We start from the raw sequence: 57,671 nt of genomic DNA, 5'->3' as shown, positions 1-57,671 counted from the left end.
GGTCGCTTTGTAGCAATTTGTTGAGCGTTCGATCTTTTGTCACCAGCAACCAGAAAAATAAGATCGAACAGTAAATCGGAATGGAAATGTCGGAGCGAAAACGGATTGGTATTCTTACCAGTGGTGGTGACTGTGCTGGTTTAAATGCGGTAATTAGGGCGGTAACGCGCTGCGCGGTTGATGTTTATGGTTGGGAAGTATTAGGTATTTGTAAGGCAACTCACGGGTTAATGAGTCGTCCTCCCCAAGCTATGCCCCTATACGTTAATAATGTCGATCGCCTGTTAACTATGGGTGGGACGGTTTTAGGTACTACCAATAAAGGCGATCCCTTTGCTTTTCCCATGTCCAATGGTTCCTTAGCCGATCGTTCGGAAGAAATTATCGAAGGCTACCGCCAGTTAGATTTAGATGCCTTGATAGGCATCGGTGGTGATGGTAGTCTGGCTATCTTACGCAAGCTGGCACAGCAGGGGGGAATAAACTTAGTAGGTATTCCCAAAACCATTGACAATGATGTGGGCATTACCGAACGTTCGATTGGTTTTGATACTGCGGTTAATATTGCCACTGAAGCGATCGACCGTCTCCACTTTACTGCTGCCAGTCATAGTCGGGTAATGATTTTAGAAGTGATGGGTAGAGATGCAGGACATATTGCTCTAAATGCTGGCATTGCAGGTGGTGCAGATATTATTATGATTCCCGAACTACGTTATAAGTTAGAAAACATTTGCCACCATATCAAGAAAAGACAGGCAATGGGACAAGATTATTCTATTGCCGTTGTCTCCGAAGCTGTTTGCACTGAGTCAGGAGAACTATTAGAACAAGGTCATTTTGTAGACTGTCGTTTGGGTGGTATCGGTCAATATCTTGCCGAACAAATTACTAATTTGAGTGGTGCAGAAACTAGGGTTACGGTACTCGGACATACCCAACGTGGCGGTATTTCTTCACCTTTAGATCGCATTTTAGCTTCTGCTTTTGGCGTAGTGGCTGTAGAATTAGTCGCCAAAGAACAATACGATCGCATGGTTACTTGGCAAAATCGTCAGGTAATTAGCGTTCCCATCGCCGAAGCAATTAAAAACTATCGCGCCGTCGATCCTAAAGATACTTTAGTCAAAACTGCTAGAGGTTTGGGTATTTGTTTTGGAGACTAGATTTTAGATTAAAATGAGAGTTTACTTGTGGCGATCTCGATTTAATTATCAATGCGATCGCCCTGGTTCTTTTTAAGATTATCTGGTTTTGAAGCTTGTTTAATAGCATACACAGAAACCAAAGTTAAACCAGAAATAAAAACAGCAAATATTGCTAAAACAAACCACTTTATTTCATAAATCCTTTAGCTCGATAATTGTATTTATATGCTGATATATCTATGCTTTACTAGTTAACTTCTAAGTTGAATTGGTGACAATTTAGCTAGTAATTTATATAATCGAGAAATATATTGTCATTATTTATTAATACAGTTTAGACAAATTATGTTTAGTTGGTTTGATGAACTTAAAGCTAGTGTCGAAGCAGGAATAGCATCGGGAATTGAAGCAGGATTTAAGACTTTAGCTGAGTCGTTTGATAATAGAATGGGAGAATGGTCTAAAGTACCAGAACCAGCCGAACCCTATAGATTGATTCGTATATTTAGACCTGCCACAGACAGAACCATTACTCAAGATAATATTACGATAGAGCAAGATAGCTGGAAAATTGTTTCATACGGAGAAAAAAAGGTATTGCTATTTGAGATTCCCGAACCCGAAATTTCAGAATGTTTGCTGATGTGTCAAGCTAAAGTAAAAACAGCGAATTTACTTAAACCAGCTAAATTAGTTTTAAGTGTTAAAAATACTGGTGGTTGGGGTTATGAATATTGTTCGGGAATAAAAGGGACAACTGCTTGGCATATTAGTACACTACCTTTTCACTACAAAAAAGAGCGATATTCAGGTTCAATAACTGTTAGCGTTGAATTTGAATCAGTTGGTGTATTTTGGCTCAAAGATGTGGAAATTTTGCAAGCTGCCGTCAAACCAGTCGATAATAATTAAATCAGCGTCATATTTCTTCGCTGGTCTAAAAGTTTATACAAAGTGTTCGAGAGCAAATAGCTTAAATGGCTGTATTAAGACAATAGTTCTCTATTAAATTTATCAACAGCTATTACAATTCCCAAAGCTATAAAACCTGCAAATAGAAGTGACATAGGTGAAGCTCCAAGCCTTTCAAAATATTGAGTATAAAAATGAATTGCGCCAAAAACCATTAGCAAATTTACTACCCATCTTTTACCTTGTTTGGCTGCCCATATTCCGACGATTAGTATTCCCAAAGCCCAACTAACTACAAAAATCCAGTCGGGAATCATTTCTCCGCTACGGAAACTCCAGTTAGTTCTCAGTCGCCAAAGAGAATCTCCCCATAGCGAACCAACCCAAAAGCCCAAATTAACCAGAAATATAGATGTTCTTGAAAATGTAATAGTTAGAGGCTGATATTTCCTTGGTATTCGGAAAGATAATTGATAAGAACCCCAACTTAATAAACTAAATAGCAAGATTGTTAAAGTTGGCTGTCGAACTGACAGAAAATACACTGCGTGCATATAGCCTGTCATAGCACCAACAGTTGCGGATAAAGAAAGTGTGGCAATAATAACAAGTAAGTTACTTTGTGCATAGACACTGCCAATAAGACAGAGAATTGTGGTGAGAAGATAGCCCAAAATACTTCCTTCTGTTAAAGCTAGAATTCCTCCGCTTGCCAAAATCGCTCCAACTAGTAACAGGATTGCTCTAAGCACTTTCCAATCGCGAAAACGATTAATTCGCAAAAATATTCCAGCTAACAATAAAGCAATACCTATGGCAATTGCAGTAACAGACGATGGTAGTAATGCTAAGGCACCTAAAACAACTGCAATAACTCCAAATCCAATTAAAATATTTAGTGCCAGCGAACCTGTTTCTTCAGAAGCAAATTTTTTAAGCCGCTCGTACTCTTCTCTAGTGATTCTTCCTTCTAAAAGAAGCTTGTCAATATCTAGTACAATTTTCATTGCCGAAAGTTTCAGTAAAATAAGATCGCTTTTACTGTTCCCAATTCAATTGTTTAATTAACAACCGTGAATCAAAGCTATTTTGATATTAAAACTGCCACTTCACAAAACGATTTAATTATTGCCGAACACTTTTATCAAATGTGGCTCGATCTCGGTTTTCAGGAAGATGCGATCGCTGCTAACTGGAAAGAAACGACGCTTAACTATATTGACAATGCTCGCCAAAATTTACAATATCAAGCTTTTGTTGCCGAAGTAGAAGGAAATATAGTTGGTTCTGTTAGCTGTCAGTTATTTGATGGTCTATATCCTGGAATTTTTAAGGCAGAATTTCGAAACTATGGTTATATATGGGGTGTTTATGTGGAAAAATCTTATCGACATCAAGGCATTGGCAAAGAATTGACTAGCAAGACAATAGAGTATCTTAAATCTATTGGTTGCACTAGAGCAGTTTTACATGCTTCCCCTCAAGGTAAATCATTATACGAAAGCCTTGGTTTTGCGATCGGCAATCAAATGCACTTCGATCTTTAAAAGTTCGATCGCTTTAAACATAACTTTTTGCTTTAATTACTGACGCGATCGACCTCGCTCTTTTCAGAATTATCTGGCTTATAAGCTTGTCTAATAGCATATACAGATACCCAAGTTTAACCAGAAACAAAGATAGCAAATGCAATTGAAACAAACCATTTAATTTTAACTATTCAAATTCGATTCTCGTTTACCAGACTGTAAGGCGTAAAGCACCGAACCTACTAATCCTACTTGAGGATTAAGAACAATATGTACGGGAATATTATCTAGAAGATTACTAACTCTGCCTTTTTGCTTATAGGCATTGATAAACCGTCCATCTTGCATTAACAGTAAGTTTTTAGCGGCAATTCCACCAGTAATGTAAATGCCACCATAGGGCAACAATTTAAGAGCTAAATTGCCAGTTTCAGCACCATAAGCTTCAACAAACATCTCCATAGTTTTGACGCACAGGCGATCGCTCTGTTTGAAAGCTGCCTGAGAAATAATGGCAGCAGGATCGATAGTTTTTTCGGTTTCTTTTTCCCAAGTTCTAACTTTATCGCCAACTGTTGCTGATTCTTGAACAAAATTAGAGTCACGCAAAAATTGATAGATAGCGACAATTCCCTGACCAGAAACTACTCTTTCTACAGAAACGTGATTCGTTGCCAGTTTATCTTGTAAATATTCTAAAAGCTGAATTTCTAGCTTGTTGTTAGGTGCAAAGTCTGTATGACCACCTTCGGTAGGAAAAACTAAATATCTCTGTCCTTGAGGCACTAAAAATGCTTCTCCCAAACCAGTTCCCGCACCAATTACGCCTATAGGAGAGTTACCTTGCTTGACTCCAGTTTGAAGTGTGTGCAGATCGGCATCTTTTAAACCCAAAATACCAAAGCTATTAGCTGCAAAATCGTTAATTAAACTAACTTCTTTAATGCCTAATTCAGTTGATAAACGCTGTGAATCTAAAACCCAACTAATGTTAGTTAGATTAGAAGTATTATTAATTACGGGACCTGCGATCGCAAAACAGGCAGCTTGCGGCGTTGAATAATTGCCCGTAGCTAAAAACTGTTTTACCATCGGCACTAAATCGACAAAACTAGCACTGACATACTGTGCTTCTTTAACAGTTTTAAATGACTTTTCTGTCTGAGTAACTTCGGTAACTTCTACCAGACGTAAAATTGTTTTGGTTCCGCCAATATCGCCAGCTATTAAGAGCATAATTTGTTATGGTTTGTTGTTTATACTCAATTTCTTAACATACACCAAATCGCACCGTTCGGTTTCTATTCCCGTAGCGGGTTGATAACCAAAGCTTTGATAGAGTTTTACGGCTTCAACTAATACCGTAGCCGTTTCGAGCCAAATTTGTGCGTAATTGCGCCGCATTATGGCTGTTTCCAATTCTCGCAATAAATATTTACCCAATCCTCTGCCTCTTACTTCGGGCAATAAATACATTTTACGAATTTCTACCGCTTTTTCGCCTCTAGTAGTGGGATAATATCCTGCCGTTCCAACAATTTTGTTTGCCCGTTCGACAACCCAAAATTCTCCTCCAGTCGCCAGATATGACGCTTCTACTTCTACTGCATCGCGATCGGCATCTTCTGGTTGCCAGGGTAAACCATATTCACTCAATACTTGTCGAATTACTCGCGCTGCTGAGTCGCGATCGCGCTGTTGCCAATCTCTAACTCGAAACTCGCCATAAATTTTATCCATCTACTTAGCTTTAACTATGTATTCTCGGTTCTGGATGTAAAGTAGCTAATATTTCGCTTTCAAAAGTTGCCAATTCTTCTAAACGTTGATTCAATATCTCTCGTTCGCTGTAGCGGTCGGCTAATAACCAATAAATACCGTAGTGACGGGCTTCTGATGCTACTAAACTGCGATAAAATTTAGCTAAATCGCGCTCTGGACAGTGTTCGGCTATTAAATTCAATCTTTCATGCGATCGCGCTTCAATTAGAGCCGAAACCATTAGAGAATCTAGCAACCGTTCTGGTTCGGCATGGCGAATTTGAGATTTTAATTTTGCTCCGTAGGGAGGAGAGTTTAAAGGAGCCAGGGAAATTTTTCTGGTTTCCAGCCATTGATTGACTAACTCAAAATGCTCTAATTCTTCTTTGGCGATCGCTGTTAACTGTCTGACTAAGTGATGATGGGCGGGATAGCGAAACATCAAATTAATTGCCGCTCCTGCCGCTTTGCGTTCGCAGTGGGAATGATCGAGTAAAACAACATCTAGATTGGCGAGAGTTTGTTGGAGCCAAGCCTCACTACTAGGTTGTTTGAGAATTTTAAATTTGGTATTTGATGCCAATGTTGTATCTATCATAAATGAATTTTAAACAACAATTTCTGTAAAGCTCATTAATATCTCTATCTCTATGTATTTGTTTTTTTATAGTTACAATGTCAAGATAAAAACAATTCAGAGCCGACGTAAAACTTTTTCCGTTAAATGGGAACACTTTAGATAGATAAATTAACAATTTGCTATAACTGGCTGAGAAACTTCTTTAGTTAATAGCAATAACCCCTCTGAAGTCGTACACACACAGTTTAATATGACCAATCACCGCCAAATCGTAATTGGTGACGTACACGGACACTACGACACCTTGATTACTTTGTTAGACTTAATTTCTCCCAACAGCGACGATGAAATTTACTTTCTGGGCGATTTAATCGATCGAGGACCTAAAAGCGCACAGGTAGTAGAATTAGCAATTGCTAATAATTATAAATGTCTGCGAGGTAATCACGAAGAAATGTTGCTTAATGTCGTCGGTAGTGGAGAAGTTTCGATGGATCTCTATCAAAGTTGGCTTTATAGCGGCGGTCATGCTACGGTTAGCAGTTACAACAGCAAAATTCCCCAGGAACACATTGACTGGATGAAAAATTTGCCGCTTTACCTGGATTTAGGAGAGTATTGGTTAGTTCATGCGGGCGTGCATCCTCAGATACCTTTAGGAGAACAGTCTTCCGCACAGTTTTGCTGGATTAGAAATGAATTTCACGGTAACAAACAGCCGTTTTTTGAAGACAAACAAATTATTACGGGTCACACTATCACTTTCACACTTCCAGGAGTCGAACCAGGTCAAATAGCAGCAGGTCCTGGCTGGTTGGATATTGAAACTGGAGCTTATCATCATCATAGTGGTTGGATGACCGCTTTAGACATGACTCACAAAAAAGTCTATCAGGCAAATAGCCAAGACGGTAGGGTTAGGATTATGCCCCTCAATAAAGCAATCGCCTATATCGACTATAGCGGCGGTAGGTTTAGACGCATACTTAAAAGAGTCTAACCAGAAATGTCGATACACTAATATCGCTGTGCGGAAGTAGCAAGTAGCAAGTTATTAACTCTACGTTGTTCTCTTGTTTATTGCTGATAGGCTTATTTAAGCATTAGTCTACTAGTTACTTAGTTAATTGAGAAATCGTTTCAGCTAGAGCAAAGTCCTGGTTAGTAATGCCACCAGCATCATGTGTCGTAAGCGACACGGTAACTTTGTTGTAATTAATCGCAATGTCTGGGTGATGACCTGCTAACTCTGCTGGTTCTACCAGTCTGTTAACGAAATCGACTGCCGCCACAAAGTCTTTAAATTCAAAAGTTTTGACTATTTTGTTGTTTTTTTGAGTCCAACCAGGAAACTGCTGGAGTTTTTGAGAGATTTCAGTTTTACTCAACACAGTAGCAGGTTTGGCAATGGCTCTTTCCCCCAGACAATTGAGAGTCAAAATTGCCATTAACAAACTAATGATGAACGAGCGTTGAAACTCCTGCATCGGGATGAAATTTAAACAACTCAAGCGATTGGCTTTTAGCTTTAATTTGGTAATTTTAAACTTCAGTCTTGGTTGGTGCAACGCCATTTTGATAGTTTACTGGAGACATTAAAGGATAAAAAGATTGATGTAATCCGACCAGCTGTGCCAGAGTTTTCTTAAGTTGAGTACGAGGTACGATTGTATCGACAAAGCCATGTTGCAGAAGATATTCAGAAGTTTGAAAACCCTCGGGTAGCTTTTCTTTGAGGGTTTGTTCGATAACCCTGCGTCCTGCAAATCCTATAGTTGCTTTGGGTTCGGCGATAATAATATCTCCTAACATGGCAAAGCTGGCAGTTACTCCTCCCGTAGTAGGATGAGTCAAAATTGGAATATAAAGCAAATGTGCTTCGCGATGGCGTTGTAAAGCCCCCGAAATTTTTGCCATTTGCATTAAACTCAACATACCTTCCTGCATTCTCGCACCGCCAGAGGCACAGACAATAACTACAGGCAAACGTTCTGCGGTAGCGTGTTCGATAAGACGGCACAGTTTCTCGCCTACTACCGAACCCATGCTACCGCCCATAAAGCGAAAATCCATAACTCCTAGAGCTACGGGCAAACCATCTATCGAACCCGTCCCCGTTAGAACCGCGTCATTAAGACCTGTTTTAGATTGATAGTCTTGGAGTCGTGTCTGATATTCTTTGCGATCGCGAAACTTCAGCGGATCGTTAGGAAGTATTTCTTCTCCTAAAAAATCCCAGGTTTCGGGATCGATTAGCTGCTTAATTCGTTCGTTAGCATCGACGCGATGGTGATGTCCGCATTCTAAACAAACTAGTTGATTTACCTGTAAATCTTTGGCATAGGCAACGGCACTACATTCGTCGCATTTCATCCATAACCCATCAGCTATTTCTCTTTCTTGCCGTTTTTGAGTTGGAGTTTCAGTTTTTCTAAGGTTGGCAAACCAGTCGATTAAAGACATAATTTTAAATTTATATTTACGATGTTACTCATTTTCCTCTGGAGAACTAAGCAACAGTAAAGCCGTCCAACGATCTTTTGCTAAAACTTGAAGTGCTGCCTGGCTTCCCTGTCCGCAATAAATACCCGCGCCAATATTGAGAACGCGGCTGGGAATATCGTGGGCGGCTAATATTTGCTGCATCAACTCTGCTTCCCAACGGGCTTTAGTAGTTTTTAATGTAGTCCAGAACACGAGTTTATGATGTTTTATTTAGCCATACCACAGAGGAAATCGCTTTTTGGGCGATAATCTAACTATTGTAATATTGTAATTTCTATTGGGTTTGAAAAAGCCAAACTCAAATCGATCTTAAGTATATAAAGGTTGGCAGCTTAATTAAGTACAAATCTTGTTTGGATTTATATAGACTAATGAGGGAAGTTTGGCACTATCTAGGTTACTATATAGTGCCGTTTCGAGCTAAGTTGATTATGGTCGCTCGCAGCAAGGTAAACAATCTATTAAAACTTCCTTCTAGAGTAGACTTTTTCTGAAAAATAAGGCGACGCAGAGGCGATCGCGATAATTGAAAATCTGGGTGTAAAAAATGAAAGTAAAAGCAGCAGTAGCTTTTGAGGCGGGTAAACCTCTTAGTATCGAAACGGTCGATCTCGCTCCCCCTCAAGCAGGAGAAGTTTTAATTGAAGTCAAAGCTACAGGTGTTTGTCATACGGATGCTTATACGCTATCTGGTGCCGATCCTGAAGGTTTATTTCCCGCTATTTTAGGGCATGAAGGCGCGGGAGTTGTTGCCGAGGTAGGAGAGGGAGTAACCAGCCTCAAACCAGGCGATCGCGTCATTCCTCTATATACTCCTGAATGCCGACAGTGTGCCTATTGTTTGAGCATGAAAACCAATCTCTGCCAGGCAATTCGCGCTACTCAGGGTAAAGGCGTAATGCCCGATGGTACTAGTAGGTTTTCTCTCGATGGCGAGCAGCTTTACCACTACATGGGAACTTCCACCTTTGCTAACTATACGGTTTTACCAGAAATTGCCGTTGCTAAAATTCGCGACGATGCACCTTTCGATAAAGCTTGTTTGATCGGCTGTGGAGTTACTACTGGTTTGGGCGCGGTAGTCAATACCGCTAAAGTCGAGCCAGGAGCAAATGTCGTGGTGTTTGGCTTGGGCGGTATTGGGCTAAATGTCATTCAGGGAGCCAAAATGGTAGGGGCCAGTAAAATTATTGGGGTAGATATCAACCCAGATAAACGACCCCTGGCAGAAAAATACGGGATGACTGATTTTGTCAATCCTAAAGAAATAGACGGCGATTTAGTCCCCTATTTAGTCGAATTAACTGATGGCGGTGCAGACTACACTTTTGAGTGTATCGGTAAGGTTGAAATAATGCGTCAGGCTTTAGAGTGCTGTCACAAAGGTTGGGGTGTTTCGGTAGTTATTGGTGTTGCGGGTGGGGGAGAAGAAATTAGTACCCGTCCGTTTCAGTTAGTTACAGGAAGAGTCTGGAAAGGTAGTGCTTTTGGTGGTGCCAGAGGTCGCACTGACGTACCTAAAATCGTCGATTGGTATATGGAAGGAAAAATTAATATTGACGATCTGATTACTCACACAATGCCCCTAGAGCAAATTAATAAGGCTTTCGATCTCATGCACCAAGGAGAATCGATTCGTAGTGTAATTACGTTCTGAAGTAATAAGTCGCGATCGCTTGTTTATAGGAAATACTTTAATATCTGACTGCCTGACACAAGTATCTAAAAGTATTGATATAAAGTAGGAGAGAATTTATGGTTAGCTAAAAATAGATGTTTTTAAGCTTTGTATTCCATGTCTACATACAAACTAAAATGTATTAGCATTACGTATCGAGGTTAGGACACTTAAATTTTGCTTGTATTCGCGCCAACGCCCCAAAGCTTGCGGGCAGCTTTCGCTGCCGTCTTTGGGCGGTACTCCGCCCTGTGGGTCGCACCGCTAACATAAGTTCGTACGGTTATACTGCTTAGTGTTGTAGTAATAATGACAAACTAGAATTTTTGGACAAAACTTCGTGTTGTAATTTGGGTACCTTTTTGAGCATACCAATTTCTTGAGCGCAAGTTTCACGAACGATATTTAAATTGCGATCGCGTCTTTCTCCTGGCTGAATTTTTTCGATAAGATTGATTGCCGTAATTAGCTTGAGTACTGCCTCGTAATATTCTTGTGAGACGCTTTCTTGCAATTGCAGTTGTTCGAGTTCGCGAACTCTTTGCTCTAACATTTCCGCACGCTGATGTTCGCTATCGTATTTTTCTAAGAGCTTTTGTTGTTTTTCTAATCTAACTTCAATAGCACCAAGCAACTCGTCTCTGGTAAATGGCTTAGTTAGATAATCATCCGCTCCCAGTTCCATACCTTCTCTTTGATCGGCTTTATCTGCCATAGCGGTAAGAAAAATAAATGGGGTTAGAGCCAAACTTGGTGATTGCCGCATTTCAATCAAAACGTCATGTCCGCTAATTTCAGGCATCATAATGTCACAAATAACCAAGTCTGGTAGATTCTCCTGCGCCCATAGCACTCCCAAAATGCCATTTTCGGTACTGAAAACTTCAAAATCTTCTGCTTCTAACAGTTCTGTAATGTTTTCTCTAACAAATAATTCGTCTTCTATTACTAAAATTTTAGTCACGATTTTAATCTCCGTGCATTGTTTATTTAATAGTTAAATTAGGGAGAGTAACTGTAAAGGTAGTACCGTCACCCATCTTACTTTTCATAGCAATCGTTCCACCATGCAAATCTACCGCTCTTTTGACAATGGGTAATCCCAAACCCGTACCAGGGATTGAGTTAACATTGCTAGCTCGATGAAAAGAATCGAATAGATGTTTTTGGTCTTCAACAGGTATACCTATTCCTAAGTCTCGAACTTGAAATACGACTTGTTTGGGTTCGCATGTCACATCAAAATAAACTTTGTCGCTATTAGGCGAGTACTTAATAGCATTAGAAAGTAAATTGTTTAGAATATGACGCAGCAGTTTTTCATCCATACAAACGGTATAACCTCGATTTCCAGTTATGTCATCAGGATTTGTACTGCGATCGTGGCTCTCTTCAAAACAGCCATGTCGATTAAAAATAATTTGATGAGTTTTAGTAATTAGCTGCATTTCTTCAACATATTCTCGGCAAAACCGATACAGATCGAATTCAGTAGGACTGAGAGCTAACTTACCTGCATCAGCTTTACCAAGCAGCAAGACATCATTTAACAAACCAGTCATGTGTTTGACCGAGGTTTGAATTCGATGCAAATGGTTTAATTTTCGCTCTTCAGACCACTTGTGAGCATAATGTTCTAGCAATTCGGAGGAAGATAAAATTGAAGCTAGTGGTGTGCGAAACTCATGAGAGGTCATGGTAACAAAACGAGTTTTGAGTTCGTTAAGATGTTTTTCTTTTTCTAAAGCGGAGCGAATATTATATTCTATTTGCTTGCGTTCGGTAATATCTCGTACGATTGCCATCACTTCATTGCGATCGCTAACGGCAATCCGCGCTTCATAATCCTTGGTTTTGGTTTTTCGATTTAACTGATATTCGCAAATTTGAACTTTTTTGGTGGTCAAAGCTTCAGTGATTCCATTAATCATTACTTTGGCAACGTCTTGGGGCAAAACTTCGTCGAGTTTCTTGCCAATAAAATTGCTGGAAATTAAAGGAGCGTGAGTATTTTTGGGAGCTTTAAAATTAACTAAAGTGCCGTCGTAGCCAAAGCGAAACATCCAGTCGGGAATGGCATCGAGTAAAGCGCGATTGGTTGCCATGCTAGAGCGTAAGGCATCTTCAACTTGTTTACGCTTCATAATCAAACCCAACTGTGCGGCAACTGACTTGACCAGTTCTACCATTCTTTTGTTTTCCGAACGATGATACAAATCGAAGAATACAAAAACTGCAATTACTTTATGGTCGGCAGTTATCGGTACTCCTAAAGCAGTTTTAAACCCTACTTGCTCTGCTAATTTGACTCTAGGAAAATATTCTTCGTCCTGAGAAGGAAGATTTTGAATCCACTCAAATTTTTGATTTGCCCAAACTCTTCCAGACACTTCAACACCTGGAGGAAAAGAAAAGTGAATGCTACCTTCTCTAAAGGGCAAAAGTTCTACAGAACTGCTATACCAAGCAGAACTGAGTTCTAGAACTTTTTCATTCGACGAGGGAATCCAAGCTTCAGCATAATGCCAACCGCCAGTCTCACATACCTGTCGTAGGGTGAGTGTAATAGCTTCTTCAAAATCCTCAGCCCCTGCAATAGACTGAGTAATATTTTGCAGTAACCGAATCTCTTCTTCAATTCGCTGGCGTTCGATAATTTCTGCTTTTAAAGACTGGTTAGAAGTTTCCAGTTCGGCGGTGCGCTGTTTGACTCTGGCTTCAAGTTCCTCGTTAAGTTGAGCAACAGCATCTTCAGTCTGTTTGCGTTTGGTAATGTCTCGCGATACAGAAATAATTGATTCTGAATTAGATTTTTTTAAATAACGATTGATGCTTTCAAACCAGATATAGTGTCCATGTTTATGTCTCATTCGATGGATATTAGTGCAGCGATCGCTCTGGGCTATGCAAACTTCTTCTCTGCGGGCGAACAATTCTCGATCTTCGGGATGCAGAAAATCATCGAGGCATTTACCCAACATTTCTTTTGGTTTGTAACCCAAAAGTGCGTAACAGGAGGGGGAAACATAAAGATAAATGCGATCGGCGTTGAGAGTAGCAATTAAATCCTCAGAGTTATCGGCAATCAGGCGATACTTAGCTTCATTTTCTCGCAAAGCTTCCGCTACTTTTTCTAACTCGCTGATGTCTCGCATTGCGACTACTGCGCCAATTTTCTCACCATCGGCATCGACAATAGAATCGCCATTAGCCAGTAGAGTACGTTTTTTTTTCGATTGTTGCTTGGTAACTAATTTGAAGTTTCTAACTGATTCACCATTGAGGGCACGTAATAAAGGAAGTTTTTCTTGTTTGAGTAGAGTTTTACCGTCTGACTCATATAAACCGTAGTAGTTCGACCATTCATCAGAGTGAATTTCTTCTAATTCTCCAAAAAAAACTTTACTGGCTCGATTGAAAATAGTTAGCTTACCTTGACTGTCGCAAGCAGCAATACCATCAGAAAGATTATCCAGCATAGTTTGTAAGAATTTTTCTTTAACCCAAATAACTAAATCTTTCTGTTTCAATTCCTCAATAGTTTGCTCTAGCTTCTGGTTAATGACCCGCATCTGTGCATTAGAAGGCAAGGTTAAAATTTGCGGAATTAGTCTAATTAGCGCGATCGCTGTAATTACCGAAACAATAGCTGTAGCGGCTCTAACACATCCAGAAATCCAATAGTTAGGATGCCAAAGAGTCCAAATATCTAAAGCATGACCAGTGCCACAAAAAATGATAAAAGCGGCAAATAAAAAGAAAATTCCATTGAAAGGAATATCCTTTCGTTTGCGAACGATATAAATCAAAGTAAAGGGAATTGAATAATAAGATATAGCAATTAACAGATCGCTAACTACATAAAGTCCAATTAAACTGGGTTTCCACAGGTAACACATACCATGTGGCATGAAAGAAGACACGCTAGAGGAAATTCCCAGAACATAATCTGTTAGTGAATCAGTTAGCAACCAGTTATCGCTGAATGTCAACATTAATTTGATTTCAATTTGGGGTTAGATTTAGAGTTCCCAAAATTTCACCAAAAGTTTGATTGCGCTCTAAAAAAGTGTTAATGCAATAATCAAGATTAACTTCTACTATTAGCGGGAGGCGTTTCAAACAATTTGGCGTTTTGACAGTTTTCAATTTAGCAATTGCAAAGCTATTTCAGGATTTTTAGATATAATACTTTTTCGCAAACTGGGTTGGTCGTCGATCTTCTCAATCTCATTTGCACAAGTTTTACGAATAATGTCTATGTTGCGATCGCGCAATTCTCCTGGTTGAATTTTCTCTATCAAGTTAATTGCTATAGCTAGCTTGAGCACTGCTTCGTAATATTTTTGCGATAGCTTTTCTTGAATGTATAGTTTTTCAATTTCGCCGACTCTTTGCTCTAACTCATCGGCACGCTTAAGCTGTTTATCATATTGTTCTTGTATTTTTTTATGTTTTGCCAATCTGGTTTCTATAGCGTTAATCAAATCGTCTCTAGAAATTGGCTTGGTCAGATAATCATCTGCACCTAATTCCATACCATGTCTCATGCTAGTTTTATCAGCCTTGGCAGTAAGAAAAATAAATGGTGTCAAAGCCAAACTTGGTATGTTACGCATTTCGGACAAAACTTCATGTCCGTCAATTTCAGGCATCATGACATCGCAAATTACTAAGTCTGGTAAATTTTCCTGCGCCCAAAGAACGCCTAAAATACCGTTTTCCGTACTAAAGACTTCGTAATCTTCCGCTTCTAAAAGTTCTGTAATACCTTCTCTAACAAATTGTTCGTCTTCAATTACCAAAAGTTTGGTCATAATTTAAATCTCCTTATTTTTTTTGTATGTATTTGAAAACAACAGCTTATGTAGTTGCAGAAACTTCATCAACTGGGTTTTCAATCAAGTATGGGAGGGTAACGGTAAAAGTTGTACCCTTTCTAACTTGACTTTGCATAGTGATAGTTCCACCGTACAAATCTACCGCTCTTTTGACTATAGGCAGTCCTAATCCAGTGCCAGGGATCGAACTAACGTTACTCGCTCGATGAAAAGAATCGAATAAATGTTTTCGATCTTCTTGCGGAATGCCAATGCCTAAATCTCGAACTTGAAACACTACTTGTTCTGTTTCATATTTCAAGTCAAAGTAAACTTCATCGCGATCGGGTGAGTACTTAATGGCATTAGAAAGAAGATTGTTAAGTATATGTTGTAGCAGTTTTTCGTCCATACTTACAGTAAAGTTTTGGTTATCAGTAGTAGAATTCTCCACGTTAAAAATTATTCGATGTGTTTTGTAGATTGATTCTATTTCTTCGACAAACTCTTTACAGAATTTATACAAATCGAACTGAGTGGGTTTTAAGTCCAATTTACCCGCATCAGCTTTTTCCAAAAGCAGGACATCATTTAACAACTCTGTCATACGTTTGATCGAAGTTTTAATACGGTTGAGATGATTGAGTTTCCTGTCTTCACTCCACTTATGACCGTGAAGTTCGAGTAGCTCGCAGGAAAATAACATTGAAGTTAGTGGTGTCCGAAATTCATGAGAGGTCATAGAGACAAAGCGAGATTTTAGTTCGTTGAGTTTTTTTTCTTGTTTTAGTGCATTGTGAATATCTCGTTCGTAATTTTTACGCGCAGTAATATCTCGCACGATCGCCATCACTTCATCTTTACTGCTTACCGCGATGCGCGCTTCATAATCTATAGTTTGTGATTCTTTGGATAGTTGATATTCACAAACCCGTACTTCATTACTAACTAAAGCTTCAGATATATTTTGTGCCATTAAATCTGCATATTTTTGAGGCAAAATTCGATAGATATTTTTACCAACAAAATTGTCGGTAATTAAAGGAACAGGGGTATTTTTAGAAGCTTTGTAATTAACAACTGCATTGTCGTAGCTGAAGCGAAATATCCAATCGGGAATAGCATCTAGTAAAGCGCGATTAGTTGCCATGCTAGAGCGCAAAGCATTTTCAAACACTTTGCGTTCCATAATTAAACCTAGCTGAGCGCAAGTCGCTTTCAGTAGTTTTATCGTGCGGTTATTTTTAGAACATTCTTGATGACTATAGAAAACAAAAACTGCAATTAATTTGTCATGAGAAACCACGGGTAGACCCAGAGCGGTTTTCAACCCTAGCTGCTGAGCAACTTTGGTTCTAAGAAAAGAATTTTCGCTTTCTAGAGAAACATTATGAATCCACTCAGCTTCTTTAGTCGCCCAGACTCTACCTGGAAGACCAATGTTGGGAGCAAAAGTAAAATGAAGGCTGGCTTCTCTAAATGATAAAAGTTCTGGAGAATTGCTATACCAAGCAGAACAAAGCTGCAAGACGTTCTCTCGCTCAGTAGGTAGCCAGGCTTCGCCAAAATCCCACTTTTCATAATCACACATTTTGCGAAGGATACAAGAAATAGCATCTTCAAAATCGTCGGCAGTAGCAACGATCTGAGTGATATTTTGTAGTAGCTGATTTTCTCGTTCGGCTCTTTGACGCTCAATAATTTCAGCTTTCAAAGACTGATTAGCAGTTTCTAGTTCGGCAGTACGTTGTTTAACTCGCGCTTCTAGTTCTTCATTAAGTCGAGCAATAGCATCTTCATCTTTTTTGCGTTCGGTAATATCTCGCGATATGGAGATAATTGATTTTAAATCAGATTCTTTTAAATAACGATTAGTGCTTTCAAACCAGCGGTAATGTCCATTCTTATGTCTCATTCGATAGATATTAGTACAGCGATCTCCGCGTATGGCACAAGCTTCCCCATCTTGAAGATAAATTTCTAGATCTTCGGGATGAAGAAACTCATCAAGACATCGAGCAAGCATTTCTTGTTGGGTGTAGCCTAGCAGAGTATGACAGGCAGGAGAAACATAGTAATAAACTCTGTCTGAAGAAAGACTAGCAATCAGGTCATTGGAATTTTCGGCAATAAGACGATATTTAGCTTCACTTTCTCGAATAGCTGCTTCTGTTTGTTTGCGCTCCGTAGTATCTTGTACTTGAGCGACAAAATATAAAGGCTCTCGATTCTGCCGATCTCTTACCAAAGATACACTAATAGAAACCCAAACCAAATGTCCTAATTTGTGAATGTAGCGTTTTTCTATTTGATGTGTGTTTATTTCACCAGCTAACATTCGATTTCTGTATTCGAGATTGGCTAAATCTTCAGCATAGGTAATATCCTGAAATTTTAAATTAAGTAATTCTCTCTTTGAGTAACCAACAATTTCGCAGAGAGCAGGATTAACTTTTAAAAATTTTCCTTCTATAGATAGCAGTGCTTTGCCAATTACAGCGCAATCAAAAGCCAAACTCAACTGTTGTTCGCTTTCTTCCAAGTCTTGAAAAAATGATTGACGCTGGCGATCGATCTCGTTTAATTTTTTAGCAGTCCACAAAACTACTGCATCTAAAATCGATATTTCTAACAAAGTTGTCAGTGCAATTCTTGTTTCTGTAACTACATCAATATCCAAAAAATTTGACCAAAAAAACCAGCCCAATAATGGCGGAATAATAGTTACCAAAGGAAGTAGCCACCGCGCCATTAAGCCGCCTGCTTCGTTGCGCGTGATAATTCTCATCAGGGCTTTATCGGCATGAGTTCCTAGTAGAGCGAAAGCAAGAAACAGAAAGTTAAAGACAGTAACAACCGCTATTTCCGTTCCAGTGTTCATACCATAAAACCAGGCAAGATCGTAAATATGACCCATCAATGAGGTTAGGGCAACTCCTATAATTGCCACTGCCAAGAGTTGGACGGCGTGATAATATTTTTGAATCAGTAGTATAGTTGCCCAACTAAACCAGAAAAAACTTAGAGCTGTATTGGGAGACATTCGCCCACCAAAGTTATCGCCTACAGCATTCAAGGTATCGAGAAAAGAAAGCAAATTCGTGCCTAAATCTACTTGAAAACCATATTCAACTAAAGTCATAGTGGTGAATACGATTGTCAAAGTTGGCACGAGATATAGAAAGCCAGAAATTAATAAATTAGAAACTCTACTAGTCCGATCTAGTCGAGCGAATTGTTGCCGATGCCACAATAGTAAGCTAGTACTGTTTAAAATAAAACACAAAGCAGTACTAAATTTCATTGTCGATCGCCCTAGAAAAATGCTTTTTAAAGCAGGCAGATCTAAATACCAACCTAAAAGAACAACACAAGCTACAACAATAACTAGAATTGGTAGAGCAATCGATACATAGCGAAGTTTAATGTCACAATTCCGAGTTGACTTAAGCTTTTGCCATAAAGCAAATTTGTTTGTCATGTTAACTTTGGAGACTAGCGTATTTTTAGAAAAAGAAAATCGATCTTAAAAGCTTATGGCTTATGGCTTATGGCTTATGGCTAAAAAGAATCGATAATGTGTCTTGGCAAAAAATTAAAATGATATTATTGCTTTAATTTTGAATTCGTTCTCGATTGCTATGTAAGTTTTGTTTGGCGACTTTCTATACAAAGTTCGTAAAACTTGCCCGACTGGATTGAAAATAGTTAGTATTTTTTGGCGATCGCAAGTAATAGTGCTATCCGAAAGACAACCGAGCAAAATTTGCCAACCTTGCTCTTGTCCTAGAATAAATATTTTTTTGTATTTCGGTTTTTTAATAGTTTCCTGAGATTCTTGCGCTGGATTAAAGATACCTAGAAACCAACAACTAACATAAAATGACAACATTAATTTAATTTTGACTTGGGAATAAATCTAAATCGTTAATCTGTAAAATATAAAATTTACATAAATCTAGCATTCCCAAAATTTCAGAAAAAATTCAAATAACTGTCAAAAAAGTACGAACAGATTATTTTATTTTGAAGTTTCTGGAGCAGTTGTTTCGGAGGCGGGTTGTTCGGAGTTTTCAGCAGGAGAAGAAAATCTATCTTTAGGAAGTAGCGGTACATTTCGCAATCTTTCCCTTAATGATGGTTTATTAGGAGTTTCGGAAGTTTCAGCTTCGGGTTGGGGTGGTTTTGGTTCTGCTTCTGCTGGTGTTTCGGGAGTTTTGGTTTCGGGTTGAGATGGCTGTTGTTCGACTTCTGCTGGTGTTTCAAGAGTTTTGGTTTCGGGTTGGGGCGACTGTGCTTCGGTTTTTGCTGGTGTTTTGGGGGTTTGGGCTTCGGGGGCAGGGTTAGCTTCGGGTTGTGGTGACTGTTCCTCAGCTTCGTTGGGAGTTGGTTGAGTTTCTGACTGCGGAGTATTAATTTTATTATTTCTTCTAAGAGAAGGTAGAGTTAGAGAAGGGCAAATTTCCGAGTCATATTTATAGTTTAAAGTTACTCGATAAGGCTTAGGTTGCTTGGTATCGTTTTCAAACTTAAGTTTGGCAAGATCTTTACTTCCCTGTAGATCGAAAACAGGGTATTTGGCCCCTTTGAGCAAATCTGATGCCACCATTTCTCCTTTGGCGTTGACAACTACACCAAAAACGCTAGTTCCTTCAAGTTTTCTGATACAGGCATCTCTGGGATAAGTTCCTGCTACATCTAAATTTTCTGGCGCAATTGCCTTTACTCGATTTAGCCAAGCTACATAGTTTTTACGCGCTTCTTCATCGGTAGTTGCTGTGTTCTTTTTTTGCAGGCTGCTGCTAAGGCTGCTAACTTCTCGCTGTAAATTTTGCTGGCGTTGTGCGGCAATTTTTTGTGGAGAAGGCTTAGGTTCTTCGGGTTTTGGTTCTGGTTCCGATTTATCTTCTGGTGGTGGTGCTATTGGTTCGGGCTTTGATTCGGGTGGTGGGGATGGTTTGCCAGGAGTGGCAGGRGGRGKTTTGGTTTGACTTTCAGTAGGCAACTCAAAAGATTCTATCGAGGGCGGCGGTGGTAGTGTTGATAAGTCTCCAATTGGAGGCAGTTCGATATTAGTATTGGGCAGCGGCGGTAATGGTGGAATATCGAACTCTGGAGGCAAAGGAATTGCAATGGGAGGCAGGTTGGGAAAATCTCCAATACCAGGAGTCAGAGAGGGGGGCAGGGCAAAGGGAGGAGCGGGAGTATTTTCAGTAAGAGGATTTTCTAATTGTGGTATGTCTGGAATATTCGGTTCGGAATACAGTTGGGGGAGGCGTGCCTGTTGTTCTGGAGTTAATTCAACGATTGAAACTTCTCGTTTGGTTGGATTTTCGCTCAAGCTAAAGTTTGGCAAGCCAAATTTGTACACTAACAGATGCAAAACAACCGAGGCTAGCAGAGCTAATGGCATCGGTTGAAAAATATTAGTACGTTCTTGTAGTTCCGATTCGTAAGACATACCAGTAATAAAAAGATAATTGAATCTAACTTAGTTTCTTATTTGAACGGGCATTACTAAATAAGTCATTCTCGAACCACTCAAAGGAGTGAAAATAACGGGTTGATTCCATTCATTTAACTGCATCTTGATTTCTGTGGCGGAAAGTGCCTTTAAACCATCCATTAGATACTTGATATTAAAAGCAATGTCAATATTGTCTCCAATAATTTCTGCACTCATTGTCTGTTTGGCACTGCCAATATCTCTAGCATCGGCAGAAACTACTAGTTCGCCGCGATCGCTGTCTAAACTAAATTTAACAATATTATTTTTTTGTGCCAATACTGCCACCAATTCTAGACTACTTATCAGCCGTTTTCGTTCCACGATCGCTTCGCGGCTAAAGTTTTTGGGTATTAACTGCCAGTAAGCGGGATAATCACCCGTAATCCTCGAACTGTTGAGCAGGCGATCGCCCAATTTGAAGCTCATCTGCGTGTCATCAAAATTGATTTTTACCATGTCTGTAGCTTCGGCATCACCAAACATTCTCTCTAGTTCCCGTAAGGCTTTGGCGGGAATAGTCACGGCAAATTCTGGTAATTCTAGATCTAAATCGATGTCTTCTTCTGTTTCGGTTTTTAGATCGGCTTCTACTACTGAGAGGCGATGACTATCTGTTGCTGCAAATTCTAAAGTACCCAAATTTGGTTCGGACTCTTGTGATTTAACGTGAACTCCTGTCAGTACCTGTTTTGATAATTCCGTACTGGCAGCAAATAAACATCCTGCCAAACCTCGACTCAAAGCAGCTACAGGTAATAATATTTTTTCTGCATTCTCTATTACTGGCAGTTCGGGAAATTCTGCCGCATCTATACCCGATAGCTCGAATTTACCCGATGTCGAACTCAAGGTAGCCAGCAAGTTTTCCTCATCTTCAGTAGTATCGAGGGTAATTTCCATTTCTGGCAGTCGCGTAACTATTTCATTGATTAGTTTAGCTGGTAAGGTAATACTACCTGCTTCTACTACCTCGGCATTAAAACTCGTTTGAATTCCCATATTACCGTCATAAGCCGTAATGCTTACTTTTTGGGTAGCTGTTTGGGCTTCAATTAATACATTACCTAATACTGTGGGTTCGGGACGCGAAGGAACGATACGACTGACAAGAGACAGATTATTTTTAAGATCGCTTTGACTGCAAATAATTTTCATGTCTATTAAGATTTTAAATATTTGATTTCACAATTATATGAGTTTGTATGTACTAAACAAAGGTTGTAGATTGAATCCCAAGAATGCCATCATAACCAAGTTCCAAAGATTATTAATAGCAGATTGGTATTTTACAGTAGTGGACAGAAGAATTAGGACAACTCGAACTACTAAAAGCTTTATGAGTTAAGCATTTTGGTTTTAACTTCTTGGCGAGCCTCCGCTTGTCGAGGAAACCTCGACGCGCTTCTCGCCGCTTTTAATTTTTAACTTTTGACTTTTGCTATATTTTTGCCGTAATTTCTTACTGCTTTGTCTGTCGGCTAACAAAGCTGATGCGATCGCTCAATAAAGAAACCGTTTGGTTGATTTGTCGATCTTGAGTAATTTGTTTGGCAATTTTGTCGCAGCTATACATAACCGTAGTATGATCTTTGCCGCCAAATTCTTCACCAATACGAGGTAAGCTCAGATCGGTTAACTGACGCATAAGATACATGGCAATCTGTCTGGCGTTGCTAATTTCTCTTTTGCGCGAATTTCCCTTAAGCTCTTCTATAGATACTTTTAAAACTTCTGAAACGACACTAATAATTATTTCTGGAGAAGTATTAACCGATTCAATTTGCGGATTTAAAACTGAGGCGATGTTTTCTGCCGTCATCGACAACCCTGAAATGGAAATATAGGCGATCGCTCGATTTAATGCTCCTTCTAACTCGCGAATATTAGAAGTATATCTAGAAGCAATATATTCGATCGCTTCTTTGGGCAAGCGGACATTTTCGTATTCGGCTTTTTTTTGTAAAATCGCCATACGGGTTTCTAAGTCGGGAACCTGTACGTCAGCAATTAAACCCATAGAAAAACGCGAACTCAAACGTTCCTGTAGTTTGGGAATTTGGTTGGGAGGGCGATCGCTTGCTAAAACTACTTGTTTTCCTGCTTGGTGAAGGGTGTTAAAGGTATGAAAAAATTCTTCTTGAGTGTATTCTTTCCCTTCAATAAACTGAATGTCATCTACCAACAAAATATCTGCTGTGCGGTAGTGTTCGCGAAAACTTTGCAGGCGATCTTCGCGAATAGCAGTAATTAGATCGTTGGTAAATTGTTCTGTAGAAACATAAAAAACTCGGGCAGCAGCATTAATCTCTAAATGATAATGTCCGATCGCCTGCATCAAATGAGTTTTGCCCAAACCAACTCCGCCACAGAGAAACAGAGGATTAAAATCTCTACCAGGAGACTCGGCTACTGCTAGAGAAGCAGCATGAACCATACGGTTGGTCGGTCCTACTACAAATCGATAAAAGGTGTATTTAGGATTGAGCTTGGCAGGCTTTAAAGTCCGAGCGATAAAATTTGCCTGGCGGCGATCGTTTGTATCTATAAGTTCGGTTCCGCCCATAAAAGCTTTATTCTCTCCTTGAGTAACAATTAACTTAATTTGTACGGGCTTGCCTAGTATTTCTCTGACCGCGTCGCTAATAATTTTGGCATAATGCTTTTGTAAGTGATTCATGATAAAAGCATTAGGAGTTTCGATCGTTAAGCAATCATCTTTTAGCTCGTCAACGGTAGCAGTTTCAATCCAAGTCTCAAACGTCGGACGACTTAGCTGTTGCTGAAGACGGATTAAAACACGATGCCACAGTTCTTTAGAAGAAATTGCCACTGTAAAATTATTAATTATTAGGACTTAATGCTCGCTCGCTGGCTCGCACAAACTGTATTGTTTGAAGAACAGTTACGATCTAAAACTAGATTGTATTATATTAACGACTGTCTTTTAGCGTACATTTGAATTCGGCGATCGCTCAAACAGACACAAATACAAATATGGCTGAATTACTAAAAATTGCTTTAGTTGGCAATCCTATATTAAAACGTAAAGCTTTACCTGTAGAAAAAATTATCGATACTAATGAAAATTTAATCAAACTCATCGATTCATTAATTGCTACTGCAACTGCGGCAAAAGGAGTGGGAATTGCTGCGCCCCAAGTATCGCAATCTTATCGATTGTTTATCGTGGCTTCTCATCCCAATCAACGCTATCCTCATGCACCAACAATGCCGCCAACGGCAATGTTAAACCCCAGAATAATTAGTCATAGTAACGAAATAGTCAAAGATTGGGAAGGATGTTTGAGCGTTCCCAACCTGCGGGGTTTGGTACCTAGATATCGCGAAATCGAAGTTGAATACGTTACCAGAGAAGGAAAGTTAGAACGTAAAATTCTAACTGACTTTGTCGCACGTATTTTTCAGCACGAACTCGATCATCTTGACGGTATGATTTTTTTAGATCGACTCGAAAGCGAGGCGGATTTGTATAGTGAATCAGAGTATCTAAATATTATCGGGCAGTAGCGGTCGATGGACATCTTCTAAATTATGGGCTTTTCTTGGCAGGAGAGCAGGGAGCAGGAGATTTCTGTCCGACCTGTCTTTCCTTGCTCTCTGAATAGTTATCCCTTATTAATTAGTAGACAAAGCAGTAGGGAGAAATTTAGTAAACGATGACTCGGAGCGATCGCCAGCAAGTAATCGGAATCGATCTAGGAGGAAGTGCGATCAAACTAGGTACATTTTTAGCAGATGGCACCTGTATTAATTCTATTTCCATTCCTACACCCCAACCTCCAATACCAGAAGTCGTATTAGATAAAATAGCTGCTGCCGTAAATAACTTCAATCGACATAATAAATGTCTGGCGATCGGTTTTGGCACTCCAGGACCCGTAGATACTCAAAGACGCATTGCCAAAGTTTCGATTAATTTACCAGGCTGGAATAATATTCCCGTAGCCGATTGGTTAGAAGCAAAAACCCAACTGCCAACGCTACTAGAAAATGATGCTAACTGCGCGGGAATTGGCGAAGCCTGGTTGGGCAGAGGTCGTCAGTTTAGTCATTTTATTTTATTGACCTTAGGTACTGGTGTAGGTGGCGCAGTTTTTATCGATGGCAAACTATTTACGGGACGTTGTGGTGCAGCTGGCGAACTCGGTTTGATAACCCTCCATCCAGACGGTTTGCCCTGTAGAAGCGGTAATCGCGGTTCTTTAGAACAGTCGGCATCGATTGGAGCAATTCGCCGCCAAACTGGTAAAGATCCTGACGAATTAGGTAAACTGGCAAGATTGGGCGATCGCGCTGCTTTAGAATTTTGGTCTAGCTATGGTAAATCGCTGGGTGCGGGATTGGCTAGCTTAATTTATGTTCTCACTCCCGAAGCCGTAATTTTAGGGGGCGGTATTAGTGCCAGCGCCAAGTTTTTTTTGCCTGCTATTCGCCAAGAGATAGAACGAAGGGTTTTATCTACTTCTCGTCCCAACCTCCAACTATTAACTGCCGAGTTGGGCAATCGGGCGGGGATGTTGGGTGCGGCTAAATTAGCTTGGCAGTTGGTAAATATATAGATAACAGATAGTAGCGGTAAATTTCATTCTGCTGTAAATTCAGGTAATTCCAGCCAAAATTTACTTCCCTGTCCGAGTTGTGATTCAACGCCAACGCGACCTTGAAACCTTTCTATGGCTCGTTTGACAAATGCCAAACCAACACCAGTACCTGGATAAGACTGAATTCCATGCAGGCGTATAAAAACGTCGAAGATCTTTTCTCTGTCTTCAGGATCGATCCCAATGCCATTATCCTCAACCCAAAGGCGTATCCAATTATTGCGTCTTTCTGCCCAAATGCGTATTTGTGGTTTGGTATCGGGAGCTACAAACTTAATTGCATTAGTCACCAGATTCAAAATTACCTGGATCGAGATGTTTTGATGTGCTTTAACTGCAAATGAAAGTTGCTCTGTGGTTATTTCGGCTCGTGCTTCTTTGCTTAAAGTTTCTATCTCTTTAATTACCTCATCTACCGCTTTACTTAGCTCTACTTTTTGTAGGCGTATTTCGCTGTATCCTACCCGACTATAGGTTAGTAAATCTTTAATCAAAGTATTCAAGCGACTTGCTGCTCTTATCGATCGCTGAAGATAATCTTTTGCCGTATCATCTAACTGATGAGCGTAGTCTTCTATAACTGCTTGGGAAAAACTGGTAATTGTTCTTAATGGTGTTTGGAGATCGTGAGCCATTAAAAAGTTAAACGCTTCTAAATCGGCATTAGATTGAACGATTTGGCGCACTAATTGCCCTCGTTCGATACCGTAGCGAATAGAGCGTACTAAGAGTGTTGGCGTAATTTCACCTTTAATTAGATAATCTTGCGCGCCTCTCCCAATTGCAGCTAAAGCCAAATTTTCGTCACTAGCAATTGTTAGCACGATAACTGGTATGTTGGGAACTGAGTTAATAAAACTACCTACTGTATCTAAACCATCAGAATCTGGCAAAGATAAATCTAGCAGGACGAGGTCGTAATGATTGGCTTTAGCTGCGGTAATTCCATCACTCAAACGTTCGACTATTTTAAGGAACCAGTCTGACTTGTCTACCTTTAAAAAAGTCCGCTTTAACAAATCGGCATCGCTAGGACTATCTTCTACTGCGAGAATTGAGAATTTCTCTATAAGATCGATTTATTATATTTATTATCCTGGTAAAGCTACCGTCCTCAGCCAAAACTGTTCGACTAAATCGGCAATCTGCATAAAATCATGCACGTCAAAAGGTTTGACAATATAGCAGTTGGCATGAAGATCGTAGGAATGTACTATATCTTGTTCCGAACTAGAGGTAGTCATTACGATTACAGGGATACGCTTTAAAACTGAATCGTTTTTGATCTCTGCTAAAACTTCTCGACCATCTAATCTAGGCAGGTTGAGGTCTAAAATAATTAAGTCTGGGCGTACCGCTTGCTTGTAGTCTCCCTGCCTTCTTAAAAAAGCGATCGCCTTTTCGCCATCTTCAACACAGTATAAAGAGTAGTCGAGGTTACTTTTCTGCAAACTTCGTCGAATTAGCATGGTATCGCTCGCCGAATCTTCAACCAGTAAAATATGTAATTTTTTTCTTGGCAATTTCATAGTTTATCGTTCTAAAAAGTCAATTGAAGGAAAGAAGAAAGACGACCGACTTTGATTGGTAGGATTATTTTGATTGGTAGAATTATTAGGTATTGTAAAAAAAAAGGTAGAACTATTGCCCAACTCCGACTCAACCCAAATTTTACCACCATGTCGTTCGACGATTTTGCGACATAAAGCCAACCCCACTCCCGTGCCGCTAAATTCGCGGTGAGTATGCAGGCGCTTAAAAATTTTAAAAATGCGGTCGTAGTATTCTGTTTTAATTCCAATTCCATTATCTACTACTTTAAACAACCAGCTTTTATCTTCTGTAGACTCGGCATGGATCGAAATTTGAGGTGAAATATTTTGACGGCGAAACTTAATCGCATTAACGAGCAAATTTTGAAATAACTGTACTAACTGAGTGCGGTCTGCGGTTAGGCAAGGTAAATCTCGATAGATAATATCTGCCCGTGCTTCCTCAATTGATGTTTGTAAATTAGTAATTGCTTCTTCCACTACCTTATTGCAATCTACCGTTCCTAGAATTAGCTCGCTAGTACCGACGCGAGAGTAGGTTAATAAATCTTCAATCAATCCCCGCATGCGGTGGGTACCATCGATAACAAAATCCATGTATTCGTGGGCAGTTGAGTCAAACTCAGAACTGTATTCTGTTTTAAGCAATTTTGTATATCCAGATATAGCTCGTAGTGGCTCTTGCAAATCGTGAGAAGCAATATGGGCAAAATCTTGTAATTCGGCATTGGAACGACTTAGTTCTCGGCGCAGTTGGTTTTCTCGCTTGAATAGTTCGCGATATTTTTTCTCGCTTTCTCGTAAGGCTTTTATTGCTTGGTTACGCTCGATTGAGGCGCGAATGTAGTGTTCTAAAACTGATGAATGAAGATAGGATTTATCCAGGTAATCAGCAGCACCAGAACTAAGCGCGGTAATATCTAATGCGCGGTCGCCTTGTCCGCTTAAAATAATTACTGGAGAATCGTTTTGCTGATTGATGAGTTTTAATAGTTCTAAACCATCGCGTTCGCCCAGGCGATAATCAACCAAATAGATATCGTGATTGTGCTGGTGTATAGCTGTTAATGCAGTTTCAAAAGTCGCTACCCAGTCTAGCTGAAACTGCTGTTCGGGTACTTCACCAAGCAAGTCTCGGATTAAGATGTAATCATCTTCATCATCTTCAACTAAAAGAACTTTGATTGAGCGATCGTTTGCCATGTTTATATTCTGTATTGTTCGTGCGGTAAAGTGACAATTTCCAACCAATAGTGACCGATGTATTTAATGACTTCGACCAATTGCTCGAAAGTAACAGGCTTGACGATAAATGAGCTTACCCCTAAAGAGTAAGAACGCAAAATATCTTCTTCCTCTTTGGAGGTGGTTAAAACTACGATGGGAATGTGCCGTAAATTGGCATCTTCTTTGATTTCTTTAAGTGCTTCTCGCCCATCTTTCCTGGGCATATTTAAGTCTAGCAAGATTAAACCAGGAAGAGGAAATTTCTCTGAATCTGTATAACGTCCGCGATGGTAGAGATAATCTAATAGTTCTTCGCCATCTTCAACAAAAAACAGAGGATTAGTCAGTCTACTTTCAATAAAGGCATCTTCTGCTAGCAGACGATCGTCTTCGTCATCTTCTGCCATTAAAATTGGCACTAGTTTTCGTTTTCTACCCAAATTAGTTTCTATCATTTTTTATTTGAGTGACTGGTAAGGTAATTATAAAAGTAGAACCTTTGCTTGGAATGCTTTCCGCCCGAAGCTTACCGCCATGACGTTCTACAATCTTACGGCAGATCGCCAAACCCATTCCAGTACCTTCGTATTCTAATCTTCCGTGTAGTCGTTGAAAGGGTGTAAAAATGCGGTCTAAGTATTTTTCATTAAAGCCAATGCCGTTGTCTTTAATCTGCAATTCAACTGATGATTTCGAGCCAGCAACCCGAGCAACAGTAATTATTGGTGGCACTTCTGGCTGGTGAAACTTGAGCGAATTGCCGATGAGATTTTGCCATAGCTGGCGCATCTGTAGGGGATCGGCTTCGATGGTTGGTAGTGGTTCGACTACAACTTGTCCTTTGGTTTGTTCGATTCGCGTTTCTAAATCGGAAAGTACATCTCTAACGATAGCGTTTAAGTCTGTGGCTATAAAGGGCTGAGACTTAGTCGTAATGCGAGAATAGGTCAGTAAGTCTCGAATGAGATTCTGCATCCGTTGGGCGGCGTTCTGCATTCGTCGCAGATAGTCTTGCCCTTTCTCTCCTAGTTCCTGGGAGTATTTGGCTTCCAGGCGATCGCCAAAAGCTTGAATTTTCCGTAGTGGTTCTTGCAAGTCGTGGGAGGCGACATAGGCAAAGTCTTGTAGTGCCTGATTGGAAGTTTTTAACTGTCTGGTAAGCTGTTGTAATTTGCGTTCGCTCTCGCGTCGTTCGGCGATTTCGCTTTCTAGTTCGGCAGTGCGTTCTCGGACTTTTTGCTCAAGCTCGTCATTGGCTTGTTGCAACAATCTTTCTGCCTCTTTGCGAAGGGTTATATCCGTAGCCACGCCACCAATTTGAGCCACTCGTCCCTCAGAGTCAAACAGGGGAAATTTAATTGAGAGATAAGTATGTAGTTTGCCGTCTGCTTGGGGAACTACTTCTTCAGTTTGCAGGGGTTGACGAGTTTCTACCACGCGGCGATCGTTAAGATTGAGAGCGGCAGCAATTTTGGAAGGAAAAATTTCTCGATCGCTCTTACCGATAACTTCTGACTGGGATAGACCAAAAATGGTTTCAAATTCTCGATTGACTAATTGCAGTTTGCCTTCTGGCTCTTTGAGATAGATAACCGAGGGAGCGTTATCGAGAATCGCTTGCAGTCTGGCTTGACTTTGTTTTAGTGCTGATTCTATCTGTCGCCGCCGCTCGATTTCCAATTCTAAAGATTGATTGATAGCCGATAACTCTACCGTTCTTTGTTTGACTCGCCCTTCTAACTTTTCATTTAAGTTTTTTAATTCTAAAGAGTATTGTTGTCGTTGGCGATCGATTTTATTTAATTTCTCAGCCGTCCACCAGACTATTCCACCTAAAAGCAAGATTTCTACTAAAGTTCTTAAAGCAACTCTTAAATCGAAATATTCAATATTCTGAGGAAAAATACGCACGAAAAACCAGCTTGATAGTGGCGGCACAATTAGCAATAAAGGAAGTAGCCGACGTGCCATTATGCCCCCCGCACTATTTTCGCTGACTACCTTCATCCAGCCTTTGTCAGGACGAGTTCCTAATAAAGCTAGAGCGAGTAATATAAAGCCAATAGCAGTATGAATTGCCATTCCCGTTCCAGAATTAACGCCATAAAGAAAGGCAATATCGTATATATGACCGCTAACTGCCGTTAAAGAAATAGCCGCGATCGCAATTGCCAGTAGCTGAACGGCAAAATAGTATTGTCGAACTAAAAGTAAAAAAGCTAAATTCAACCAGAAAAAATTTAAAGCGGTATTGGGAGACATTCTGCCCCTGACTACCGCATCTACAGCGTCGGGATCGGGAAAAGAAAGCAAGTCCGTTCCTAAATCTAGCTGAAAGCCATATTCGATTAGGGTTAAAACAGAAAAAACAATAACTACGCTGGGAACGAAATACAGGCAACCAGATAAGAAAACAGATTTGCTAACAGTTGGCTTAGCTATTCTGGCTTGTTGCCAATGCCACATCAGTAAGGAGATACCACTTAAAATCAAACCAAGAGCGGTACTTATTTTCATAGATACCTGTCCTGGAATTACGCTTTTGAGAATGGCTATATCCCCAAACCAACCGATGATGACAATACAACTCAAGCAAACGGCTATAATGGATAGTTTTACTGAAGTATCACGAAATTTATTGCTGAAGCTGTGACTCGACCGTAGCTCTATTAAACTTTTATTTGTCATAGATTTTCGAGCGTTGCGAGATTATCAGGCGAACAGACTTTGAAGCAGTTTCAGACAGTCAACATAATTTAGCTCGCTTTGTTCTTAGCAGAGCGTTCTTGGCTCAAAATCAATACTTCAAACGGCTGCAAAATTTTAGGAATATCGATTATTTTATCGACTTCGTAGATATTAAAAAATAATATTTGCCAGGCTTAAGTTTTTATTTGCCTATTCTATACAGAGTTTTTTTCATAAAATAACTAAATAAAAAAAGAGCAAAGTTATTACTCCGCTCTTAAAGGTTAATACAACTTATGCTTTACAAGCGCTCGATTATTCCGATTTTTTAGGTTTATAAGTAGATGCTACTTCTAACTCTTTTAGCTGTTTGGCATCGACAGCAGCAGGGGCATTAGTTAACAGACAGCTTGCCTGTTGGGTTTTGGGAAAAGCAATCGTATCGCGGATCGATTCCTCTCCTGCTAGCAACATTACCAAACGATCCAAACCGTAGGCAATACCGCCATGAGGAGGCGTGCCGTATTCAAACGCCTCTAATAAAAAACCAAATTTATTGTCGGCTTCTTCGGTAGACATCCCAATCGTTTCAAACACCCGTTGCTGAATTGCTTTTTGATAGATCCGCAGGCTGCCGCCGCCAATTTCTACGCCGTTATAAACTAAGTCGTAAGCGTGCGCTCTGGCAGTTTCTAAGTTATCGGCATCTTCAGGATAGGGTGCGGTAAAGGGATGATGGAGTGCTTCATAACGCTTCTCGTCGGCATTCCATTCAAACATGGGAAATTCCGTAATCCAAAGTAAGTTAGTTTTATTTTCGTCAATTAAACCCAATTCTCGTCCGATAACCTGACGCAAGCGATCTAGAGATTTATTTACCGTTTCGGTATCTCCCGCACCAAACAGTAGTAAGTGTCCTGGTTTTGCTCCAGTTTTGTCTAGTAAATCTTGTTTTTGTGCTTCGCTGAGGTTATCTTTAATTGCGCCGATAGTATCGATCTCGTTATTGTCTCGAACGCGAATAAAAGCAATACCTTTAGCACCTGCGGCGACTGCTTCGTTAAAGATATCCCCTTTGGGTTTGATCCTGACGTTAGAAATTGCGTCGTTACCGTTGGGAATGGGCAAGACTTTTACCTTACCACCACTGGCAACCGCCCCCGAAAAGACTTTAAAACCCATATCTTTGACAATTTCTGAGACATCGACCAATTCTAAGCCAAAGCGAGTATCTGGGCGATCGCTGCCGTATTTTGACATGGCTTCGGCGTAGGTAAGACGGGGAAACGGACGAGGTAATTCTACGTTTTTAACGGTTTTAAAAATATGACAGATTAGAGCTTCGTTAAGTTCGATTATTTCATCGACAGACATAAAGCTCATTTCCATGTCTAGCTGGGTAAATTCGGGCTGTCTGTCGGCGCGTAAATCTTCATCGCGAAAACAACGAGCAATCTGATAGTAGCGATCGCATCCCGCTACCATCAATAACTGTTTGAACAACTGTGGTGATTGGGGTAAAGCATACCATTGACCTGGATTTACGCGAGAAGGCACTAAATAATCCCTGGCACCTTCGGGAGTAGAACGAGTCAAAATTGGCGTTTCTACTTCCATGAAGTCACATTCGTCTTCTAAAAAGCGACGAATTGCCTTTACTACCTGATGGCGCAATTTTAAATTTTGTGCCATGCGGGGTTTTCTCAGATCTAAATAGCGATACTGCAAGCGCAAATCTTCTCTAACAGTTTCGGTATCGACAGTAGCAACCTGAAAGGGAAGCTGCTTGTTCACTCCGTTGAGAACTTCGATCGATTCGGCATAAATTTCTACTTCTCCCGTTGGCAGTTTGGTATTGAGAGATTCGGGAGGACGTTTGCTGACTTTACCTACAGCCTTAACTACATATTCGCTGCGTAAAGATTCGGCATCGCCATAAGATTCGGGAGTACGTTGCGGATCGCTAACAATCTGTACCGTTCCCGTGCGATCGCGCAAATCGATAAAAATTACGCCACCGTGATCGCGACGGCGATCGACCCAGCCATACAAGGTAACGGTTTTATCGATATGTTCGGCTCTTAATTCGCCGCAATAGTTAGTTCTCATCCCTAATAGCAAATATATATAAAATTTTAAATCTAGCGTCTTTTAGATTAACAAAAAACAGGGGGTAGTATTTGCTGTCTAGACATCAATTGCTCTTTCTCAGTTCTAAATGGCATTGTGAAACCGCATCTAGTTTGAAACTAATTTAAAAATTACACTTTTCTAAGTGGACGGGGTTTAGTAAACATCTCGATCGTTGCGATTGATAATTAAGAATGTTAAAACAATTGCACGCTCGCGATCGTTTTAACTTATTTAACTAATTTCTATTTTTTTGCCTCACCGTCTGCCAAGATGGAAGGCGATCGAAACCTACTGGTAATTTTTCTCGATGATGTTCTGTCACCAACCTGAAAAATGGAGTTCTATTGTCCTCAAGTCAACTAAAAAAAAGAGAATTTGGTTATTATCTTTTTTAATGATTTTGACTCTAGGTAAGGGATACAAACAAATACGCAATAATTCGCTATCTCCCGAAGCTTTTCTCGTTTTAGGCGGACACGAAGAACGCGAAAAATTTGCTGCTACTCTGGCACGACAATATCCCGACCTACCAATTTGGGTATCTTCTGGCAGTCCCCAAGACTACGCCGAGAAAATTTTTTACAATCGCGGTATCACAGGCGATCGCCTGCATCTCGATTATCGTGCTAACGATACTGTTACTAACTTTACTACTTTAGTAGACGAACTAAAAGCCCAGGGAATCGACAGCGTCTATTTAATTACTTCCGAAAATCACATGCTTCGCGCTCGCGTTATCGGCGAAATTGTGTTTGGCAGTCGGGGAATTGCGATCGAACCCGTTGCCGTACCTTCACAAAATCCTCCAGAACCAATCGAAAAGAGTTTGCGAGATGGTGCCAGGTCTATTCTCTGGCTAACTACAGGACATACTGGAACAATTTTGTTCCAGTTTATCGAACGACCATTGTAATTGACTTGGAGGCAAAAGCCAGAAAAGCTTTTTTATATAGTGAGTAGCAAGTCAAAATAATCTATTTATTACTTGCTACTTGCTACTTGCTACTTTCTACCCTTTTGTCAGGCGAATATGGTTCATGATTTTGGATTTACGTTCTTGTTTGGTACCACCATTAAGATCGTAGTTTCCTTTACTGCGCGTTAAGTGTTCTTCGATTCTCTTTTTATTGTTCGACTGTTCGAGGGAGTCAAGTGATTCGTAGTTCTGAGGAGAACGCTGAAAATCTAAGCCGTCAGAACTTTTAGCAATATGTTCTCGAATTCTTCTTTGGCGATCGCTAGCCATAATGTTTGCGAAAATAGATAATAAAAAACAACCAGATCTATTATTACTCGCTTACTGCCATAAATAACGACCGCGTTTTTAAATAACAAGTTGGAAGTAGAAAAAATTCAAACTTTTTCTTTCGGTGGAGGAACGATACCAGGTTTATATAAAGCTTTGTCTATATCGCGGAGAGCTTCAAAATCATCTTCTGGCAAAGGATAAAGTTTTCCTCCAACTAAACCTTTATTAGTAGCGTTTGGTTTTTCTAAAAAAGAAAATGCCTGGCGAAACTCCTGGGGAGTTGTGTTAATAGGAGCCTCAAAATGACAGGGAATAATGCGTTTGAAGCTCCAACCAGCAATTTTATCTGCCCAGGCAAGAGTTTCAGTCGGCGCGCGATTGAGAATTAGAGTCTGTAATATAGGAGCGACTAAAATTCGTCCATCACCGCTTAAAGCATCAAAGGATTCTTGCCAGTAGTATTTCCATTTAAAAGGAAAAAGCCCGAAGTAGGCTTTTAAAGATTTATTAGGGGATTTAAGAGCGTTGACAAATACCTCTCGCCATTTTGGTACTTCTAAAACGCTCGATCTAAAATACATGGCAAATAGACAAATACGCTGCCAGCCTTTGATGCGATTTGCTGGAGTATCTATAATTGGCTCTTCTGCGCTGTCTCTGGCATGAAACAATAAAGGATACAAATCTTGCTCGACAATTTCGGGGGGATGTTTGGGAATAGAAACAATAGCATCTGTAACTAGCAGAGTTTGCGATCGCTTGTGTAAAAAAACAACTTCTTCAAACTGACCCAAATTAAGGTCGATATCCCCCAAAATGGCATAGTCAAATTCATCTGCGAAAGGAGTTTTGCTGCTGTCTGTCGGTAAGATTTGAGTACGCTTAGGAGGAAAACCCAGCCAGCTCAAAGGCAAGTTTACAGGAAAACTCCATTGGTTGGGAGCGACATATATTTGAGCGTTGGGAAACTTTCTGGCAAATGGCGGAACAAATACCTTGTGTTCTACTGCCGAAATAGTAGGCAAAATAATATATTTAACGTCTCCGTGTTCTTCAACCAACTCTCGAACTAGACGAATACATTCAGGAGTAGGGGCAACGGGCGCATAGACTAACAATCCTCCATTAGCCAGCTTAACTACAGTCATGCGAATCGGGACGACGACATAAAAAATGCCCTGAATTTGGTCGAAAGTCCAAATCGTATCTTTAATTACTTCGTGGCGAATCGTGCGGCGTTTACCGTAAGGATATATAGGGACAATAGGCCACAATTTCCAGCTATAGTTGCGAGCCTTCAATCTACTTTGAGGTATGCGATCGCTTTTATCTTGTTGCACCACTGTCTGTTATTACAATCGATTTACGCAGGCAAAACTTCCCGAACTTCTGAGTAGTACTATTGTTAAAATTTTAATGGAGACCCTCGATAACGAACGTCTCCAATTTTTAAATAAGATAAATGTCACAGCAGACTTCGCCGTATTAAGGCGAAGTAGTCTGTGGCTTTTTTTAGTAAAGCTCTTCTTCTTGGTGAGTAGTAATCGTGCAATCAGAAGTAGGATAAGCTACACAAGTTAAAACGTATCCAGATTCTATTTGATCGTCATCCAAGAAAGACTGATCGGACTGGTCTACACTACCCGATTCTAGTTTGCCAGCGCAAGTAGAGCAAGCACCAGCACGGCAAGAATAAGGGAGGTCTAAACCTTGTTCTTCGGCGACATCAAGAATATACTCATCTTCAGGTACTTCAATAGTTTGTTCGCCATCGGGCATTTTGAGAGTAACGCTATAAGCTGCCATATTTATTTAATTCCTCTTTTACAAATGAAATACTAGTTGACGCTCGATCTAGAAAGTTCGCTCTATTCAATAAGCTAAATAGAATGCACTTTTCTACATAAGCTTCATTTTTGATACTAAGCGAAAAATATTCTTTGTTCCTAGTGCATTAGAAATGAAATTTTTAATTGAATTTAATATAAAAATTACTTATGGCAAATCTATAGCTAAAGATAGAAATTAAAATTTAATGTTTCATCGCCTACAATTAAGACTTGACAAGGGATATCTCCAGTTTTTCTTATGATAGCAGCTTCTTAGTTTAGTCAAAAAATAAATATTAATTATAGTTATACCTATGATTGATGAATTGTACTTAGACAAAAGCCAATGGTAAAGAGTGAAATGATATGATATCAAATCAAATTTATACAAGAATGGAGGCTCGGTCGATACGAAAGCCTCCAGCAAACATGTTATATTTATCCGTCTCTTACTTTACCGCCTGACGGTTAATTTAGTACGGTTTTTTATAAAAGTGCATCTTCTTGATGAGTAGTAATCGTGCAGTCGGAAGTAGGATAAGCAAAGCAGGTAAGAACAAATCCAGCTTCAATTTGCTCGTCGTCTAAAAATGTTTGCTCGGACTGGTCTACACTACCCGATTCTAGTTTGCCAGCGCAACTAGAACAAGCACCAGCACGGCAAGAATAAGGCAGATCTAAACCTTCTTCTTCGGCGACATCGAGAATATACTCATCTTCAGGTACTTCGATGGTTTTTTCGCCATCGGGCATTTTTAGAGTAACGTTATAAGCTGCCATATTTATTTAATTCCTCTTTTACAGAAAATATTATTTTTACTTAGTTAGTAAAGCTTGGTTTATCTAATTAACTAGTTATAGATAGCACTTTCCTACATAAGCTTCATTTTTGATACTAGGCGAAAAATATTCTTAATTTTTAGTGCATTAGAAATGAAGTTTTTAAATAAAGTTATTATAAATATTGCTTATATAAATTTATGCCTAAAGATAGAGTTTAAAATTCAATATTAGATCGCTATAACCAAGAATAAATAAGAAGTATATCCACTTTTTATAATAGCAGGTTCTTTGTTCAAAGAAAAATTAATATTAATTATAGTTGTACTGAGTAATTAGTAAATTGTACTTAGATAAAGACCAATGGCAAAAATAAAAGCAGGTATAGTAGGAACGGGATATGCAGCAAATAAAAGGGCTGAAGCATTAAAAGCAGATGAAAGAGTCGAGCTAGTTGCGGTTGCGGGTAGTACTGCTTCGAGAGTTGAAGAGTTCGGGCAAAATTTTGAGATCGAAGCAGTAGACTCCTGGCAAAAATTAGTTAATTCGGCAGAACTAGATCTAATTTTTGTCTGTACGGTTAATTCTTTACATGGTGCGATCGCAGCTACGGCATTAGCAGCAGATAAACACGTAGTTGTAGAATACCCTTTGGCATTAGATCCGCAGCAGGCTACCGATATCTTGGCGTTAGCGGCTGAAAAAAATAAATTACTTCATGTCGAACATATCGAACTTCTTGGCGGCTTGCATCAGACAATAAAGCAAAATCTGCCCGAGATTGGCAACGCGTTTTATGCTCGCTATAGGACTATTAGTCCCAAGCGAAATGTAGCTTTAAACTGGAAATACCATCGAACCGAATTTGGTTTTCCTCTAGCCGCAGCTTTATCTCGTATTCATCGCCTTACAGATTTATTTGGTGCGGTAAAAACTGTATCCTGTCAACATCGCTACTGGAATAGTTCTCGCGCCAATTATTTTACCGCCTGTTTGTGTAACGCCCAGTTAAAATTTGCTAACAAACTCGTAGCAGAAGTTGTTTATGGCAAAGGAGATGTTTTCTGGCAAGGAGATCGCACTTTTGAAATACACGGCGATCGCGGTACCCTTGTATTTGCAGGAGAACGAGGAACTATAATTCGAGGCGACAAGCATGAACCAATATCAGTTCAAAGCCGTCGTGGGTTGTTTGCACGCGATACGACTTTGGTTTTAAATTTCTTAACAGAGAATAATTCGCTTTACGTTCGTCCTCAAGCTAGTTTATATGCGCTTCAAGTCGCTGAAGCAACACGAATAGCAGCAGCAAGCGAAAGTCTAATATCTCTCTAGGATTTATCAATGAGCAATGAGCAATAAATTTTGACTGCAAAAAATCAGAAATAGCTGCCTTTGCCCACTGCAATTGAGCTATACGCAATGAAAATCGACCATATCAATTTTCGATTTATTTTGGGGAACTTTAATATTAATTACCAAAATAATTATTTAGGAGCGATCGCTCATGGCAACAAGAACTTCTCGTTTGGCTACCTCTAAAAATAGTCAAATAGTTATCACTACCTTAGAAGGAGTACCTGGAAAAGAAATTATCGAACACTTTGGTTTGGTGCAGGGTAGTACCATTCGAGCCAAACACGTTGGTAAAGACATCATGGCTGGCTTGAAAAATCTGGTAGGAGGAGAACTAAAAGGATACACCGATCTACTACAAGAAGCCAGACAGGAAGCAACCGAAAGAATGCTCCAGCAAGCGGCTTTCGTCGGTGCCAATGCAGTAGTTAACGTTCGCTTTGCTACTTCTTCTGTCGCTCAAGGTGCGGCAGAACTATTTGCTTATGGAACGGCAGTAAAGGTGCAATAGCTATGGAAGATATTATCTTTTTCGCGCTCTTGCTTGGTATAGGTTATTTTGTCGGCAGTTTTTTAGAGCAGCGACATTATAAAGATATAAAAAAAAGAGAACGGCAAACTTTGCACGTACCTCTAGTGAGTTTTGGTGCCAAACAGCAGGGACTTTTAATTGCTGAGGGTAACGAAGCCAATCTTTTTGTCGGGAGTGTAGTAGTTTCTGGCGACTATTTTAAAATGTTTACTTCTTCACTACGCAATTTGGTAGGCGGTAGAGTTGTCGCTTACGAAAGTATCTTAGATCGCGGACGCAGAGAAGCCATCTTGCGGATGAAAGAAGGAGCGATCGCCTGGGGAGCGACTAAAGTTGTCAATGTTCGCCTGGAAACAGCGAGAATTGGCAATCAAAACGGACGCAACGGCTTGGCAGCGATTGAAGTCATTGCCTATGGTACGGGAATTCGCTAATGGTCTATAACCCCAAAGAAATTACCGAAGAAGTTAACGTTACTGCCGTTCATCCTTTGGTGGATTTAGCTTATTTATTAGCCACGGTAGTAGTGTTTAGTGTTTTGGTTTATCTCGGTTTGGGAGTTATTGCGACTAAGTTGGTTACTCATATTTCTCCCGAACTAGAAGCCAAAATTGGCAAACAACTGCTGTCTACTGTACCTAACATTGCTTCAAAAACTAATCCCCAGCAACAGCAATACCTGGAAAGTTTGTTAACTGACTTGCAAACAACAAATTTAAATCGCCCTTCTCCATCCATCCATATCGTCAAGGACAAATATGCCAATGCAGTAATTATTCCTGGAGGACACATTATAGTTACCACAGCATTACTAACAGAGGCAGAATCAGAAAATGAATTAGCCTTTGTGCTGGCACATGAGTTGGGTCATCATGTAGCAAAAGATCCTTTAAAAGGCTTGGGGCGATCGCTAGTTGGGATAACTATGGCAACAGTTTTGGGCATCGGTAGCGGCAATGCAGACATAGTTACACTGACGGGTTCTCTAACCGATTTACACTACAGTCGCCGACAGGAAACGGCTGCCGATGTTTATGCTCTATCGGCGATCGTCAGAAAGTACGGACATGGTGATGCTAGTCTGGATTTTTTCCAACGCATTCTAGCTAAAAATCGCGATCGCAGGGGCAAGTTATCTGCATATTTTTCTACTCATCCTCTAACTCAAGCCAGAATCGATTATTTGTATCGAGTTGCTTCCAAAAAAGGTTGGCGAATGTCGGGAGAAACAACAGATTTACCTAAATAATTTAAGCACACCGACCGAGCAAAAAAATACAAAAGCTTTAGAGGACATCTGAAAAGTTATCTTTTTAACTTTCCACTTCTTGGTTCTGCCCCCCTAGCCCCCCAAATCTGGGGGAAACAAATCAAAGTCCCCCAAGCTTAGGGGATTTAGGGGGCTAAGTTGTAATAAATCAGACTTCTCAGACAACCTCTTACTTGTAGATATCTATATCACAGCTAAATTTAATAATTTGAGTCAGAAAGAGAGCTAAGGAGTTTATTCTATCTGGATTTACTATGAGTCAGGATATTGCAAGATACATTGAGATTGTTGGCAAAGATAATCTAAAAAAGTATTTAAAAGAAAATTTAAAAGCAGAATTGAACAAGGCGATCGCAAATGAAAACTGGCAGCTAGTCAAAGAAATCACTGGATTAATAGAAAATGTTTTTATTGAAGATGTTTCAGAAACAGAAAAAGATTTGATAAAGTGTGTCGAACTTGTTGGCGTTCCTAAATTAAACTCAGATTCAAAAAAAAAATTTGACTAATGCTTTTGAAGCAGAAGATTGGGAAACCGTAAAAGAAATATCTGCAATTTTTAAGCATTATTACGATTGTACAGAACAAAGCATTGACTCGAATACGAAAATATGTCTAAAAGTAATTCTATCAGAATTAATTAGAGTGGGTGATTGGCATTTGGTAGAATGTTTTACTTACTCTATCAAAGAAAATTTTTATTGCGATAAGCAATATCATTATAGAAAAGCTTACTCAGATATAAATATATATTTTAAGAAAATTCTTACACAGTTAGTTGAAAAAGAAGATTGGTATTTAATAGAACAATTAATCGATCTTGTTAAGGATATATTTACTTTTGACTATCCACATACAGATTATTTGCACAGTGCAAAAGCAAACTTAAAACAAATACTAAGACAATCAATTGAAAAAAATAACTACGATTTGGCTTTTAAAACTACTCAATTAATAGAAAAATATTTTTTTGAAACAGATCCGATTAGAAGAGGAATAAATGAAATTATCGTAGAACAGTTTGAAATAGAGAGAGAAAAAATAACTTCAGAATTAAACCTTAGAGATTTAGAACATAGTGAATTATGTCGTATAGAATTAATAATGGCTATAGAAGAAGGATTTGATGTAGAGATATGCGACCAACAAGCAGATGAAATAGTAACGGTTAAAGATTTGTATGATGTTGTGACTGGTAATTTAGAAGAAAAATTAATAACAGTTTAAGATAATATCATAAAGTGCGATCGCGCCATTATCCATAATTTTGATTATCGTACAAAAAAACAACATTATTCGTAGGGGCGGTTCGCGAACCGCCCTTACAGAGTGTGATGCAATTGGTCTTGATGCCAAGATAGGAGATTATTGATTATATATCGGCGAATGTTGTTTAGCGATCGCTAGAGACAACCTACTTATTTCTGTTGGCTGCGCCACCAACCTCTTACTAGTCTAATTTCTTCGTAGCTATATTCTTCTCCTAAATGTTCTTTCAACGGTTTTAGTAAATTATCCCCTAGCTTCTCTATAGTCTGAATTATTGCCTGTTGCTTGTTGGCAGTGACTAACTTATTCAGCGCGACTGGCTGATTCATTTCAATTAGTTCGCAGAGATGAGTGTTAATCGTACCGACAGCCATACCTCTTTCCTTAGCTATTTCCGCCGCGCTCAAACCCTGCTGGTGCAGTTGCAGAGTTGTCATTTGACTGCCAGAAGGTAGAGGCGTAGGCAACTTTTGCTGTGCGGTAAATTCGCGAATTGTAGAAATAAAGCTTTCGCCATATTGCTGGGTTTTATACTGATTTATACCCGATAAATTGGCAAAGCTGTCTAAAGTCGTCGGTCGAACTTGCGCCATTAATTTGAGGCTCGAATCGGCAAAAATCACGTAGGGAGGGACGGACTGGCGATCGGCAATTTGCTTGCGTAACATTCTCAATCTGTCAAACAAAATTTCGGCTTCGGCTTTGCGAGAGTTACTAGCTACGGCTCTTTGTTTATCTGGTTTGCTTACCGCTATTTCTACCGATCGCTGTTTGCGGAGAATTTCCCAACTGGCTTTATTTAGTTTGAGAATGCGATAGCCGTCATTGCTTTCTGCTACCAAACCTTGATGCAGAAGCGATCGCGCCAGCATCTTCCACTGGTCTGCGGTTTTGTCTTTACCGATGCCGTAGGTAGATAGTAAATGATGTCCGTACTGTTGAATTTTTTGTTTGCGCGAACCCCGTAACACGTCGATAACGTGCATTGCCCCAAACTTTTCGCGACAGCGTGCCACACAGGAAAGAAATTTTTGCGCTTCAATCGTCCAGTCTTCAATTGGTTTGGGATTTAGGCAGTTATCGCACTTACCACAGTTGCCGCGATACCGTTCGCCAAAATACCGCAAAATTATCGTGCGCCGACAATCAGTTCCCTCGGCATAATCGACTACCTGACGCAGTTGCTGCCGAGAAATGCGCTGTTCGGCTTCGTTAGATTTTTGTTCGATCAAAAAATCTATTTTTTTAAGATCTCCCAAACTAAAAAAGAGAATCGATTTGGCAGGTTCGCCATCTCTACCAGCCCGTCCCGACTCTTGATAAAAGTTTTCCAAGCTGCGGGGCAGATCGTAATGATAGACAAAGCGCACGTCTGGTTTGTTAATTCCCATGCCAAAGGCAATCGTTGCCACGATAACTCGTATATCATCCCGTAAAAAACGAGTTTGATTGATGCTTCTTTGTTTGTCGCTCAGTCCTGCATGGTAGGGTAAAGCCTCAATACCGTCGTGCTGTAGCTTTAAAGCTACTTCTTCTACGCTACGCCTACTCAAGCAGTAAACAATTCCCGAACCAGACTCGGTACGAATATTTTGTAGCAGTTGGCGATAGATGGTGCGGTCTTTGGTTTTTACTTCGTAGTGGATATTAGTACGGTTAAAGCTGGCAATATGTATCTGTGGCTGGTGTAGGTTTAGCTGCTGAATTATATCCTGCTGCACTCTTTTAGTAGCAGTAGCCGTTAATGCCTGAATGGGAGTTTGGGGAAATCGTTGGCGTAGAGTTTGAAGACGGCGATATTCGGGGCGAAAATCGTGACCCCACTCCGAGACGCAGTGAGCTTCATCTATAGCGATTGCGCTAATGCCTACTTTGCCCGCAATTCGCTCTAAAAATTCGCCAAAACCAGGATTGAGAAGTCGTTCGGGAGCGACATAGAGTAATTTAATCTTGCCTTGTAAAATTGCTATCTGACGCGATCGCGCTTCTTCGATATTTAAAGTACTGTTAAGAAAAGTCGCACCAATACCGTTATCTTTTAAAGCATCTACCTGATCCTGCATTAAAGCAATTAGCGGCGAAACTACAATCGTCAAACCCGAACGCAACAAAGCAGGTAACTGAAAACAAAGAGATTTMCCCCCGCCTGTGGGCATAATCGTCAAGGAATCTCTTTTATTTAAGGCATGTTCGATAATTTGCTTTTGTCCCGATCGAAAAGAGTCATAACCAAAAAAATGTTTTAATGCTGCTTCTAAAGAAGTAAATTGAGCCACAGTGGAAAACAGGCGATCGCATGGTTTGGTTCTACAAGTTAATTTTACAGGCGATCGTCATTAGCTAATATCAGTTCTGGTATATCTATACGCTAAAGTTTTTCTTCACAAATACAGTAGCGATCGCGTCCTAATTTTTTTGCCCGATAGAGTGCGCGATCGGCTTTAGTAATTAAAGTGCTTGGTGGTAATTCTATATTCGGAATCTCGCTACAAATTCCCATGCTTAAAGTAACATATTCAGATACTTCTGAAGCTTTATGTACTAATTCTAAATTTCTAATTTCCCGTTGAATATTTGTGGCAACCTGTATTGCACCATTTATATCGGTATTGGGTAAAATGACTGCAAATTCTTCACCGCCATAACGCGCTGCTAGATCTCCAGGTCTTCTAACAGCATTACTTATTGTCTTGGCTACTTGTCTCAAACAATCATCTCCTGCTGGATGACCATAACAATCGTTAAATTTTTTAAAATAATCTACATCGCAAAAAATTAAAGATAGAGGTTGTCGAGCTTCAAACATTCTCAGCCATTCTCGATAAAAATAATCATCAAAGCTGCGGCGATTTGATATTTGAGTTAGTTCATCTATATGAGCGAGATATTGTAATTTTTGATTGGCTTCTTTTAGCTGTGCTTCTGCTAGTTTACGCTCTCTAATATCACGAACGATAGCGCAATTATATTCTCGATCTTCAAAATTAAGATAATTAGCAGTTACTTCTACAGGTAAATAATCGCCTTCTTTAGTAAAATGAATTGTTTCAAAGATAAAAGCTTCTAGTTCTTTTAATTTTTTCCAATGATCGCCCCAATGAGACGGACTTAATTGAGGATCGACATCATAAAGACTCATTTGTAAAAGTTCTTCTTTGCTATAGCCAAGAAATTTAGTAGCGGCTTCATTAACGTAAAAAAAGTTGGCGTTAGAATCGAGAAAATAAACAGCATCTCTGGCGCGATCGAGAGAAAATTGTGTTAAATTTAAGGTTTTTTGCACTTGCTTGCGTTCTTCAATTTCTTGCTGTAGTTCTTGAGTACGTATATCGACTAAATTTTCTAAATTACTTTTAACTGTTTCTAATGCCGCATAAAGAACCATTATTTCGCGATTGCTTTGTTCGATAACTACTAAGTCACGGTATGCTCTTAAAGAAGCAACTGCCGTTACCATAAGTTTGTTGCGAGTTAATTCTACTTTTAATTTATAGTCATTAATATCGTAATCGGTGATTATCGATTCTTCGGGTGCTTCTCCTGGTTGTCCAGTTCTTAAAATAATTCTGACTAATTTATTATTTAATTCTGTTCTAATGTATTTGACTAATTCCAAGCCAGAATTATTAGCTTCCATTACTACATCTAGCAAAATAAAAGCTATGTCTGAATTATTGGCAATTATTATTTTAGCTGCTTCAGCAGTGTAAGCAGATAAAAAAGTAAGATTTTTATTTTCAAACTGTAAATTTCTTAGAGCTAGCCTGGTTGCTTGATGAACTGATAAATCGTCATCAACAATTAAAACTTTCCAAGAGTCAATTTCGCTCTTTTCTAATTCCTCTTCTAAATCTTCTTCAATAATTAGTTCTTCTTCGTCAAAAAGCAGTTCTTCGCTGTTATCGACTGACTCCAAAGATAAATTGGTATCATTCATAGTAAAGTTGTAACGTCTAGCAATTCCGATTTAAAGAGGAATACTCATAATAAATATTGTTCCCAGATTCACGCTACTTTTAACATGAATCGCTGTCTTTAGTTTTTGAGCGATCGGATTATAGACAACATGCAAGCCCAGACCGCTACAATCGCGATCGCCAAAAGTAGCAAATAAGGTTTTTAAAAACTATATGATTGATGGCAGAAAAATATCACAGGTTGCGGCTAGGATCGCCTAAATAGTCACTATAAGTAACTTTAGGAAGTTTTTCTAACTGCCAATATCGCGCTAAGTTTTGTAACAATCTATCTTGAGACTCGCGAAAATATTCGATGCGATCGCCGTGATTGATAACAGCAAACTGAATCTGTCCGCCATCACCAGTAGGAATAACCCCTGCTAAGGCACTCACTTTAGCTAAAGTACCTGTTTTGAGACTCGTTCCTTGAGGAAGATTGCGTTTCGCTACTGTTCCCACCGTATCTCTACCAGCAACGGGAAATAACTCGGTGACATTCATAGCGTGAGGTTCTAAGAGGCGATCGATTGCCCGTAACATCTGACAAACCGCACGGGGAGAAATACGATTGGCAGGACTCAACCCAGAACCATTAACCAGTTGTATTTCAGATTGGGTTAAGTTGGCAGTATATGCGGCAGAGCGAGCTACTTCTGACGCACCTCCTGCCAAATCTGCTAGCATCTGAGCTATGTGATTGTTGCTGTAGATATTCATTTGTCTGAGAATTTCTTTGAGAGGCAGAGATTGATGGCGCAACAACAAACGTGCAAAAGCGGGAATTTGGCGTTCTAGTCTGACGTTACCTGCGATCGCTAGCTGGGGTCGTGGTGTATTTGCAGGTAAAGTATAATACTGTTGGTTTACTTCAGAACTCCAGAGTTTTTCGTTCAATCCTTGTTTTAGTAATTCTCCCGCAGTTCGAGAATTAGCTTCATAATTCATATAGAATTTATTGGTAACTATTAAATCTCCTGCTACCCGCTCGATGCCCAGATTGACGATCGCATTACCTAGAGCGATCGCCTCTTCCCAAACGAAAAAAGGATCGCCACTACCTTCAATAATTAAATCTCCTTCTAAAGTTCCGTTATTTATCGTTCCAGTAGCGTAAACTTTAGTTTCAAACTGATGATTTGCGCCCCACTTACTCAACGAAGCAAGAGTTGTGGCAATTTTAGTTAGAGAGGCTGCGGCTATGGGAACAGTTCCATTACTGTCGGCTATGGTTTCCCATTCTGACTGAATCCATAAGCCTTGCTGTTGCAGGTCAATACCGCCCTCTGCCAGGGTTTGGCGGTAGGTTTCGATAGTGCGATCGATTGCCTTACTGCGACTGGTGGGGGGTAACTCAAAGATAACTGCTTGCTCCCACTCTATTAAAGGTATGGGTTGTAAGGGTTTGTAACGACCGAAAAACAGGCTCGCTCCAAGGAGCGAACTAATTAAATTTAGCATTTAAATTTAACAACCAAAAATTATTTTAATTCTCTATAGCAATCCTCAATGAAACAAGAGAATATCTATTGCCTGTTTTCTGTTCTCTCTCTTACGCGATTGCACTTGCCGAGGAAAGCTTGGCGTGCCTCGCGCGTTATTCCCTTTTTTATTACTACAAATGATAAATTTACTACAATTTAAGAATCGTAATAATTATCAGATAGCACTGTTTCTTCAATTTCTGAATTATCTAACACCATCGTATCTTTATAATTGGTATCTCGTACGGGAGTATAGTGTGTTTTTTCCCGATCCCAGTACTGCAAGACTTTATCGTTTTCGGGATTATGAGGAATATACTGATAGGTTATTTTAATATTGTTTCCCAAACTAATCACATCACCAGAATTCAGTTTGTGTAAAGTTTGTCTTTTGCCGTTGATAAAAATTCCATTACTGCTTCTTTTTCTTTTACCTTTACCATCAATAATCCAAAAAGCATAATGACTGCGTTCGCGATCGTCTATATATCTCATCCAAGCGATAGTAGCATGATGGCGAGACACCATTTTATCGTTAATTGGTAAATTATTTTGAGGATGCCGACCGATAGAAAAAACACTAACGTTTAGAGAAACGGCTCTTTTTGACTCTGAAGATTCAACGATTAAAATGTGTCTTCCTTGTAGTGCATCGTCTCGATTAAATTTTACTAAATTTAGCTTGGATTTTGGATCGGTCATGTGTATATAGAGTAAATATTACATTAGATAAATGAAAGAAAGCCAAATTGTTTCAAGTACCAGGTGCAGGCTAAAACAAATAGTAGATTTTAATTGGCTAATAACTTGTAGGGTCTTTTACAAAGCATGACTTAAAAATCGCCTTATAATAAATATTCGTCTACATTCTAATTCAAAATAAAATACTTGTAATGATTTGATTTTACTTACAAAAGTAAAACGAATTATTAGCGTTGATAGTATCAGTTAAAATAAGGATATATTGATAAAATAGTTTTTATCTTTTGTTTATTTAAGCAATTTTATTTAGTTAGATTTAACTAGAAAGCAATGGTTGACTATAAACTCTAAACCCTAATTTTTGTAGATTATTAATTGTTTGACTTTCATCGTGTATCCAAAATTTTTGTCCGAAACGAACGAATTGGCGATTTTTACCTTTACCAATAACGGCAACTACAGGAATTTTTAATTTACTTGTATCTTGAGATTCTTGTAAAATCTGCTTGAGATAAACCTGTTTGCTTTTGTCCGAGGCTTGTTCGGGGGTAATTTCAAACAGAATCATTTTGACTTTTTCTATGGGTTCGGCATCATCAATGATTATCTGATAGCGTTCTTCACGTTTCTGTACTTTACCCCAAACAATCAGGCGGTTATTTTCTTGTAAAATGGGAGCCAACTTTTCGTAAGTGCTGGGAAATACGGTTCCTTCTGCTTCGCCTGTAATATCTTCCATTTGCAAAAAAGCCATCGGATCGCCTTTTTTAGTAGTAATGGTTTTGACAGCGTTGAGCATTACTACCGCACTGACTTTTTGTCGAGAATTTTGTTCGGTTAAATTGTTTAGCTGAATGGGTGAAAGAATCTGAGCGGCTTGATATGCTGATTTGAGGGGGTGATCGCTAAGATAAAAACCAATGTGTTCTTTTTCCAACCGTAGCTTTTCTTGCAGAGGGAAATCTTCTACTGCTGGAGTGCTGGGGGCTTGCTCGAAAGATCGATCGGTGCGATCGCCTGTAAGATTATCACCTAGCATATCGAATAAATTCATCTGACCGCTATCTCTTTCTTTAGTACGTTTTTGCGCCCAGGCTATTACTACGTCAAGATCTTGAATTAACTGACGGCGGTTAGAGTCGATCCTGTCAAACGCACCACAGTAGATTAGAGTTTCCAAAGCGCGGCGATTGACTTTATTTAACTCGACGCGATCGCAAAAATTAGCGAGAGATTTAAATTCTCCTTCTTCTCTAGATTTCAGTATATTTTCGATCGCTCCCTGACCTAAATTTTTGACAGCAGATAGACCAAACAACAAGCTTTTATCACTCAAAGGTAAAAAATCTGCTTCAGAACGATTGATATCGGGTGGTTCGACCACAATACCCATTTTTTGGCAGTTTTCCCGATATTTGTCTACTTTATCCTGAATACCACTACTAGCAGTCAGTAATGCCGCCATGTATTCTACGGGATAGTTAGCTTTTAAATATGCCGTTTGATAGGTAACGTAAGCATAAGCTGTAGAGTGAGATTTATTGAAGCAGTTAGAGGCAACCGTACCGTTAGCCAGTAAAAAGTTATGATCTTTAGCTACACCAAGATCGTAAACTGGTTGCTTGCCCAAAGATTTGCGACTGACGATTTTTACCATTTTTTGAATTGTAAAATTAATAACGATATCGTGGTAGAGGCAAGGCAGTGCTTTGCCCCTACGATGTAATATCATAATTAGCTGTATCAAGCAGATTGCCAATTTGCCCAATCTTGAGGCTTGAGAAAGGTGTCGTACAGTTCGGCTTCGGGAGTGTTAGGTTCTGGCTGATAGCTGTATTCCCAACGAACTAACGGCGGTAGAGACATTAAAATTGACTCGGTGCGTCCATTGGTTTGTAGACCAAAAATAGTACCGCGATCGTAGACAAGGTTGAATTCTACATAGCGTCCGCGACGATAGAGTTGAAAATTGCGTTCTCTCTCGCCATACTCTATATTGTGCCGCTTTTCGATTATTGGTAAGTATGCGGGTAAAAAAGCCCGCCCGCAATCTTGGATAAAACTAAATAAATCCGACCAATCGCGATGCTTAACCTCACCTAGTTTGTGGCTGTATTCTGCTGCTTTACCATTAGGATTGAAGCCGCGATATAATTCTCCCGTACCGTCTTGATAGTCAAAAAACAGTCCGCCTACACCTCTAGTTTCTTGACGATGTTTGAGATAAAAATATTCATCGCACCAGCGTTTGAAGACGGGATAGTATTCTAGATGATGTTGGTCGCAAGCAGCTTTAAAAGTGCGGTGAAAGTGTGCCGCATCTTCAGCAAAGGGATAGTAAGGAGTTAAATCGGCACCACCACCAAACCACCAGACAGGACCAGCTTCAAAATAACGATAGTTGAGGTGTACGGTAGGAATATAGGGACTATGGGGATGGAGTACCATTGATGTACCCGTAGCGTAGAAACCATGCCCTTCAGCTTCGGGACGCTGCTTTAAAATCGAAGGTGGTAATTTACTGCCCCATACTTCGGAAAAATTAACGCCTCCCTGTTCTAATATATTACCCCCTTGTAATACTCGCGATCGCCCGCCGCCACCTTCTTCTCTTTCCCAGCTATCTTCTTTAAACTTTCCTTTGCCGTCTGCTTCTTCTAGTGCAGTACAAATTTCATCCTGTAGCTGTTGCATGAACTGACTAACTCTTTTTTGAGAGTCATCAGGCGGCGTTGAAGGTTTAGCGGTATCTTTCGAGTCGGTATTTAAAGCTGTCATTATAAAATATAGGTTTATTAAAATTACTAAAACTTCCCCATCTAGATTATCTTGAATTGAAGAAGCTTGGATTGCTAATAAATTAAAGTTTAGGATTATTGTTTAATTTGCAGTTGCGATCGCTCGCACCGTTTTCAATACTATTGCTTATTTGAATATCATAAAGTAATAGAACCGCTTGAAGCTCGAATGGGATGGTAAGCGCGATCGCCTTTCAAGAGCTTTGATAATACTAAACTTTATACAATGCCAACCGCCAAATCAAAACGACATCCTCTATCTCGTCTGCTGCAATATGGAAACAAATATCGCCCCAAAATTTGGCGGGCTGTAATCTGTTCCATTCTCAATAAAGTTTTCGATCTTACTCCTCCAGCTATTATCGGTGCGGCAGTAGATATAGTAGTAGAACAGCAAGATTCAATTATCGCTAAAATCGGCATTACCGACATTTTTCAGCAGCTTTTGGTGCTGTCTTTGTTGTCGGCAATTGTCTGGGGTTTGGAATCTTGGTTTCAGTATGCCTATGAAAAGCTGTGGCGTAATTTGGCACAGGATGTTCAGCACGATCTTCGTTTGGATGCCTACGGACACGTTCAAGATTTAGAACTAGCTTATTTTGAAGATCGCAGTACGGGAACTCTGCTGGCAATTCTCAACGACGATATCAATCAGCTAGAGCGATTTTTAGATGTCGGTGCTAATGAAATTTTACAGGTATTAACTACCGCAATTATTATCGGTGGCGCGTTTATAGTTATAGTTCCTGGCGTGGCATGGATGGCGATGCTGCCAATTCCTATTATTATCTGGGCTTCAGTATCTTTTCAGAAATATTTAGCTCCTAAATATGCAGACATTAGAGCTAAAGTCGGCTTACTTAATGCACGTCTGGCAAATAATCTGAGCGGAATTACTACCATTAAAAGCTTTACTACCGAACGCTACGAATTAGAAAGATTAAGACAGGATAGCAATGCCTATCGTCATAGCAATCAAAAAGCGATCGCCCTATCGGCAGCGTTTATTCCCATAATTCGGATGATTATCTTGCTCGGCTTTACGGGAATTTTGCTTTATGGCGGCATGAGCGCAGTAGAAGGAACTCTAGCAGTAGGTACGTATAGCGTTTTGGTCTTTTTGACCCAAAGATTACTCTGGCCTCTAACTCGTCTGGGACAAACTTTCGATCTCTATCAACGGGCAATGGCTTCAATTACCAGGGTAATGAATTTATTAGACACTAACGTTACCATCCATTCTGGGGATCTACCGTTACCAGTAAATAAAATTCGGGGTGAAGTTGAATTAAATAATATTACTTTTGCCTACGACCGCCAGCCAGTAATTAAAAATTTCTCTTTACATATTCCCGCAGGACAGACTATTGCCATCGTCGGCGCGACGGGTTCGGGTAAGAGTACCTTAGTTAAGCTATTGCTCAGGCTTTACGAAATTCAGTCGGGAACGATTACTGTAGACGGCATCGATATTAAAGACATCGTACTTTGGGATTTACGGCGCGGTATTGGTTTGGTAAGCCAGGATGTGTTTTTATTTCACGGTACGGTGAGAGAAAATATTGCCTATGGTTCGATCGATGCTAGTTTTGATGAGATTGTTGCCGCCGCCCAAGTTGCCGAAGCCGACCATTTTATCCGTCAACTACCTTCAGGTTACGATACCGTTGTTGGCGAACGAGGGCAAAAGCTTTCTGGCGGACAGAGACAGAGAATTGCGATCGCCAGAGCCGTATTAAAAAATCCCCCAATTTTGATTCTCGACGAGGCAACCTCGGCAGTAGATAATGAAACTGAAGCCGCGATCGCTCGTTCTCTAGAAAAAATCACCCAGAATCGCACTACTATTGCGATCGCCCATCGCCTATCAACAATTAGACACTCCGACACGATCTACGTGATGGAATACGGCGAGTTAATCGAACGAGGAACTCATGAAGAATTATTGGCTATGGATGGGGTTTATGCTGGTCTGTGGCAAGTTCAAACTGGTGGTAAACGGAATAAGGATGAAGTAATAAGTAACAAGTAATAGGTATAAATTCTTATTGCTCTTAGCTTTGATTTTCGCTTATTTTGAACTCTAGAAGGCGAAAACATAGCTTCAAGAACAAAACTTTAATTTACCTTCAGGAATACAAACAGAGTTCCTTCCAGCTTTTTGTCCCGAATTGCAGCCTGCTGAGAGAATTTTTAAGCAGTAATATTACCGTGATTTGACTGGCAACGCGGTAAAAGACATCTACCTGCATCACTTCGTCATTCACGGTAAACAGACTGGAATTACCTCTAAGTTAAAACGATCGTTAGTCGAGAGGATCGAAACGATTGACTAATACTGCAACAGGAATAATTGATAAGCCGATCGCCAGACAAATTAGCCATTGTTCTAGATTGAGTGGAGCAGTAGAAAATAAACTATTCATCAGACTCCATTGACTGAAGATTAGCTGCAAAATTATCGTGCCAAAGATGCCAACCCAAATAGCAGGGGCATCGGTAATTTTTACGGTTCTACCCCGAATTGTGCCGAATAAAGCAGTTCCCAACTGACTGATACTCAAAAGATAGAAAATTCTTCCCGCTACTAAAGCTTGAATTGCCATCGTGCGAGCTAGATTAATATTGCCTGTAGTGGTATTTATCCATTCAAATACGCCGAAAATTAACAGCCAGTTAAACAGAGAAATAATTAAGATCCGTATTAATAAAGGGCGATCGAGTAACGGCTCGTTGGCGGGACGGGGAAGCTGCTGCATTACTCTGGGAGATCTTGGCTCGAAGGCGAGGGGTACGGTCATTGCTAGGGAGTTAATCATGTTGAGCCAGAGGACTTGTAAAGATAGTATTGGTAAAGCTCTAGCAAGCAAAACGCTGATTACAATGGTCATTGATTCTCCACCGTTGACGGGTAAAATGAAGGCGATCGCCTTGAGTAAGTTGCGGTAAACAGTCCGTCCTTCTTCCACTGCTGCTTCAATAGAAGCAAAGTTATCGTCGGTGAGTATCATATCGGCTGCTTCTTTAGCTACCTCCGTTCCCCCTTTACCCATAGCTATCCCGATATCTGCCTGTTTGAGAGCGGGAGCATCGTTAACTCCATCTCCCGTCATGGCTACCACTTTACCTGTATCTTGTAGGGCTTCCACTAACCTCAGCTTTTGTTCGGGAGCGACGCGAGCAAAGACAGCGCCGTCGGTAACGGCATTAGTTAGTTCTAATTGATTCATCTGAGTCAGTTCGCGCCCTGTAAAAGCTAGAACTTCCCCCTGGTGTTGTAATCCCATCTGGGAAGCGATCGCCTTGGCGGTAACGGCATGATCTCCCGTAATCATCTTGACTTCAATTCCTGCCGACTGACAGGCTCTTACAGCTTTTATTGCTTCTTGTCGGGGAGGATCGATTATGCCCTGTAACCCTAAAAATACCAGCTCCGTCTCGATGTCTTGATGGTGGAGTGAATTATGGGTTGCTGACACGGGTTTTTTAGCCAGAGCTAAAACTCGCAGTCCTTGTGCTGCCAGGCGATCGGCTTCGTCTGAAATAACTTTTGATTGTAGGGGTTGAGGATTGCCTTCAACGTCGAGCATTTGCCCCGAACGGGAAAGAATTGCTTCAAGAGAACCTTTGATGTAAATGGTTCTTTCTGCCTCGGCAACAGAAGTTATATCTGGAGTTTCATGTAAAGTCGCCATGTATTGATATTCCGACTCAAAGGGAATAACATCCAGTCTGGGCAGTGCCTTTGATAACTCTTCTTGAGTAAAGCCTACTTTATTGGCAGCAGCAATCAACGCTCCTTCAGTGGGATCGCCTATGACCATCCATTCTCCTTGCTTTACTTCGATATGGGAATCATTACACAGTAAACCCGCTCTCAAACATTCGAGGAGAACCGCTTTATGTTTGAGATGATGGTTACTCAAACCAGTGCTTGTAGCTAGATCGCTTCCTGCAACGATAATTTCACCTTCAGGAGCGTAACCCGTACCGCTCACGGTATATCTTTCTCCTCCTGCATAGATTTCCCGAACCGTCATTTGGTTTTCCGTCAACGTGCCAGTTTTATCGGAACAAATTACGGTGGCACTACCCAAAGTTTCTACCGCAGGTAATTTGCGGATAATGGCATGACGACGCGCCATGCGGGAAACGCCAATTGCTAAGGTGATTGTAACCACCGCAGGTAAACCTTCGGGAATCGCACTAACGGTAAGAGCAACTGCTGCCTCGAACATAGCAACCCAAGAATTACCGTAACCCAAACCCACAGCAAAGGTAAAAGCAGCCACTCCCAAAATGACGTAAAGTAGAGTGCGACTGAATTTGTCGAACTTACGAGTTAAAGGGGTAGTAAGATTAGTCCGCTCTTCCATCAGCTGAGAAATGCGCCCTGTCTCGGTAGCGTTCCCGATGGCAACTACAATTCCCGTTCCCCGTCCGAAGGTGACATAGCTGCCCGCATATGCCATGTTGCTACGTTCTGCCAGAGGCGTATCCGCTTCGAGGGTTTGAGCGTTTTTCTCAACGGCAAGAGATTCTCCCGTTAGTGCCGACTCGTTTACCTGTAAACTTTTAACTTCGATTAAGCGTAAATCTGCTGGTACTTTGTCTCCAGAAGTAAGTAAGACTAAATCCCCTGGAACTAATTCTGTCGAATCAACTCTTACTTTCTCGCCATTACGACGAACGGTAGTTTCGGTTTGCACCGCAGAAGCCAGAGCAGCGATCGCATTTTCGGCTTTGGCTTCCTGCACGAAACCAATAATCGCATTGATTAAAGTTACAGCCCAAATGACCCAAGCATTGACCCACTCCCCTAGAAAAGCTTTGACGACACCTGCAATCAGCAGAATATACAGTAAGGGTTGATTGAATTGTGCCAGAAACTTGATTATCGGACTTTTTCCTGGTTTACCTTTGAGTTGGTTGGCACCGTACTGTTCTTGTCTTTGTTTGACCTGTGCTGAAGTCAAGCCCGATGCCAAATTAGTCTTAAAAGAGCGATCGAGTTCTCGAATGGGTTGGCTATACCATTGCTCGACTTCTATTTTTTCTTTGGCAAGCATCCGCTCTAACCTCCAAAAATATTCAGATTAAAAATTTTTTTATGCGAATCGACCCGTATCTGGCGGTCGAGATCCTGCACTACTAATACGGAACAGGGAGCGCGGTTGACTACATAGCTACTGACACTACCCGCGATCGCTGCTAGCAGTCCTCGATATCCCCGACGACCTAATAGAATTAGATCTGCCTGAAGCTCGCGAGCCGAATGACAGATCGTTTTGCCAATATTGCCAACTTGACAGCTAAAATTCACTTCAATCTCTTCTTGCTTGGCTAGGTTTTGATAATCTGCTAACAATTGTTTGACTTCGGTGATTTCTCGCTCGATCTTTATTGCAGAAGAGCCAGATTGTATTTCTAGGCAATGAAAAAAATGTATCGCTGCTGAGTTTTGCTTTGCCAGGCTAATGGCGTGCGTAAATAGTAAATTAGCTTGAGAAGAGCGATCTATCGCCACCAAAATTTTGTTAAAGTTCACGATCTATTATTAGATTTAAAAATCTACCAGTTATGCTTTAGAGCTTAAAACTTCAATGTGATTAAAAAATGACAGATAAAAATTTTATTTAGTTTTTCCCTCGATACAATCCAAATAAAGGACTTATAATCGCTCCAAAAACAAATCCCCCGCGTGCGCCCAATATACTACACCGCCCCCTTCCATGCCGATACTAATGGGAGCTTGGAGACTGGCAATGCCGTAGAAAGCTTGCTGTACGAACCAAAAACCGAGAAAGAAAACTGCTGGCACTCTAATAGTAGTTAGGAAGAAACCAAGAGGAACCATAGTTACTTTTATTTTTTACTGCTACAAGTTAAAACATTGTTTTTGACCGATTTTTTTGACAAGCCTTTCCATTCATCTAAAATATCTTTAAATACCACTTCTTCTATCCAGGTTCCAACTACAATAGTTAGAGGTAGCGCGATTAATAGTCCTAACGCACCAAACAAATTAGCGAAAACTAATTGCGCTAAAAGCGTAATTGCAGGCAGTAAAGATACTTGTTTCGCCATGATGGTAGGAGTGAGCCAGTAACTTTCAATTTGCTGAATAATTAGGTATAAAATTAAAACCGCTCCCGCTTTCCAAGGAGCATCAAGTAGGGCGATCGCTATTGGTAACACTACGCTTAATGTCGGACCGACATTGGGAATAAAATTAAGCAGTCCAGCAATTAAGGCATGAGCTAACGCCAAAGGAACTTGCAAAATCCACAAGCCAATACCGCTTAAAGCAGCAACAAACACCATTTCAATTAAAATTCCCGTCGTCCAACTACCCAAAGCATTTTCGCAACGCCCGATAATTTCCCAGACTCGTTGGCGATAAAAAGAAGGAAATAACCGAGTAAACAACTGTAAATAAGGTTTGGGATTAATCAGAAACATTAGAGTCAAAACCAAAGCAGTAATTGTCTGATTTGTCAGAGTATATACAGAGAAATAATTAATATTAGCAACCCTAAATATCGACCAAAACTCATTATTTTTAACTAAAATTGTTAACTGCTAGATCTTGTTTGAAGGCTTGCAATTAAATATTATTCAAATGTGCTATTTGTTTTTAAAAGCACTTTTTCTTGTTGTGTTTAAATATCTTCTTGAGTCTTGTCAGAGGGAGCATCCCATTTTGGCAAATAGACTAAGCAGCAATTTGTCTATTAAGATAAGCACAGCGCAATCGCAACATTGGACTGACTGAATTAAAATTCCATTGCGCTCCTGAAATTTTTAAACGGCGATCGAGTTGTTTAATAGCTGATTCGACTGCCCCAGAACCAATTGAAATATAATCTTCAGCTTGTAATAGCTCGTAATTAACTAGACGATGACGGTGTTTTTCAACATAAGCAATAAATTTCCGCGCTCGTTTAGGACATTCTTGTTGAAATAAAGAGATCGCTTGCTCGACTTCTCCTTGCCATAAAAATGTTTCTGCCTGTCTCAGGCGTTTTAATGAACCACCAACTTTGAACAAGTTTTCTTTGAGATGAAACCAATCTAGAATTTCATATCGTTGTTGTGTGGTAGAAATTTGACTAAAAAGATTCCACACTCCTGAATGTCCATCTCCCAGACAGATTAGGGGATTTGTTAATACTTGAGAATTAATCCATGCAGTTAACTCTTCTTTCCTTCGGAATGTTGCCCCGTAATATACTCCCGACAAACGCGCTGCTTGATAGTCTCGCCATTCACATTTTTCTCCTCGGCGTTGAGTTCTCAATCTTACTTTACCTCCATCAAGACATACCTCATGAATGGCTATTGGGCTATCGGGAAAATCTAAATGCTYTTGTTTTGTATAAACTTGTCTTTGTAAGGTGCTATGTCCTACTTTCATTCCTGTCAGCAAAAATAGATCTTGTTCTGCTTGAGAGAACGATTCATTAGCACTCAAACATAGACAACATTTTTGAAGTAAAGGACTAATACGAGTTCTTGCTTCTACAGCTTGCTTTTCTAATTGTCTGTGACGTAGACGTAGTTTTCCTACAGAGCTTTTAATTATTCGCTCTTTCCCGATGTTTGTTTGAGTTTTTTGTTTGACAAAAAAGCGGTGCGACCCCGCTGCGGTTTCCGCAGCTAGGGAACGCGCACCAAGACAAATGCCATTTTAGGTCCAACTGATTCCAAGAGATGTTCTCTGACTGATTTTTCTATATCCTCCAAAGTTTGGCGCGGACTGGAGTCCGCCGACGTTCCAA

Annotated in this window: 48 protein-coding genes and 2 pseudogenes; 15 read left to right on the top strand and 35 right to left on the bottom strand. The window is 40.0% G+C overall.

Annotation, left to right across the window (positions count from 1 at the left end; genetic code table 11):
- Window positions 1-86 precede the first annotated feature (86 nt).
- Together KV40_RS11865 and KV40_RS11860 are read left to right on the top strand one after the other, a co-directional pair.
- Entirely contained in the window at window positions 87-1,166 is a 1,080-nt protein-coding gene (locus tag KV40_RS11865) for an ATP-dependent 6-phosphofructokinase (RefSeq protein ID WP_036481897.1), read from the top strand.
- A gap of 327 nt (window positions 1,167-1,493) precedes the next feature.
- Window positions 1,494-2,060 (top strand): hypothetical protein, encoded by a 567-nt coding sequence (locus KV40_RS11860; protein WP_036481446.1) that lies wholly within the window; start codon window positions 1,494-1,496, stop codon window positions 2,058-2,060.
- Window positions 2,061-2,134: 74 nt separating this feature from the next.
- Here KV40_RS11860 and KV40_RS11855 read toward each other — a convergent pair whose 3' ends face one another.
- The gene (locus KV40_RS11855) at window positions 2,135-3,067 is read right to left on the bottom strand and encodes a hypothetical protein (RefSeq protein WP_036481444.1); all 933 of its coding nucleotides are present in this window, start codon (window positions 3,065-3,067) and stop codon (window positions 2,135-2,137) included.
- A 66-nt stretch (window positions 3,068-3,133) separates the two neighbouring features.
- Here KV40_RS11855 and KV40_RS11850 point away from each other — a divergent pair, with 66 nt between their 5' ends.
- Window positions 3,134-3,607 (top strand): GNAT family N-acetyltransferase, encoded by a 474-nt coding sequence (locus tag KV40_RS11850; RefSeq protein ID WP_036481442.1) that lies wholly within the window; start codon window positions 3,134-3,136, stop codon window positions 3,605-3,607.
- Window positions 3,608-3,772: 165 nt separating this feature from the next.
- On the opposite strand, the gene KV40_RS11845 is transcribed toward KV40_RS11850, so the two are convergent.
- From KV40_RS11845 to KV40_RS11835, 3 genes are read right to left on the bottom strand one after another with little or no spacing between them, the layout of a single operon-like run.
- Window positions 3,773-4,828, bottom strand: a complete 1,056-nt coding sequence (locus tag KV40_RS11845) for a glucokinase (protein ID WP_036481439.1) — start codon at window positions 4,826-4,828, stop codon at window positions 3,773-3,775.
- 3 nt (window positions 4,829-4,831) lie between these two features.
- A complete protein-coding gene (locus KV40_RS11840) occupies window positions 4,832-5,329 on the bottom strand; it encodes a GNAT family N-acetyltransferase (RefSeq protein ID WP_036481436.1) in 498 nt (165 codons plus the stop codon).
- 10 nt (window positions 5,330-5,339) lie between these two features.
- On the bottom strand, window positions 5,340-5,948 hold the full coding sequence (locus KV40_RS11835) for a tRNA-(ms[2]io[6]A)-hydroxylase (protein ID WP_036481433.1): 609 nt from the start codon (window positions 5,946-5,948) through the stop codon (window positions 5,340-5,342).
- A gap of 232 nt (window positions 5,949-6,180) precedes the next feature.
- Here KV40_RS11835 and KV40_RS11830 point away from each other — a divergent pair, with 232 nt between their 5' ends.
- On the top strand, window positions 6,181-6,930 hold the full coding sequence (locus tag KV40_RS11830) for a metallophosphoesterase family protein (protein WP_036481430.1): 750 nt from the start codon (window positions 6,181-6,183) through the stop codon (window positions 6,928-6,930).
- A 115-nt stretch (window positions 6,931-7,045) separates the two neighbouring features.
- On the opposite strand, the gene KV40_RS11825 is transcribed toward KV40_RS11830, so the two are convergent.
- From KV40_RS11825 to KV40_RS11815, 3 genes are all read right to left on the bottom strand, one after another.
- Window positions 7,046-7,378, bottom strand: coding sequence for a 4a-hydroxytetrahydrobiopterin dehydratase (locus KV40_RS11825; protein ID WP_036481896.1), 333 nt, complete (start codon window positions 7,376-7,378; stop codon window positions 7,046-7,048).
- A 94-nt stretch (window positions 7,379-7,472) separates the two neighbouring features.
- On the bottom strand, window positions 7,473-8,393 hold the full coding sequence (gene accD, locus KV40_RS11820) for an acetyl-CoA carboxylase, carboxyltransferase subunit beta (protein ID WP_036481428.1): 921 nt from the start codon (window positions 8,391-8,393) through the stop codon (window positions 7,473-7,475).
- Between the two features lie 24 nt (window positions 8,394-8,417).
- A complete protein-coding gene (locus KV40_RS11815; RefSeq protein ID WP_036481425.1) occupies window positions 8,418-8,627 on the bottom strand; it encodes a hypothetical protein in 210 nt (69 codons plus the stop codon).
- A gap of 355 nt (window positions 8,628-8,982) precedes the next feature.
- On the opposite strand from KV40_RS11815, the gene KV40_RS11810 reads away from it, so the two are divergent.
- Entirely contained in the window at window positions 8,983-10,092 is a 1,110-nt protein-coding gene (locus tag KV40_RS11810; RefSeq protein ID WP_036481422.1) for an S-(hydroxymethyl)glutathione dehydrogenase/class III alcohol dehydrogenase, read from the top strand.
- Between the two features lie 313 nt (window positions 10,093-10,405).
- Here KV40_RS11810 and KV40_RS11805 read toward each other — a convergent pair whose 3' ends face one another.
- From KV40_RS11805 to dnaA, 7 genes are all read right to left on the bottom strand, one after another.
- Window positions 10,406-11,077: a response regulator transcription factor gene (locus tag KV40_RS11805; RefSeq protein ID WP_036481419.1), complete on the bottom strand. Its 672-nt coding sequence runs from the start codon at window positions 11,075-11,077 to the stop codon at window positions 10,406-10,408.
- A gap of 22 nt (window positions 11,078-11,099) precedes the next feature.
- On the bottom strand, window positions 11,100-14,108 hold the full coding sequence (locus KV40_RS32120; RefSeq protein ID WP_052055578.1) for a PAS domain S-box protein: 3,009 nt from the start codon (window positions 14,106-14,108) through the stop codon (window positions 11,100-11,102).
- 150 nt (window positions 14,109-14,258) lie between these two features.
- Window positions 14,259-14,930 carry a response regulator transcription factor gene (locus KV40_RS11795; RefSeq protein ID WP_036481416.1) on the bottom strand — a complete coding sequence of 224 codons (672 nt, stop codon included), beginning with the start codon at window positions 14,928-14,930 and terminating at the stop codon, window positions 14,259-14,261.
- A 46-nt stretch (window positions 14,931-14,976) separates the two neighbouring features.
- The gene (locus KV40_RS32115; RefSeq protein WP_052055577.1) at window positions 14,977-18,414 is read right to left on the bottom strand and encodes a PAS domain S-box protein; all 3,438 of its coding nucleotides are present in this window, start codon (window positions 18,412-18,414) and stop codon (window positions 14,977-14,979) included.
- 540 nt (window positions 18,415-18,954) lie between these two features.
- Window positions 18,955-20,394 (bottom strand): energy transducer TonB, encoded by a 1,440-nt coding sequence (locus KV40_RS11780; RefSeq protein WP_036481410.1) that lies wholly within the window; start codon window positions 20,392-20,394, stop codon window positions 18,955-18,957.
- A 30-nt stretch (window positions 20,395-20,424) separates the two neighbouring features.
- Window positions 20,425-21,597 carry a DNA polymerase III subunit beta gene (dnaN, locus tag KV40_RS11775; RefSeq protein ID WP_036481407.1) on the bottom strand — a complete coding sequence of 391 codons (1,173 nt, stop codon included), beginning with the start codon at window positions 21,595-21,597 and terminating at the stop codon, window positions 20,425-20,427.
- A 304-nt stretch (window positions 21,598-21,901) separates the two neighbouring features.
- Entirely contained in the window at window positions 21,902-23,272 is a 1,371-nt protein-coding gene (gene dnaA / locus KV40_RS11770) for a chromosomal replication initiator protein DnaA (RefSeq protein WP_036481404.1), read from the bottom strand.
- A 164-nt stretch (window positions 23,273-23,436) separates the two neighbouring features.
- On the opposite strand from dnaA, the gene def reads away from it, so the two are divergent.
- Together def and KV40_RS11760 are read left to right on the top strand one after the other, a co-directional pair.
- Window positions 23,437-23,970, top strand: coding sequence for a peptide deformylase (gene def, locus KV40_RS11765; RefSeq protein ID WP_036481401.1), 534 nt, complete (start codon window positions 23,437-23,439; stop codon window positions 23,968-23,970).
- Window positions 23,971-24,119: 149 nt separating this feature from the next.
- Window positions 24,120-25,022, top strand: a complete 903-nt coding sequence (locus tag KV40_RS11760) for an ROK family protein (RefSeq protein WP_036481398.1) — start codon at window positions 24,120-24,122, stop codon at window positions 25,020-25,022.
- 23 nt (window positions 25,023-25,045) lie between these two features.
- Here KV40_RS11760 and KV40_RS11755 read toward each other — a convergent pair whose 3' ends face one another.
- The 6 genes from KV40_RS11755 to aspS all read right to left on the bottom strand — a co-directional run bounded on the left by KV40_RS11755 (window position 25,046) and on the right by aspS (window position 32,641).
- A complete protein-coding gene (locus KV40_RS11755) occupies window positions 25,046-26,119 on the bottom strand; it encodes a hybrid sensor histidine kinase/response regulator (protein ID WP_256381125.1) in 1,074 nt (357 codons plus the stop codon).
- A 36-nt stretch (window positions 26,120-26,155) separates the two neighbouring features.
- Window positions 26,156-26,593: a response regulator gene (locus KV40_RS11750; RefSeq protein WP_036481395.1), complete on the bottom strand. Its 438-nt coding sequence runs from the start codon at window positions 26,591-26,593 to the stop codon at window positions 26,156-26,158.
- A 3-nt stretch (window positions 26,594-26,596) separates the two neighbouring features.
- Window positions 26,597-27,820: an ATP-binding protein gene (locus KV40_RS11745; RefSeq protein WP_052055575.1), complete on the bottom strand. Its 1,224-nt coding sequence runs from the start codon at window positions 27,818-27,820 to the stop codon at window positions 26,597-26,599.
- Between the two features lie 2 nt (window positions 27,821-27,822).
- Window positions 27,823-28,299, bottom strand: coding sequence for a response regulator (locus KV40_RS11740; protein WP_216595600.1), 477 nt, complete (start codon window positions 28,297-28,299; stop codon window positions 27,823-27,825).
- Window positions 28,286-30,532: an ATP-binding protein gene (locus tag KV40_RS32110; protein WP_081942835.1), complete on the bottom strand. Its 2,247-nt coding sequence runs from the start codon at window positions 30,530-30,532 to the stop codon at window positions 28,286-28,288. Before KV40_RS32110 ends, KV40_RS11740 begins: the two co-directional genes overlap by 14 nt.
- A gap of 315 nt (window positions 30,533-30,847) precedes the next feature.
- On the bottom strand, window positions 30,848-32,641 hold the full coding sequence (gene aspS / locus KV40_RS11730; RefSeq protein ID WP_036481392.1) for an aspartate--tRNA ligase: 1,794 nt from the start codon (window positions 32,639-32,641) through the stop codon (window positions 30,848-30,850).
- A gap of 331 nt (window positions 32,642-32,972) precedes the next feature.
- Between aspS and KV40_RS11725 the strand changes: the two genes are divergently transcribed.
- Entirely contained in the window at window positions 32,973-33,578 is a 606-nt protein-coding gene (locus KV40_RS11725) for a YdcF family protein (RefSeq protein ID WP_052055573.1), read from the top strand.
- A 96-nt stretch (window positions 33,579-33,674) separates the two neighbouring features.
- Here the strand turns inward: KV40_RS11725 and KV40_RS11720 are convergent, their stop codons facing one another.
- The 4 genes from KV40_RS11720 to KV40_RS11705 form a co-directional block, all read right to left on the bottom strand.
- Window positions 33,675-33,911, bottom strand: coding sequence for a hypothetical protein (locus tag KV40_RS11720; RefSeq protein WP_036481389.1), 237 nt, complete (start codon window positions 33,909-33,911; stop codon window positions 33,675-33,677).
- 107 nt (window positions 33,912-34,018) lie between these two features.
- Window positions 34,019-35,254 (bottom strand): DUF4336 domain-containing protein, encoded by a 1,236-nt coding sequence (locus KV40_RS11715; RefSeq protein WP_052055607.1) that lies wholly within the window; start codon window positions 35,252-35,254, stop codon window positions 34,019-34,021.
- A 172-nt stretch (window positions 35,255-35,426) separates the two neighbouring features.
- The gene (locus KV40_RS11710) at window positions 35,427-35,720 is read right to left on the bottom strand and encodes a ferredoxin (protein WP_036481385.1); all 294 of its coding nucleotides are present in this window, start codon (window positions 35,718-35,720) and stop codon (window positions 35,427-35,429) included.
- Between the two features lie 509 nt (window positions 35,721-36,229).
- Window positions 36,230-36,523, bottom strand: a complete 294-nt coding sequence (locus KV40_RS11705) for a ferredoxin (protein WP_036481382.1) — start codon at window positions 36,521-36,523, stop codon at window positions 36,230-36,232.
- 363 nt (window positions 36,524-36,886) lie between these two features.
- On the opposite strand from KV40_RS11705, the gene KV40_RS11700 reads away from it, so the two are divergent.
- From KV40_RS11700 to KV40_RS34160, 6 genes are all read left to right on the top strand, one after another.
- Window positions 36,887-37,858: a Gfo/Idh/MocA family protein gene (locus tag KV40_RS11700; RefSeq protein WP_036481379.1), complete on the top strand. Its 972-nt coding sequence runs from the start codon at window positions 36,887-36,889 to the stop codon at window positions 37,856-37,858.
- Window positions 37,859-38,030: 172 nt separating this feature from the next.
- Complete coding sequence (locus tag KV40_RS11695) at window positions 38,031-38,390, top strand: YbjQ family protein (RefSeq protein ID WP_052055572.1); 360 nt, start codon at window positions 38,031-38,033, stop codon at window positions 38,388-38,390.
- A 2-nt stretch (window positions 38,391-38,392) separates the two neighbouring features.
- Window positions 38,393-38,845 (top strand): YbjQ family protein, encoded by a 453-nt coding sequence (locus tag KV40_RS11690; RefSeq protein ID WP_036481376.1) that lies wholly within the window; start codon window positions 38,393-38,395, stop codon window positions 38,843-38,845.
- Complete coding sequence (locus tag KV40_RS11685) at window positions 38,845-39,660, top strand: M48 family metallopeptidase (protein ID WP_036481373.1); 816 nt, start codon at window positions 38,845-38,847, stop codon at window positions 39,658-39,660. Before KV40_RS11690 ends, KV40_RS11685 begins: the two co-directional genes overlap by 1 nt.
- Window positions 39,661-39,935: 275 nt before the next feature.
- A complete protein-coding gene (locus tag KV40_RS11680) occupies window positions 39,936-40,190 on the top strand; it encodes a hypothetical protein (RefSeq protein ID WP_036481371.1) in 255 nt (84 codons plus the stop codon).
- Window positions 40,183-40,908: an acyl carrier protein gene (locus KV40_RS34160; protein ID WP_052055571.1), complete on the top strand. Its 726-nt coding sequence runs from the start codon at window positions 40,183-40,185 to the stop codon at window positions 40,906-40,908. The genes KV40_RS11680 and KV40_RS34160 overlap by 8 nt, the downstream gene beginning before the upstream one ends.
- A 191-nt stretch (window positions 40,909-41,099) precedes the next feature.
- On the opposite strand, the gene recQ is transcribed toward KV40_RS34160, so the two are convergent.
- The 6 genes from recQ to hemF all read right to left on the bottom strand — a co-directional run bounded on the left by recQ (window position 41,100) and on the right by hemF (window position 49,870).
- Window positions 41,100-43,226 carry a DNA helicase RecQ gene (gene recQ, locus KV40_RS11670; RefSeq protein WP_036481369.1) on the bottom strand — a complete coding sequence of 709 codons (2,127 nt, stop codon included), beginning with the start codon at window positions 43,224-43,226 and terminating at the stop codon, window positions 41,100-41,102.
- A gap of 92 nt (window positions 43,227-43,318) precedes the next feature.
- A complete protein-coding gene (locus KV40_RS34155) occupies window positions 43,319-44,887 on the bottom strand; it encodes a response regulator (RefSeq protein WP_052055570.1) in 1,569 nt (522 codons plus the stop codon).
- 214 nt (window positions 44,888-45,101) lie between these two features.
- On the bottom strand, window positions 45,102-46,367 hold the full coding sequence (locus KV40_RS11660) for a D-alanyl-D-alanine carboxypeptidase (RefSeq protein WP_036481367.1): 1,266 nt from the start codon (window positions 46,365-46,367) through the stop codon (window positions 45,102-45,104).
- 179 nt (window positions 46,368-46,546) lie between these two features.
- Complete coding sequence (locus KV40_RS11655; RefSeq protein ID WP_036481364.1) at window positions 46,547-47,092, bottom strand: FHA domain-containing protein; 546 nt, start codon at window positions 47,090-47,092, stop codon at window positions 46,547-46,549.
- Window positions 47,093-47,408: 316 nt separating this feature from the next.
- On the bottom strand, window positions 47,409-48,749 hold the full coding sequence (locus KV40_RS11650) for an OB-fold nucleic acid binding domain-containing protein (RefSeq protein ID WP_036481869.1): 1,341 nt from the start codon (window positions 48,747-48,749) through the stop codon (window positions 47,409-47,411).
- A gap of 86 nt (window positions 48,750-48,835) precedes the next feature.
- Window positions 48,836-49,870 (bottom strand): oxygen-dependent coproporphyrinogen oxidase, encoded by a 1,035-nt coding sequence (gene hemF, locus KV40_RS11645; protein ID WP_036481361.1) that lies wholly within the window; start codon window positions 49,868-49,870, stop codon window positions 48,836-48,838.
- 246 nt (window positions 49,871-50,116) lie between these two features.
- On the opposite strand from hemF, the gene KV40_RS11640 reads away from it, so the two are divergent.
- The gene (locus KV40_RS11640) at window positions 50,117-51,922 is read left to right on the top strand and encodes an ABC transporter ATP-binding protein (protein WP_036481358.1); all 1,806 of its coding nucleotides are present in this window, start codon (window positions 50,117-50,119) and stop codon (window positions 51,920-51,922) included.
- A gap of 274 nt (window positions 51,923-52,196) precedes the next feature.
- Here the strand turns inward: KV40_RS11640 and KV40_RS11635 are convergent, their stop codons facing one another.
- The 5 genes and pseudogenes from KV40_RS11635 to KV40_RS11615 form a co-directional block, all read right to left on the bottom strand.
- The gene (locus KV40_RS11635) at window positions 52,197-54,959 is read right to left on the bottom strand and encodes an HAD-IC family P-type ATPase (RefSeq protein WP_036481356.1); all 2,763 of its coding nucleotides are present in this window, start codon (window positions 54,957-54,959) and stop codon (window positions 52,197-52,199) included.
- A 5-nt stretch (window positions 54,960-54,964) separates the two neighbouring features.
- A complete protein-coding gene (locus tag KV40_RS11630; protein WP_052055569.1) occupies window positions 54,965-55,438 on the bottom strand; it encodes a universal stress protein in 474 nt (157 codons plus the stop codon).
- An 88-nt stretch (window positions 55,439-55,526) separates the two neighbouring features.
- Window positions 55,527-55,753 (bottom strand): annotated as a pseudogene (locus KV40_RS11625) (rhomboid family intramembrane serine protease); the annotation flags it as partial.
- A gap of 2 nt (window positions 55,754-55,755) precedes the next feature.
- A pseudogene (locus KV40_RS11620) lies at window positions 55,756-56,418 on the bottom strand (AI-2E family transporter); the annotation flags it as partial.
- Between the two features lie 187 nt (window positions 56,419-56,605).
- Window positions 56,606-57,574: an ISKra4 family transposase gene (locus KV40_RS11615; RefSeq protein ID WP_156114022.1), complete on the bottom strand. Its 969-nt coding sequence runs from the start codon at window positions 57,572-57,574 to the stop codon at window positions 56,606-56,608.
- Between the last annotated feature and the right edge of the window lie 97 nt (window positions 57,575-57,671).

Source organism: Myxosarcina sp. GI1, assembly GCF_000756305.1.
In the GTDB taxonomy this organism is placed as follows: domain Bacteria; phylum Cyanobacteriota; class Cyanobacteriia; order Cyanobacteriales; family Xenococcaceae; genus Myxosarcina.
This window is presented reverse-complemented; position numbering and strand designations above follow the sequence as displayed.

Excerpts from the sequence above, each read along its gene's own strand:
- KV40_RS11865 (WP_036481897.1), top strand. The coding sequence starts at position 87 with ATGTCGGAGCGAAAACGGATTGGTATTCTTACCAGTGGTGGTGACTGT.
- KV40_RS11705 (WP_036481382.1), bottom strand. The coding sequence starts at position 36,523 with ATGGCAGCTTATAACGTTACTCTAAAAATGCCCGATGGCGAAAAAACC.
- KV40_RS11750 (WP_036481395.1), bottom strand. The coding sequence starts at position 26,593 with ATGAAATTGCCAAGAAAAAAATTACATATTTTACTGGTTGAAGATTCG.
- KV40_RS11830 (WP_036481430.1), top strand. The coding sequence starts at position 6,181 with ATGACCAATCACCGCCAAATCGTAATTGGTGACGTACACGGACACTAC.
- KV40_RS11760 (WP_036481398.1), top strand. The coding sequence starts at position 24,120 with ATGACTCGGAGCGATCGCCAGCAAGTAATCGGAATCGATCTAGGAGGA.
- KV40_RS32110 (WP_081942835.1), bottom strand. The coding sequence starts at position 30,532 with ATGACAAATAAAAGTTTAATAGAGCTACGGTCGAGTCACAGCTTCAGC.
- KV40_RS11650 (WP_036481869.1), bottom strand. The coding sequence starts at position 48,749 with ATGGTAAAAATCGTCAGTCGCAAATCTTTGGGCAAGCAACCAGTTTAC.
- KV40_RS11710 (WP_036481385.1), bottom strand. The coding sequence starts at position 35,720 with ATGGCAGCTTATAGCGTTACTCTCAAAATGCCCGATGGCGAACAAACT.
- KV40_RS11695 (WP_052055572.1), top strand. The coding sequence starts at position 38,031 with ATGGCAACAAGAACTTCTCGTTTGGCTACCTCTAAAAATAGTCAAATA.
- KV40_RS11745 (WP_052055575.1), bottom strand. The coding sequence starts at position 27,820 with ATGGCAAACGATCGCTCAATCAAAGTTCTTTTAGTTGAAGATGATGAA.
- KV40_RS11835 (WP_036481433.1), bottom strand. The coding sequence starts at position 5,948 with ATGATAGATACAACATTGGCATCAAATACCAAATTTAAAATTCTCAAA.
- hemF (WP_036481361.1), bottom strand. The coding sequence starts at position 49,870 with ATGACAGCTTTAAATACCGACTCGAAAGATACCGCTAAACCTTCAACG.
- KV40_RS11660 (WP_036481367.1), bottom strand. The coding sequence starts at position 46,367 with ATGCTAAATTTAATTAGTTCGCTCCTTGGAGCGAGCCTGTTTTTCGGT.
- aspS (WP_036481392.1), bottom strand. The coding sequence starts at position 32,641 with ATGAGAACTAACTATTGCGGCGAATTAAGAGCCGAACATATCGATAAA.
- dnaN (WP_036481407.1), bottom strand. The coding sequence starts at position 21,597 with ATGAAAATTATTTGCAGTCAAAGCGATCTTAAAAATAATCTGTCTCTT.
- KV40_RS11860 (WP_036481446.1), top strand. The coding sequence starts at position 1,494 with ATGTTTAGTTGGTTTGATGAACTTAAAGCTAGTGTCGAAGCAGGAATA.
- KV40_RS11690 (WP_036481376.1), top strand. The coding sequence starts at position 38,393 with ATGGAAGATATTATCTTTTTCGCGCTCTTGCTTGGTATAGGTTATTTT.
- KV40_RS11635 (WP_036481356.1), bottom strand. The coding sequence starts at position 54,959 with ATGCTTGCCAAAGAAAAAATAGAAGTCGAGCAATGGTATAGCCAACCC.
- def (WP_036481401.1), top strand. The coding sequence starts at position 23,437 with ATGGCTGAATTACTAAAAATTGCTTTAGTTGGCAATCCTATATTAAAA.
- KV40_RS11840 (WP_036481436.1), bottom strand. The coding sequence starts at position 5,329 with ATGGATAAAATTTATGGCGAGTTTCGAGTTAGAGATTGGCAACAGCGC.
- KV40_RS11720 (WP_036481389.1), bottom strand. The coding sequence starts at position 33,911 with ATGGCTAGCGATCGCCAAAGAAGAATTCGAGAACATATTGCTAAAAGT.
- KV40_RS11725 (WP_052055573.1), top strand. The coding sequence starts at position 32,973 with ATGATGTTCTGTCACCAACCTGAAAAATGGAGTTCTATTGTCCTCAAG.
- KV40_RS11740 (WP_216595600.1), bottom strand. The coding sequence starts at position 28,299 with ATGATAGAAACTAATTTGGGTAGAAAACGAAAACTAGTGCCAATTTTA.
- KV40_RS34155 (WP_052055570.1), bottom strand. The coding sequence starts at position 44,887 with ATGAATGATACCAATTTATCTTTGGAGTCAGTCGATAACAGCGAAGAA.
- KV40_RS11825 (WP_036481896.1), bottom strand. The coding sequence starts at position 7,378 with ATGGCAATTTTGACTCTCAATTGTCTGGGGGAAAGAGCCATTGCCAAA.
- KV40_RS11640 (WP_036481358.1), top strand. The coding sequence starts at position 50,117 with ATGCCAACCGCCAAATCAAAACGACATCCTCTATCTCGTCTGCTGCAA.
- KV40_RS32115 (WP_052055577.1), bottom strand. The coding sequence starts at position 18,414 with ATGACAAACAAATTTGCTTTATGGCAAAAGCTTAAGTCAACTCGGAAT.
- KV40_RS11855 (WP_036481444.1), bottom strand. The coding sequence starts at position 3,067 with ATGAAAATTGTACTAGATATTGACAAGCTTCTTTTAGAAGGAAGAATC.
- KV40_RS11680 (WP_036481371.1), top strand. The coding sequence starts at position 39,936 with ATGAGTCAGGATATTGCAAGATACATTGAGATTGTTGGCAAAGATAAT.
- KV40_RS11795 (WP_036481416.1), bottom strand. The coding sequence starts at position 14,930 with ATGACCAAACTTTTGGTAATTGAAGACGAACAATTTGTTAGAGAAGGT.
- KV40_RS11700 (WP_036481379.1), top strand. The coding sequence starts at position 36,887 with ATGGCAAAAATAAAAGCAGGTATAGTAGGAACGGGATATGCAGCAAAT.
- KV40_RS32120 (WP_052055578.1), bottom strand. The coding sequence starts at position 14,108 with ATGTTGACATTCAGCGATAACTGGTTGCTAACTGATTCACTAACAGAT.
- KV40_RS11810 (WP_036481422.1), top strand. The coding sequence starts at position 8,983 with ATGAAAGTAAAAGCAGCAGTAGCTTTTGAGGCGGGTAAACCTCTTAGT.
- accD (WP_036481428.1), bottom strand. The coding sequence starts at position 8,393 with ATGTCTTTAATCGACTGGTTTGCCAACCTTAGAAAAACTGAAACTCCA.
- KV40_RS11685 (WP_036481373.1), top strand. The coding sequence starts at position 38,845 with ATGGTCTATAACCCCAAAGAAATTACCGAAGAAGTTAACGTTACTGCC.
- KV40_RS11655 (WP_036481364.1), bottom strand. The coding sequence starts at position 47,092 with ATGACCGATCCAAAATCCAAGCTAAATTTAGTAAAATTTAATCGAGAC.